The sequence below is a fragment of the Streptomyces sp. NPDC002889 genome (genome assembly GCF_042888425.1).
Classification (GTDB): domain Bacteria; phylum Actinomycetota; class Actinomycetes; order Streptomycetales; family Streptomycetaceae; genus Streptomyces.
Genome location: NZ_JBIAPT010000008.1, coordinates 286,439 through 332,567, shown reverse-complemented (window position 1 = coordinate 332,567; position 46,129 = coordinate 286,439). Strand labels below are relative to the sequence as shown.

Annotated in this window: 45 protein-coding genes, 1 tRNA gene and 5 pseudogenes; 21 read left to right on the top strand and 30 right to left on the bottom strand. The window is 69.0% G+C overall.

Translation table 11 applies throughout. The features are described from left to right. On the bottom strand, nucleotides 1-1,096 hold a 1,096-nt coding region (locus ACFYWI_RS15000), incomplete at its 3' end, for an Hsp70 family protein (RefSeq protein ID WP_389230927.1). Nucleotides 1,097-1,317: 221 nt separating this feature from the next. On the opposite strand from ACFYWI_RS15000, the gene ACFYWI_RS14995 reads away from it, so the two are divergent. The 6 genes from ACFYWI_RS14995 to ACFYWI_RS14970 all read left to right on the top strand — a co-directional run bounded on the left by ACFYWI_RS14995 (nucleotide 1,318) and on the right by ACFYWI_RS14970 (nucleotide 9,969). Then, nucleotides 1,318-1,851 carry a sugar transferase gene (locus tag ACFYWI_RS14995; RefSeq protein ID WP_389230925.1) on the top strand — a complete coding sequence of 178 codons (534 nt, stop codon included), beginning with the start codon at nucleotides 1,318-1,320 and terminating at the stop codon, nucleotides 1,849-1,851. A gap of 126 nt (nucleotides 1,852-1,977) precedes the next feature. Continuing rightward, complete coding sequence (locus ACFYWI_RS14990) at nucleotides 1,978-4,248, top strand: heterodisulfide reductase-related iron-sulfur binding cluster (RefSeq protein WP_389230922.1); 2,271 nt, start codon at nucleotides 1,978-1,980, stop codon at nucleotides 4,246-4,248. Nucleotides 4,249-4,589: 341 nt separating this feature from the next. Then, nucleotides 4,590-6,035, top strand: coding sequence for an FG-GAP-like repeat-containing protein (locus ACFYWI_RS14985; protein ID WP_389230919.1), 1,446 nt, complete (start codon nucleotides 4,590-4,592; stop codon nucleotides 6,033-6,035). A 37-nt stretch (nucleotides 6,036-6,072) separates the two neighbouring features. Continuing rightward, nucleotides 6,073-7,530, top strand: coding sequence for an FG-GAP-like repeat-containing protein (locus ACFYWI_RS14980; RefSeq protein WP_389230916.1), 1,458 nt, complete (start codon nucleotides 6,073-6,075; stop codon nucleotides 7,528-7,530). 298 nt (nucleotides 7,531-7,828) lie between these two features. Beyond that, nucleotides 7,829-8,917: an FG-GAP repeat domain-containing protein gene (locus ACFYWI_RS14975; protein WP_389230984.1), complete on the top strand. Its 1,089-nt coding sequence runs from the start codon at nucleotides 7,829-7,831 to the stop codon at nucleotides 8,915-8,917. A gap of 161 nt (nucleotides 8,918-9,078) precedes the next feature. Then, nucleotides 9,079-9,969 (top strand): Yip1 family protein, encoded by an 891-nt coding sequence (locus ACFYWI_RS14970; protein WP_389230913.1) that lies wholly within the window; start codon nucleotides 9,079-9,081, stop codon nucleotides 9,967-9,969. Between the two features lie 207 nt (nucleotides 9,970-10,176). Here the strand turns inward: ACFYWI_RS14970 and ACFYWI_RS14965 are convergent, their stop codons facing one another. Next, nucleotides 10,177-11,040 (bottom strand): RNA polymerase sigma factor SigF, encoded by an 864-nt coding sequence (locus tag ACFYWI_RS14965; RefSeq protein ID WP_389230981.1) that lies wholly within the window; start codon nucleotides 11,038-11,040, stop codon nucleotides 10,177-10,179. 312 nt (nucleotides 11,041-11,352) lie between these two features. Between ACFYWI_RS14965 and ACFYWI_RS14960 the strand changes: the two genes are divergently transcribed. Next, nucleotides 11,353-12,723: a SpoIIE family protein phosphatase gene (locus ACFYWI_RS14960; protein ID WP_389230910.1), complete on the top strand. Its 1,371-nt coding sequence runs from the start codon at nucleotides 11,353-11,355 to the stop codon at nucleotides 12,721-12,723. A 21-nt stretch (nucleotides 12,724-12,744) separates the two neighbouring features. Here ACFYWI_RS14960 and ACFYWI_RS14955 read toward each other — a convergent pair whose 3' ends face one another. Further along, complete coding sequence (locus tag ACFYWI_RS14955; RefSeq protein ID WP_389230907.1) at nucleotides 12,745-12,888, bottom strand: hypothetical protein; 144 nt, start codon at nucleotides 12,886-12,888, stop codon at nucleotides 12,745-12,747. Nucleotides 12,889-13,216: 328 nt separating this feature from the next. Further along, entirely contained in the window at nucleotides 13,217-13,792 is a 576-nt protein-coding gene (gene dcd / locus ACFYWI_RS14950) for a dCTP deaminase (protein ID WP_389230904.1), read from the bottom strand. Between the two features lie 463 nt (nucleotides 13,793-14,255). Between dcd and ACFYWI_RS14945 the strand changes: the two genes are divergently transcribed. Beyond that, nucleotides 14,256-14,329, top strand: a tRNA-Gly gene (locus ACFYWI_RS14945). Between the two features lie 51 nt (nucleotides 14,330-14,380). Here the strand turns inward: ACFYWI_RS14945 and ACFYWI_RS14940 are convergent. From ACFYWI_RS14940 to ACFYWI_RS14870, 15 genes and pseudogenes are all read right to left on the bottom strand, one after another. Beyond that, a complete protein-coding gene (locus ACFYWI_RS14940; RefSeq protein ID WP_389230900.1) occupies nucleotides 14,381-15,541 on the bottom strand; it encodes a tyrosine-type recombinase/integrase in 1,161 nt (386 codons plus the stop codon). Beyond that, the gene (locus ACFYWI_RS14935; protein ID WP_389230897.1) at nucleotides 15,541-15,753 is read right to left on the bottom strand and encodes a helix-turn-helix domain-containing protein; all 213 of its coding nucleotides are present in this window, start codon (nucleotides 15,751-15,753) and stop codon (nucleotides 15,541-15,543) included. Before ACFYWI_RS14935 ends, ACFYWI_RS14940 begins: the two co-directional genes overlap by 1 nt. Then, nucleotides 15,750-17,115 (bottom strand): annotated as a pseudogene (gene repSA / locus ACFYWI_RS14930) (replication initiator protein RepSA). The gene ACFYWI_RS14935 and the pseudogene repSA overlap by 4 nt, the downstream one beginning before the upstream one ends. Next, nucleotides 17,115-17,324: a hypothetical protein gene (locus ACFYWI_RS14925; RefSeq protein WP_389230894.1), complete on the bottom strand. Its 210-nt coding sequence runs from the start codon at nucleotides 17,322-17,324 to the stop codon at nucleotides 17,115-17,117. Before ACFYWI_RS14925 ends, repSA begins: the two are co-directional and overlap by 1 nt. Continuing rightward, complete coding sequence (locus ACFYWI_RS14920; RefSeq protein WP_389230891.1) at nucleotides 17,324-17,524, bottom strand: hypothetical protein; 201 nt, start codon at nucleotides 17,522-17,524, stop codon at nucleotides 17,324-17,326. Before ACFYWI_RS14920 ends, ACFYWI_RS14925 begins: the two co-directional genes overlap by 1 nt. 87 nt (nucleotides 17,525-17,611) lie before the next feature. After that, complete coding sequence (locus ACFYWI_RS14915; RefSeq protein ID WP_389230888.1) at nucleotides 17,612-17,851, bottom strand: hypothetical protein; 240 nt, start codon at nucleotides 17,849-17,851, stop codon at nucleotides 17,612-17,614. 13 nt (nucleotides 17,852-17,864) lie between these two features. Beyond that, nucleotides 17,865-18,182, bottom strand: coding sequence for a SpdD-like protein (locus ACFYWI_RS14910; RefSeq protein ID WP_389230885.1), 318 nt, complete (start codon nucleotides 18,180-18,182; stop codon nucleotides 17,865-17,867). Nucleotides 18,183-18,207: 25 nt separating this feature from the next. Continuing rightward, nucleotides 18,208-18,363, bottom strand: a complete 156-nt coding sequence (locus ACFYWI_RS14905; RefSeq protein ID WP_389230882.1) for a hypothetical protein — start codon at nucleotides 18,361-18,363, stop codon at nucleotides 18,208-18,210. 13 nt (nucleotides 18,364-18,376) lie between these two features. Beyond that, a complete protein-coding gene (locus ACFYWI_RS14900; RefSeq protein WP_389230879.1) occupies nucleotides 18,377-18,571 on the bottom strand; it encodes a mobile element transfer protein in 195 nt (64 codons plus the stop codon). Nucleotides 18,572-18,651: 80 nt separating this feature from the next. Next, nucleotides 18,652-18,900: pseudogene (locus tag ACFYWI_RS14895) on the bottom strand (DUF2637 domain-containing protein); the annotation flags it as partial. A 25-nt stretch (nucleotides 18,901-18,925) separates the two neighbouring features. Continuing rightward, nucleotides 18,926-19,111 (bottom strand): hypothetical protein, encoded by a 186-nt coding sequence (locus tag ACFYWI_RS14890; RefSeq protein WP_389230876.1) that lies wholly within the window; start codon nucleotides 19,109-19,111, stop codon nucleotides 18,926-18,928. Nucleotides 19,112-19,113: 2 nt separating this feature from the next. Further along, nucleotides 19,114-19,308: a hypothetical protein gene (locus tag ACFYWI_RS14885; RefSeq protein ID WP_389230873.1), complete on the bottom strand. Its 195-nt coding sequence runs from the start codon at nucleotides 19,306-19,308 to the stop codon at nucleotides 19,114-19,116. A gap of 81 nt (nucleotides 19,309-19,389) precedes the next feature. Beyond that, on the bottom strand, nucleotides 19,390-20,745 hold the full coding sequence (locus ACFYWI_RS14880) for an FtsK/SpoIIIE domain-containing protein (RefSeq protein WP_389230870.1): 1,356 nt from the start codon (nucleotides 20,743-20,745) through the stop codon (nucleotides 19,390-19,392). A 2-nt stretch (nucleotides 20,746-20,747) separates the two neighbouring features. Then, complete coding sequence (locus tag ACFYWI_RS14875) at nucleotides 20,748-21,092, bottom strand: hypothetical protein (RefSeq protein WP_389230867.1); 345 nt, start codon at nucleotides 21,090-21,092, stop codon at nucleotides 20,748-20,750. A 136-nt stretch (nucleotides 21,093-21,228) separates the two neighbouring features. Further along, the gene (locus ACFYWI_RS14870; protein ID WP_389230864.1) at nucleotides 21,229-22,008 is read right to left on the bottom strand and encodes a GntR family transcriptional regulator; all 780 of its coding nucleotides are present in this window, start codon (nucleotides 22,006-22,008) and stop codon (nucleotides 21,229-21,231) included. Nucleotides 22,009-22,026: 18 nt separating this feature from the next. On the opposite strand from ACFYWI_RS14870, the gene ACFYWI_RS14865 reads away from it, so the two are divergent. Further along, nucleotides 22,027-22,494, top strand: coding sequence for an NUDIX hydrolase (locus ACFYWI_RS14865; RefSeq protein ID WP_389230861.1), 468 nt, complete (start codon nucleotides 22,027-22,029; stop codon nucleotides 22,492-22,494). An 835-nt stretch (nucleotides 22,495-23,329) separates the two neighbouring features. Continuing rightward, nucleotides 23,330-23,605 carry a hypothetical protein gene (locus tag ACFYWI_RS14860; RefSeq protein WP_389230858.1) on the top strand — a complete coding sequence of 92 codons (276 nt, stop codon included), beginning with the start codon at nucleotides 23,330-23,332 and terminating at the stop codon, nucleotides 23,603-23,605. A 506-nt stretch (nucleotides 23,606-24,111) separates the two neighbouring features. On the opposite strand, the gene ACFYWI_RS14855 is transcribed toward ACFYWI_RS14860, so the two are convergent. The 4 genes and pseudogenes from ACFYWI_RS14855 to ACFYWI_RS14840 form a co-directional block, all read right to left on the bottom strand. Next, nucleotides 24,112-25,053: a S8 family serine peptidase gene (locus tag ACFYWI_RS14855; RefSeq protein WP_389230855.1), complete on the bottom strand. Its 942-nt coding sequence runs from the start codon at nucleotides 25,051-25,053 to the stop codon at nucleotides 24,112-24,114. Between the two features lie 633 nt (nucleotides 25,054-25,686). Then, nucleotides 25,687-25,830 carry a hypothetical protein gene (locus ACFYWI_RS14850; RefSeq protein WP_389230852.1) on the bottom strand — a complete coding sequence of 48 codons (144 nt, stop codon included), beginning with the start codon at nucleotides 25,828-25,830 and terminating at the stop codon, nucleotides 25,687-25,689. A gap of 669 nt (nucleotides 25,831-26,499) precedes the next feature. Then, nucleotides 26,500-27,150: pseudogene (locus ACFYWI_RS14845) on the bottom strand (tyrosine-type recombinase/integrase); the annotation flags it as partial. 156 nt (nucleotides 27,151-27,306) lie between these two features. Further along, nucleotides 27,307-28,095 (bottom strand): hypothetical protein, encoded by a 789-nt coding sequence (locus ACFYWI_RS14840; protein ID WP_389230849.1) that lies wholly within the window; start codon nucleotides 28,093-28,095, stop codon nucleotides 27,307-27,309. A 166-nt stretch (nucleotides 28,096-28,261) separates the two neighbouring features. On the opposite strand from ACFYWI_RS14840, the gene ACFYWI_RS14835 reads away from it, so the two are divergent. Continuing rightward, nucleotides 28,262-28,450 (top strand): hypothetical protein, encoded by a 189-nt coding sequence (locus tag ACFYWI_RS14835; protein WP_389230846.1) that lies wholly within the window; start codon nucleotides 28,262-28,264, stop codon nucleotides 28,448-28,450. Between the two features lie 341 nt (nucleotides 28,451-28,791). Here the strand turns inward: ACFYWI_RS14835 and ACFYWI_RS14830 are convergent. Continuing rightward, nucleotides 28,792-29,151: pseudogene (locus tag ACFYWI_RS14830) on the bottom strand (site-specific integrase); the annotation flags it as partial. Nucleotides 29,152-29,827: 676 nt separating this feature from the next. On the opposite strand from ACFYWI_RS14830, the gene fxsT reads away from it, so the two are divergent. Both fxsT and ACFYWI_RS14820 read left to right on the top strand, forming a co-directional pair. Continuing rightward, entirely contained in the window at nucleotides 29,828-32,722 is a 2,895-nt protein-coding gene (gene fxsT, locus ACFYWI_RS14825) for an FxSxx-COOH system tetratricopeptide repeat protein (RefSeq protein WP_389230843.1), read from the top strand. Between the two features lie 269 nt (nucleotides 32,723-32,991). Then, complete coding sequence (locus ACFYWI_RS14820; RefSeq protein WP_389230840.1) at nucleotides 32,992-33,426, top strand: DUF5959 family protein; 435 nt, start codon at nucleotides 32,992-32,994, stop codon at nucleotides 33,424-33,426. 55 nt (nucleotides 33,427-33,481) lie between these two features. Here the strand turns inward: ACFYWI_RS14820 and ACFYWI_RS14815 are convergent. Next, nucleotides 33,482-34,048, bottom strand: a pseudogene (locus ACFYWI_RS14815) (enoyl-CoA hydratase/isomerase family protein); the annotation flags it as partial. Nucleotides 34,049-34,255: 207 nt separating this feature from the next. Here ACFYWI_RS14815 and ACFYWI_RS14810 point away from each other — a divergent pair. Then, nucleotides 34,256-34,627 (top strand): hypothetical protein, encoded by a 372-nt coding sequence (locus tag ACFYWI_RS14810; RefSeq protein WP_389230837.1) that lies wholly within the window; start codon nucleotides 34,256-34,258, stop codon nucleotides 34,625-34,627. Between the two features lie 194 nt (nucleotides 34,628-34,821). Here ACFYWI_RS14810 and ACFYWI_RS14805 read toward each other — a convergent pair whose 3' ends face one another. The 4 genes from ACFYWI_RS14805 to ACFYWI_RS14790 form a co-directional block, all read right to left on the bottom strand. Beyond that, entirely contained in the window at nucleotides 34,822-35,229 is a 408-nt protein-coding gene (locus tag ACFYWI_RS14805) for a hypothetical protein (RefSeq protein ID WP_389230834.1), read from the bottom strand. 76 nt (nucleotides 35,230-35,305) lie between these two features. Then, nucleotides 35,306-36,757: an FG-GAP and VCBS repeat-containing protein gene (locus ACFYWI_RS14800; RefSeq protein WP_389230831.1), complete on the bottom strand. Its 1,452-nt coding sequence runs from the start codon at nucleotides 36,755-36,757 to the stop codon at nucleotides 35,306-35,308. A gap of 239 nt (nucleotides 36,758-36,996) precedes the next feature. Beyond that, nucleotides 36,997-38,949 (bottom strand): YncE family protein, encoded by a 1,953-nt coding sequence (locus tag ACFYWI_RS14795; protein WP_389230828.1) that lies wholly within the window; start codon nucleotides 38,947-38,949, stop codon nucleotides 36,997-36,999. Nucleotides 38,950-39,201: 252 nt separating this feature from the next. Beyond that, nucleotides 39,202-39,837, bottom strand: coding sequence for a LuxR C-terminal-related transcriptional regulator (locus tag ACFYWI_RS14790; protein WP_389230825.1), 636 nt, complete (start codon nucleotides 39,835-39,837; stop codon nucleotides 39,202-39,204). Between the two features lie 296 nt (nucleotides 39,838-40,133). On the opposite strand from ACFYWI_RS14790, the gene ACFYWI_RS14785 reads away from it, so the two are divergent. From ACFYWI_RS14785 to ACFYWI_RS14765, 5 genes are all read left to right on the top strand, one after another. Continuing rightward, nucleotides 40,134-40,457, top strand: coding sequence for a hypothetical protein (locus ACFYWI_RS14785; protein WP_389230822.1), 324 nt, complete (start codon nucleotides 40,134-40,136; stop codon nucleotides 40,455-40,457). Between the two features lie 78 nt (nucleotides 40,458-40,535). Beyond that, nucleotides 40,536-40,808 carry a hypothetical protein gene (locus ACFYWI_RS14780; protein WP_389230820.1) on the top strand — a complete coding sequence of 91 codons (273 nt, stop codon included), beginning with the start codon at nucleotides 40,536-40,538 and terminating at the stop codon, nucleotides 40,806-40,808. Further along, the gene (locus tag ACFYWI_RS14775; protein WP_389230817.1) at nucleotides 40,789-41,664 is read left to right on the top strand and encodes an ABC transporter ATP-binding protein; all 876 of its coding nucleotides are present in this window, start codon (nucleotides 40,789-40,791) and stop codon (nucleotides 41,662-41,664) included. The genes ACFYWI_RS14780 and ACFYWI_RS14775 overlap by 20 nt, the downstream gene beginning before the upstream one ends. Next, nucleotides 41,661-43,172: a hypothetical protein gene (locus tag ACFYWI_RS14770; protein WP_389230814.1), complete on the top strand. Its 1,512-nt coding sequence runs from the start codon at nucleotides 41,661-41,663 to the stop codon at nucleotides 43,170-43,172. The genes ACFYWI_RS14775 and ACFYWI_RS14770 overlap by 4 nt, the downstream gene beginning before the upstream one ends. Before the next feature lie 2 nt (nucleotides 43,173-43,174). Next, nucleotides 43,175-43,666, top strand: a complete 492-nt coding sequence (locus tag ACFYWI_RS14765) for a hypothetical protein (RefSeq protein ID WP_389230811.1) — start codon at nucleotides 43,175-43,177, stop codon at nucleotides 43,664-43,666. Between the two features lie 431 nt (nucleotides 43,667-44,097). Here ACFYWI_RS14765 and ACFYWI_RS14760 read toward each other — a convergent pair whose 3' ends face one another. Beyond that, entirely contained in the window at nucleotides 44,098-44,580 is a 483-nt protein-coding gene (locus ACFYWI_RS14760; protein WP_389230808.1) for a DUF5994 family protein, read from the bottom strand. A gap of 263 nt (nucleotides 44,581-44,843) precedes the next feature. On the opposite strand from ACFYWI_RS14760, the gene ACFYWI_RS14755 reads away from it, so the two are divergent. Then, the gene (locus tag ACFYWI_RS14755; protein ID WP_389230805.1) at nucleotides 44,844-45,425 is read left to right on the top strand and encodes a DUF5994 family protein; all 582 of its coding nucleotides are present in this window, start codon (nucleotides 44,844-44,846) and stop codon (nucleotides 45,423-45,425) included. A 174-nt stretch (nucleotides 45,426-45,599) separates the two neighbouring features. Next, nucleotides 45,600-45,872, top strand: a complete 273-nt coding sequence (locus ACFYWI_RS14750) for a hypothetical protein (RefSeq protein ID WP_389230802.1) — start codon at nucleotides 45,600-45,602, stop codon at nucleotides 45,870-45,872. Nucleotides 45,873-46,129: the final 257 nt, after the last annotated feature.

Sequence of the window (46,129 nt, the reverse complement as noted above, 5' to 3'; positions counted from 1 at the left end):
TCACGTCGAGGAGCAGGACGTCCTTGACCTCACCCTTGAGGACACCGGCCTGCAGCGCGGCGCCGATGGCGACGACCTCGTCCGGGTTCACACCCTTGTTGGCGTCCTGACCGCCGGTCAGCTCCTTGACGAGCTCGGCGACGGCGGGCATGCGGGTCGAACCGCCGACCAGGACCACGTGGTCGATCTCGGACAGCGCGATGCCGGCGTCCTTGATGACGTTGTGGAACGGGGTCTTGCAGCGCTCGAGCAGGTCCGAGGTGAGCTGCTGGAACTGGGCGCGCGTGAGCTTCTCGTCCAGGTGCAGCGGGCCCTCGGCGGACGCCGTGATGTAGGGCAGGTTGATCGTCGTCTCGGTCGAGGACGACAGCTCGATCTTCGCCTTCTCCGCGGCCTCGCGCAGACGCTGCAGAGCCATCTTGTCCTTGGACAGGTCGACGCCGTGTCCGTTGGCGAACTGCTTCACCAGGTAGTCGACGACGCGCTGGTCCCAGTCGTCACCACCGAGGTGGTTGTCGCCGTTGGTGGCCTTGACCTCGACGACGCCGTCGCCGATCTCGAGCAGCGACACGTCGAAGGTGCCGCCACCGAGGTCGAAGACCAGAATGGTCTGGTCGTCCTTGTCCAGGCCGTAGGCGAGCGCGGCGGCGGTCGGCTCGTTGACGATGCGCAGGACGTTCAGACCCGCGATCTCACCGGCTTCCTTCGTCGCCTGACGCTCGGAGTCGTTGAAGTAGGCGGGGACGGTGATCACGGCGTCCGTGACCTTCTCGCCCAGGTAGGACTCGGCGTCGCGCTTCAGCTTCTGCAGGATGAACGCGCTCATCTGCTGCGGGTTGAAGTGCTTCCCGTCGAGCTCGATCTTCCAGTCGGTGCCCATGTGGCGCTTGACCGACCGAATGGTCCTGTCGACGTTGGTGACCGCCTGACGCTTGGCTACCTCGCCGACCAGCACCTCACCGTTCTTCGCGAAGGCGACGACGGACGGCGTGGTCCTGGCACCCTCGGCGTTGGTGATGACGGTGGGCTCGCCGCCCTCCAGAACGCTGACGACGGAGTTAGTCGTGCCCAGGTCGATGCCGACCGCACGTGCCATTTCGATTCCTCCAGCTGCCTTGAGTGAAACTGACTCAAGGATGCATGACCGGATCGGTGGAGTCAACAGACCTGAGTCGGGCCCACTCAACTTTTATCCGGCACTTACAGGCACTTTCCCCTCCGCGCAGCGTGGCGCGGCGTGCGTGCGCCGTACATCTGGGAGAGTCATAGCCGAAAAAAACGGTCAACAACTGCCATTTGTGACGAAGGGCGCGCGCCATGTCGGCAAAGCGAGCCGTCGATCTGACGGGCAGTCTGATCCTGCTGCTGATGCTGTCCCCCACACTGCTGGCCGCCGCGGCGGCCGTCGCGCTGACCTCACCGGGCCCGGTCCTGGTACGCCGGGAACGCACCGGCCTCGGCGGCCGGCCGTTCACGATGTTCACATTCCGCACGAGGCACGCCGACTCCCTCACCCCGGTGGGGCGGCTCCTGCGCCGCCGCCTCATGGACAGGCTGCCGCAGCTGATCAACGTGGTGCGCGGCGAGATGTCACTGGTCGGCCCGCGCCCCCTGCCGCCCGCCCGGGATCCGGGCGCCGTACGCGGCGTCGCCGAGCGCGCCCGGCTGGCCGTACGCCCCGGAATCACGGGCCTGTGGCAGATCAGCGGGCGCTCCGAGCTGCCCTGGGAGGAAATGGCCGTGCTGGACCTGCATTATGTGGAGCAGCACTGGCTTGGACTCGACCTGGTGATCCTGGCCAGAACCGTCCCCGCCGCGGTCGCCGGACGCCCTGTGGTCAGGGTTGCCTGAGCGACACAGATCACCGCCTGCGCAACTACAGTGCGGCGCAATAAATGGGTAGTCTCAGCACGAACTGATTAAGTTACCGCTTAGTAGGTGCGGATTTCCCACCCTCGCAGGCCCGAGGAGCCCCCAATGCAACTCGCCGCGATCATCGTGTCGCTGGTCCTGACCGTGGTCGGCGTTGCGCTCATCGCCCGAGCCGTCGCGCAGATCTACCGGTTCGTCAGGCTCGGACAGCCGGTGCCTGCGGGCAGCCGCACCGACAACCCCAAGGCCCGCACGATCACCCTGGCCAAGGAGTTCCTCGGCCACACCCGGATGAACCGCTGGGGGATCGTTGGCTTCGCCCACTGGTTCGTGGCGATCGGCTTCCTGACGCTGCCGCCCACCCTGGCCCAGGCGTACGGCCAGCTCTTCCAGGCCGACTGGACTCTGCCCGTCCTGGGCGGCTTCCTGCCGTTCGAGATGTACATCGAGTTCATCGGTCTGATGACGGTCGTCGGCATCGTCATCCTGATCGCGATCCGGCTGCTCAACCTGCCCTCGCGTGCCGGCCGAAAGTCGCGTTTCGCGGGCTCGAAGGCCTGGCAGGCGTACTTCGTCGAGTACGTGATCCTCACCATCGGACTGGCGATCCTGGCCCTGCGCGGCCTGGAGGGCGCGATCCACCACGTGGACCACTACGAGGCCGCGTACTTCGTCTCGTACCCGCTGGTCCTCGCCTTCGACGGGCTCGACCTGTCCACGCTGCAGACCCTCATCTACTTCACCGCGATGATCAAGATCGGTACGTCGCTGATCTGGATGATCACGGTTTCGCTGAACACCAACATGGGTGTGGCCTGGCACCGGTTCCTCGGTTTCCCGAACATCTGGTTCAAGCGCAACGCGGACGGTTCGACCGCGCTCGGCGCGCTGCAGCCGATGACCAGCGGCGGCAGGCCGATCGACTTCGAGGACCCGGGCGAGGACGACGTCTACGGCGTCTCCCAGGTCGAGCAGTTCTCCTGGAAGGGCATCCTCGACTTCTCCACCTGCACCGAGTGCGGCCGCTGCCAGTCGCAGTGCCCCGCCTGGAACACCGGCAAGCCGCTGTCCCCCAAGCTCCTGATCATGTCGCTGCGCGACCACGCGCACGCCAAGGCCCCCTACCTGCTGGCCGGGGGCGGCAAGACCATGGAGGGCGAGGAGAAGGCCTCCGCCGAGCAGCTGAAGGACGTGCCGGCCGCCGCGCTGGCCGAGGCCGAGCGCCCGCTGATCGGCACCGCCGAGGAGAACGGCGTCATCGACCCCGACGTCCTGTGGTCCTGCACCACCTGCGGCGCCTGTGTCGAGCAGTGCCCGGTCGACATCGAGCACATCGACCACATCGTCGACATGCGCCGCTACCAGGTGATGATCGAGTCCGCGTTCCCGTCCGAGGCGGGCACGATGCTCAAGAACCTGGAGAAGAAGGGCAACCCCTGGGGGCTGGCCAAGAAGCAGCGCGTGGAGTGGACCAAGGAGGTCGACTTCGAGGTCCCCATCGTCGGCAAGGACGTCGAGGACCTCACCGAGGTCGACTACCTGTACTGGGTCGGCTGCGCCGGCGCCCTGGAGGACCGGGCCAAGAAGACCACCAAGGCCTTCGCCGAACTGCTGCACATGGCGGGCGTCAAGTTCGCGATCATGGGCGGCGACGAGAAGTGCACCGGTGACTCGCCCCGCCGCCTGGGCAACGAACCCCTGTTCCAGCAGCTCGGCCAGGAGAACGTGGCCATGCTGAACATGGCCTTCGGCGAGGACGACGAGGACGAGTCGACGAAGAAGCCGAAGTCGGCCAAGAAGATCGTCGCCACCTGCCCGCACTGCTTCAACACGATCGCGAACGAATACCCCCAGCTGGGCGGCGAGTTCGAGGTCATCCACCACACCCAGCTGCTCCAGCACCTCATCGACGAGGGCAAGCTCATCCCCATCACCCCGGTCGAGGGTCTGATCACCTATCACGACCCCTGCTACCTGGGCCGGCACAACAAGGTCTACACGCCCCCGCGCGAGATCATGTCCGCCGTCCCGGGCCTGCGCCAGCAGGAGATGCACCGCCACAAGGAACGCGGCTTCTGCTGCGGCGCCGGCGGCGCGCGCATGTGGATGGAGGAGCGCATCGGCAAGCGCATCAACACCGAGCGCGTCGACGAGGCCCTGTCCCTCAACCCCGACATCGTCTCCACCGCCTGCCCCTTCTGCCTCGTCATGCTCACCGACGCCATGAACGGCAAGAAGAACGACGGCAAGGCCAAGGAGTCACTCCAGGTCGTCGACGTCGCCCAACTGCTGCTCGACTCGGTCAAGACACCGCCCGCCGACCCGGAACCGTCCCAGCAGCCTGAGGACGCACCGGAACCGGAGCCGGTCAAGTAGCCGCCTCCGCCACGGGATCGATGAGCGGTCGGATCTGCCTCGGGGGCAGGTCCGGCCGCTCTTGCGTGCAGCGGCACCGCACCGGCGTGGAGCACGGACTCGACGCCTACCACCAGCCGCCTGCCCGAGCGGCCCGGCCCGATTGACCCCATCAGCCCCATCAGCCACATCAGGCTCGAAGAATCTTCCGCTCCCCGCACAACCCTGGCGCCACCTCAAGGGTCTCCTGATCGCCAACCGTTTCGTTGCATCGTGAACAACTTCCGGTGAACGCGGACGGAACGCCCCCACCGACTGTGGATGCCCACCACGCATCCCGCATGCCGCAGGAGAGCCCCCGCATGCAGAAGCACTTCCGTACCACCCTGGCCGCGCTCGCCGCGGCCGCACTCACCGGCGGCCTGCTGGCCGCGACGGCCGGAACCGCGTCCGCCGCCCCCGCTGGGCTGCAGGGTGACTTCAACGGCGACGGCTACCGGGATCTCGCGATAGCCGCGCCCATCGCCAAGGTCGCCGGCAAGTCCGGTGCCGGCTACGTCGCCGTCGTCTACGGCACCGCGAGCGGCCTCGACAAGTCGAAGCGGACCCTCATCAGCCAGGACACCGCCGGCATTCCGGGTGTCCCCGAGACCGGCGACTACTTCGGCGACCGGCTCACCGCCGGTGACCTCGACGGCGACGGCTGCACCGACCTGGTGGTCGGCGTGCACGGCGAGCGGATCGGCAGCACCGACGACTTCGGCGTGCTCACCGTCGTCTGGGGCGGCGCGAACGGCCTGAAGTCCGCCACCGACATCACTTCGCCGCTGCCCGAGCACCGCTACGAACTGGGCTGGGACGTCGCCGCCGGCGACTTCGACGGCGACGGCAGCGCCGACCTTGCAGCCGTCAACTTCGCTTCCCCCGGCCTGAACATCTTCAAGGGCCCGGTCTCCCGCACCGGTAAGGCGGCCGGCCTGGTCGGCATCGACACCTCGGAGCAGACCGGCGTGAGCGCGGACTCGATCGTCGCCGGGAACGTCACCGGCGACGCGGCGACAGACCTCGTGCTCATGGGCCAGGAGCCGAGCGGCGACAACTGGCGCACCCGCAGCGTCCTCTACAAGGGCGGAAGCACCGGCCTCACGCCTGCGGGCAAGCTCGCGGGCGGCTACGCGGGCGCCATCGGCGATGTGAACAAGGACGGCTACGGCGACATCGTCACCGGCAACTTCATGGAGAAGTCCACCGACGAGCCCAACGGCGGCCTCGGCGGCGCCATCACCGTGACGTACGGCAGCGCCACCGGTCTCAGCACCCGTACCCCGGTCCGCATCAACCAGGACACCGCCGGTGTTCCCGGGGCCGCGGAGAAGGGCGACAACTTCGGCTGGAGCCTGTCCGCCGGAGACACCAACGGCGACGGCTACGCGGACATCGCGGTGGGTGCCATGGGCGAGGCCCTCGGCAGCAAGGTGGGCGCGGGTTCCGTCCACGTCCTGCGCGGCTCCGCCTCGGGCCTGACCGGCACCGGCGCCAAGTCCCTCTCGCAGGACACGGCAGGCGTGCCCGGTGGCGCCGAGTCCCGTGACTACTTCGGCGCCTCGGTGCGGCTCGTGGACAGCAACGGGGACGGCCGCGCGGAGCTCGCCGCCGGTGCGTACGCGGAGAACGCCGGCGCGGGTTCGCTCTGGCTGTTCAAGAGCGGCACGAGCGGCATCACCGCCACCGGTTCGACCACGTTCGGCTCCACCTCGCTCGGCGGGCCGTCCGGCACCGCGTACTTCGGCGACGAACTCGCCCACTGACACTCTTTCCTCGGCTCTACGCAGGAGAACTCTCAGCGTGAAGAAGAACCTCCGCACCACCCTGGCGACAGCCGCCGCTGCCGCCCTCACCGGCGGCCTGCTGGCCGCGACCTCCGGAACCGCCACGGCCGCCCCCTCCGGGTTGCAGGGCGACTTCAACGGCGACGGATACCGCGATGTGGCCGTGTCGGCTTCGAGCGCCACCGTGAACGGCTACAAGAACGCGGGCGCCGTCACCGTCCTGTACGGCTCGGCCGGCGGCGCGGGCGCCGAGAAGATCCAGACCCTCACCCAGAACAGCGCCGGTGTCCCCGGAACCGCCGAGGCGGGCGACGCGTTCGGCAGCCATCTCGCGGCGGGCGACTACAACGGCGACGGATACGCCGATCTCGCCGTGGGCTCCCAGAGGGAGGACGTCGGCTCGGACACGGACGGCGGCGCGGTCACCATCGTGTGGGGCTCCGCGACCGGGCTCTCCGGTGGTACCGGGGTTGCCGACCCGTCCCCCACCAGCCACGACCAGTTCGGCGCTGTCGTCGCGGCAGGCGACTACAACGGCGACGGCAAGGCCGACCTCGCCATCAGCGCCGACAACCAGAAGATCGACATCTACCGCGGCGGTTTCACCAAGTCCGGCGGTACCGGTGGCCGTTACTCGCTCACCGCCCCGGTCATGGCGGTGCCCGGATTCGACATCTTCTACCTCGCCCCGGGCGACGTGAACAAGGACGGCCGCACCGACCTGGTCGTCGACGGCTACGAGGGCGACAGCCCGAGCGAGTACTCGTACAACGCCAACTACTACCTGCCGGGCTCGGCCTCGGGTCTCACCACCACCGGCAAGGTGAAGCTGCCCGCGGGCGTCATCTCCGACATCGGCGACGCCAACGGCGACGGATACGGCGACGTCGTCATCGGCAACAGCTGGGACAGCGGCGCGGACAGCGCCGGTGTGGCCAAGGGCGGCGCCATCAAGGTTGTCTACGGCACCTCCAGCGGTCCGAACGGCGGCGAGATCACCGTTCACCAGGACACCCTCGGTGTCCCCGGCACGGCCGAGTCGAAGGACAACTTCGGCTGGGAGGTGAGCTTCGGCGACATCAACGGCGACGGCAGGTCCGACCTGGCCATCGGCTCTCCCAACGAGGACGTGAACGGCGTCGCGAACGCCGGCATGGTCACCGTCCTGTACGCCACGGAGACAGGATTCGCCGAGACCGGCAACCAGGGCCTGGACCAGGACGTCCCGGGCGTGCCCGGCGCCGGCGAGGCGGAGGACGCCTTCGGCGGCGAGGTCTTCCTCTCCGACACGAACGACGACGGCAATGCCGACCTGACCGTCGGCATCCCCTGGGAGAACGCACGGGACGGCCAGATCGTGGCCTTCGGCTCCAACGGCACGCAGATCGACCCGGCGGGCCGGAGCATCGGCCTGGGCGCCACGGGCATCTCGGCCGTCGGCACCCCGATCCTCGGCTGGCTCATGACCGGCTGACCCCGATTCCTGCCCGCGAGAGCCGGCCCCGCCTTCCTGCGCGGGACCGGCTCTCGCGGCTCACGGCGTCCTCGGCCATCGGCCGGGACGCGGCGGCAGGAACCGTACGGCGGGCGACACCGAGCTGCCGTACCCCCCTCACCGCAGGGGGTTACGCGACGCATAACCTTTGGCCTGCGATCGCGCCCGACCCATTGCCCCGCACGGGCAGCCGCACGAGCATCGTGGGGCGAACGGGCACTGACGAGCGGCACTGACAAGAGGGACGAGGTGGGACGTGCGCATACGAACGGCGGCCATGGGCGTTCTGTGCGCCTGCGCGGTCCTGCTGACCGCCTGCGACAGCGGGGCGAAGGCGGACACCCGGCCCGCGGCCAAGAACGGCGACGCCACCCCCGTCACCGGCAAGGCGGCCGTCGGCACCTTGCCCGTACCACGCGGCAAGGGCAGCCTTGTCCCCTCGGACTTCAACGGTGACGGCCATCGCGATCTCGTCCTGAACGACCTGGTCAAGGCACCCGGCGACAGTCATGGCGACGACGCGGGCATCGGCATCGTCTACGGCACCGCGGGTCCACGCACCCTGGACCCGGCGGTACGGCAACTCCTCACCCCGCGCACTCACGCGGCCGAGGTCGAGAACACCCTCCCCGCCGCGTTCGACGCCGAGGCCTCCTGCGATCTCGACAAGGACGGATACGCGGACCTGGTCGTGGGCACCGACCCGCCCTACGACGGCATCGGCCGCCCGCCCGTACCGCTGCAGCTGCTCTTCGGCTCCCCCGCCGGCCTGACCGGCAAGGCCGTCGTGCTGCGCATCCCCGAGCAGGCCCGTTACGGCAACGACTGGCCCGACCACCCGGTCTGCGGCGACTTCGACGGTGACGGAGCCACCGACCTCGCCGTCACCGCGTCCGCGGGCCGCCTCAGCTTCCTGCGCGGCCCCTTCACCCGTGCCGGCGCCCCGCGCGCCGCCAAGGCCCCGATCCCGGGCGGCGGCCCGGCACTGGCGGCGCCCTCGGTGCAGGCGGACACCGACGACGACGGCGCCGACGACCTGGTCGCGCTGACCCGCACCCGTACCCCCGGCGCCGCCGGCAAGGGCAGGCTGCTGCTGGGCGGGCCGGCGGGACCCGGTCGCCCGGGCGGCACCTACGTCTTCGACGCCGTTACGGCCCCGCCCGCCCCGGAGCTCCCGGCCGGCGAGACGAAGCCGGTCACGGACGTACTCGTGTACGCGGACTTCGACGGCGACAAGCGCCCGGACGTCGTGACGCGGACGCACAGGGGTGAGCGGGCGGATGTGGTGGCGGTGTACCCGGCACTTCCGGCATCGGCCCGCACACGCCCGCTGATCACCTTCAGCTCGTCGCTCTTCCTGCCCTGATCCGGTCGTGCCCCGCCCCGGACCCGGCCCTGACCTCGGCGAACACACAAGGGGGCAGGCTCCCCAGGGTTCCCCTAGGGGATGTCACAGCTCAGCAGCAAAGGCCTCCTGATCCCGGCCTCGTCCCACCCCACGTGCGCGGACCGGGTACGTTCGATTACGTGGCTGGATTCAGGATCGGACGCGGCCGGGCCAACCGCCCCCCGCAGCATCAGCAACCGCAGCAGGCTCCGCCCCCCTACCAGGGAGGCGGCCATGCGGGACCCCCGTATGCGCAGCAGCAGGCCCCGCAGTGGCCTCGGGCGAGCGGCAGACAGCAACCGCAGCACCCCCAGGGCGGCGGTCCGTACGGCGAGCCGGAGTACTTCGGCGACCCGTACCAGCAACCCGCCGCCCCTGACCCCTACGCGGCCAACCACCCTGGCCACACGCAGGCGTTCAGCGTGCACGACGACCCGTACGGAGCAGGTTCCACCTACCACACAGGCGAGCCCCCCGCGGCGCCCGCGGGTCCCCGGCTGCAATGGAAGCAGCTGCTGAGCGGGATCGTGCTGCGCCCGGGCCCGACGTTCTGGCAGATGCGCGACTACCCGGTGTGGGGCCCGGCGCTGATCGTCACGTTCCTCTACGGCCTGCTCGCGGTCTTCGGCCTCGACGAGGCCCGCGAGCAGACGATCAACGCGACGCTCTCCACCGCGATCCCGTCGGTGCTCACCACGGCTGTGGCGTTCGTCATCGGCGGTCTGATCCTGGGCGCGGTCACCCACACCCTCGCCCGCCAGCTGGGCGGCGACGGCGCCTGGCAGCCGACGGTCGGCCTCTCCATGCTGATCATGTCCGTCACGGACGCCCCGCGTCTGCTCTTCGCCCTCTTCCTCGGCGGCGAGAACTCCCTGGTCCAGGTGCTCGGCTGGGCGACCTGGCTGGCGGCGGGCGCGCTGTTCACCTCGATGGTCAGCAAGTCGCACGACCTGCCGTGGCCGAAGGCACTGGGCGCGTCGGCGATCCAGCTGATCGCGCTGCTCTCGCTGATCAAGCTCGGCACGATCTGAGTCTTCCGGGCCCGGACATACGTAAGCCCCCGCCCTCCGGGCGGGGCTTACTTCTTCGGCTGCCGCTGTCCGCCAGGAGAGGTGACGGGCCTTGGTGTCCCGGTCGTGGGCCGGCACCGAAGTATCACCGAGCCGGGCGCGCGATCCCGCACCGCACATCGCAGAAGCCCCGGGCGGGGGTCCCGGGGCTTCTGCTGGTCAAGGGTGTCAGTGGTCGGTCAGCAGTCCCTCGCGCAGCTTGGCCATGGTGCGGGAGAGCAGGCGGGAAACGTGCATCTGGGAGATGCCCAGCTCCGTGCCGATGGCGGCCTGGGTCATTTCCCGGCCGAAGCGCATTTCGATGATGGTCCGCTCGCGCTCATCGAGGGTGCCCAGCATCGGTGCGAGAGCGTGGAGGTCCTCGAAGAGGTCCATCGCCGGGTCGAGCTCGCCCATCGTGTCGGCGTACTTCGGCCCCCCGTCGGCGGACTCGTTCTCCGTGGTGGGGGTGTCGATGGAGCCGGCCGTGTAGCCGTTGGCGGCGACCAGGCCCTCGATGATCTCTTCCTCGGAGAGGGCGAGGTGGCCGGCGAGTTCCTTGACGGTGGGCTCGCGGTCCAGACGGCCCGCCAGGGTCTCCTTCGCCTTGGCCAACTCCACGCGCAACTCCTGCAAGCGGCGCGGGACATGAACAGCCCAGGTGCTGTCGCGGAAGAAGCGCTTGATCTCGCCGACGATGTAGGGGATCGCGAAGGTGGCGAACTCGACTTCACGCGACAGGTCGAACCGGTCGATCGCCTTGATCAGGCCGATGGTGCCGACCTGGATGATGTCGTCCATCTCGCCGTCGCCGCGGCTGCGGAAGCGGCGGGCGGAGAACTTCACCAGCGACAGGTTCATCTCGATCAGCGTGTTGCGCGCGTACTGGTACTCGCGCGTGCCCTCCTCGAGAACCTGCAGCTGATCGAAGAACAGCTTCGACAAGGCACGGGCGTCCTTGGGCGCGACCTTGCCCGTGTCCTCGATCCACGGCAGCTGCCCCACCGTCTCCTGCGCACTGGCGTGTGCCCCGTGCTCGACGGCGGCATCCACGGCGTTCACGGTCAGGGTCACGATCACGCCTTAGAAAGGGGACAGGTGTCGTTCGCATGCCCCCTACCGGCCGGTCCATGCCTCGCGCAGCAGCCGTGTTCCGGGCCGGGGGAGGGACAACGCGTACATCTCGGTCGGCCGGTGAGGGTGCGGCGTTGGGCAGGAGCCGCGGTTCACCGGAGGAAGTGCCTGGTCCGGTGCCCCGGCACCCGGGCACGCACATGTTTCCGCTCACGGTTCGGGGATATTGTTGCCGTGCGTCAAATATCTTGGCGCACGGCGGTCGTGATCGCCGTCAGGGGTGTCCGCTGGATGACAGGCACCGAAGGGCGGGGGGCCGCGATGCGGGACACGATCTTCGCCGGTGGACCGCGGCCGGACGGACTGCCCGCAGCGCTGTCGGATCCGGGACGGCTGGCCGCGGTGCAGGCGACCGGGCTGCTGGACACCGGCCCGGAGGACGCCTTCGAGGACCTGGCCAAGCTGGCGGCAGCAGTGACCGGCTGCGGACGCGCCTTCATCACCCTGGTCGACGACCGGCGTTCATTCTGGAAGTCGTGCGTCGGGGTGCCGACCGGGAATGCGGCCGAGCGGCAGAACCCCGTGGAGGAGAGCTTCTGCTCCTTCCTGATCGGTCTGGGCGGGGCGCCGTTCGTGATCGATGACGCTGCTGCCGATGCACGCACCAGCGGGCATCCCTCGGTGGTGCCGATGAAGATCGGCGCCTGGGCGGGATATCCGATACTGGCCCCCGGCGGGGAAGTGCTGGGCAGCATGTGCGTGATCGACGAGAATCCGCACGCATGGCAGCCCGCCGAGCTGGCCACGCTCGCCACCATGGCCCGCGCGGTGAGCAACGAGATCAACCTCCGTACCTCGTTGACGACGACTCAGCACGCTCTCGCCACCGCCCAGGAGGCTTTGGAGACCTCCAGCACTCTGGCCCGCAGCCTCCAGGACAGCCTGCTGCCGCCCGTCCTGCCCAAGGTGCCGGGGCTGGAGACGGCCGCGTCCTACCTGCCCGCGGCCGGCGGAACGGCGGTGGTCGGCGACTTCTACGACCTCTTCCACGCCAAGGGCCCGTGGTGGTGCACGGTGATGGGCGACGTGTGCGGCAAGGGCACCGAGGCGGCGAAAGTCACCGCCCTGGCCCGCTACACCCTGCGCGCCGAGGCGGCCCAGCACCTTTCCCCGGCCGCCGTCTTCCAGCACCTGAACTCCGCACTCCTCGACCAGCGCAAGGGAGATCGGTTCCTCACCGCCGTCTACGCCACCTTCCGCACCACCCCCGGCGGCATCGCGGGCCGCCTGTGCACAGCCGGGCACCCCCCGGCCCTGATCCGGCGTGCAGACGGGCGTGTCCAGGAGATCGGCGCCCGCGGCAGCCTGCTCGGCGTCCTGTCCGACATCGCCCTCACCGACGTCCGCTTCCGCCTCGCTCCCGGCGACGCTCTGCTGCTCTACACCGACGGCGCCACAGAAGCCCGCGCTCGCCGCGCCGCCGCGTCGGGCGACCGCCCCCTGTTCGGCGAGGAGGGCCTGGCCGCCGCGTTCGGCGGCTGCCGGGGCCTCGACGCCCAAGGCATCGTCACCCATCTCGGCGAGGTCCTGGCCGAGCACAGCGGCGACTGGGCCGGCGACGACACCGCCCTGCTCACTCTGCGCGTCCCTCCCCGCCCCTGACCGCGCTGAATTCGGAGAGGACTACGCCCGGCCACGGGCCTTGGCCGGGTACAGCAGCCGGTGGATCGACCCGAGCCGGGCCAGGCACGACACCGCACCCCTGGTCGAGACGCGTGGCACCCACAGCCGCAGACCGGCAACCTGTCCGGCAGCGGGATGCGTCATGGAAGGCCACCCCGTGTCCACCCCCTCGACCACCTCGAACGACGCGGTCCAGCAGGGCCGCCGACCAGCTCACCGCCCTGCGCGAAGACCTCGAGCACGCCCCTCGAGCAGCGGCTGCACGCGCCGGCCACCCTCAACCGCGCCTTCGGCGACCTCCACGCCTGCGCCCAGCGCGAAGCCGCCGCCGTCCGCGAAGAAGGCCGGCCCCTGCGGCGCATCGCCACCGCCCTCGGCTGCTCCCACGAACAGGTCGGACCTATCACCATCAGACCCGCCCGTTTCACAAGGCTGCAGACTCTGATCCGCCGAGCGCACGAGCGGCCGTTCCTCAGATCTGCGTCCGGTGGAAGTTCACGAACGACCGGGAAGCCGTCGGCCCGCGCTGCCCCTGATAGCGGGAGCCGTGGCGCTCACTGCCGTAGGGCTCCTCGGCGGGCGAGCTGAGCCGGAACATGCACAGCTGTCCGATCTTCATCCCCGGCCACAGCTTGATCGGCAGCGTGGCCAGGTTCGACAGCTCCAGGGTCACATGCCCGGAGAACCCGGGGTCGATGAACCCGGCGGTCGAGTGCGTGACCAGCCCGAGCCGCCCGAGGCTGGACTTGCCCTCCAGTCGCGAAGCGAGGTCGGCCGGCAGCGAGATGACCTCGTACGTCGAGGCGAGCACGAACTCGCCGGGGTGCAGGATGAACGCCTCGTCGCCCTCCGGCTCGACCAGCCGGGTCAGATCGGCCTGCTCGACTGCGGGGTCGATGTGGGGATAGCGGTGGTTCTCGAACACCCGGAAGTAGCGGTCCAGCCGCACATCGATGCTCGAGGGCTGCACCATGGATTCGTCGTACGGGTCGATGCGGACCCGCCCGGAGTCGATCTCGGCCCGGATGTCCTTGTCTGAGAGAAGCACGCCCCGAGGATACGCAGAGCGTGCGGGCCCACCCCAATCGGACGGGCCCCGCGCCTCTTCCCTCGTCACTACCGCTTCGCCGGCTCCACCGGCACGGCATGCCTCAGCCGGGCACATCGCGGACACCGGATGAGCCGCCCGGGCCCGAGCCGATCGGCACCGAGCTGCTGCATCGGAAACGAAGCGGTACTGAATACGTGCCCCTCGGCACAGCGGACGACGGTGCGCTCCATCAAGTCCATCGGGCCCCTTCCCCATGAAATGCGGACGAAAGGCCACATTAGGGGATGACACGAACACCACTCCACGCGGCACTCCGGGCTCCCACGGTACGCCCCAACTCCCGCACCCCGCACGCACGTCGGAGTCCCCACGAGCACGAAAGCCCCGCGGCGCAACACACCGTGGGGCGGGCAATGGGGTAGAGTGTGCGACGATGCGGCACCGATCACCGGTGCACTGTGCAGGTGTAGTTTAATGGTAGAACATGAGCTTCCCAAGCTCAGAGCGCGGGTTCGATTCCCGTCACCCGCTCCACGAGAAAGCCCCAGGCCAAGAGCCCGGGGCTGCTTTGTTGTCTAGACCGCGCTAAGCGCCTTGCACCAGATCCGCACCAGAAGGCTTCCCTCTGCCCTTCTGCCGGGCGGCCCGCACAAGGTCATCCAGTCCGCTTGCGACTTCCTGTTGCCGCTCCAAGTCCGAGTGCTGATAGATCAGCGCGGCCTTCTCCGAGGACTGCCCGGCGCGGACCATCGTGTCCTTGAGGGTGGCCCCGGATCGGGTCGCCAGCGTGTGCCCCGTGTGCCGAAGATCGTAGAAGCGGAAGCCCTCCGGCATGCCGACCTTGGCACGGGCCTTGCGCCACTTCCGCCCGAAGGAGGTGCGCCGGAACGGGGCGCCCTTCTCCCCCACGAAAAGCAGTCCCTCCGGGCCCTTCTCGGCGTACCAGTCGAGATGCCGCCGAAGGTCGGTCCGCAGAAAGGCCGGCAGGACCACAAGCCGCTTGCCCGCCTCCGACTTGGTGTCACCAGGAGCACGCCGCCCGGTCGCCAGCTCGGGCGCGGCCATGCGCACGCGGATGGTCATGGCGTCCAGGTCGACGTCCTTGCGCCGCAGCTCGGCTTGCTCCTCTGGCCGCATCGGACCGTACGCGCCGAGGTAGACCATCAGCCGCCAGCGAGGGCCAAGCGCGTCGGCGAGTGCGTCGATCTGGTCGACGGAGGCGATCTGCCGTTCAGTGGACGACTCCTTGCCAGCACCCTTGATGCGGCAAGGGTTGCGGCGGATCAGCTCGTCGTCGACGGCGGTTTCCATGATGGCCTTGAGCAGTCGGTACGCCTTGGCCACGGTCGTGGCGGCCCCGGTCTCTGCCAGCCGCTCGGCCCGCCAGGTGCGGACGCGGGGCGCGGTGATCTCGTCGAGATCCAGGTTCTCGAAGGTGGGGAGCAGGTGCAGCCGTAGAAGCCGCCGGTACAGCTCATCGGTCGTGGCGGAGAGGCCGCGCTCGTCGACCCATTGGTCCGCGTACTCCTTGAAGGTCACAGCCCCGGCGTCCGGGTCCTGCCAGTTGCCGCGCGTGAGGTCGGCCTCGATCTGCGAGAGCCACACCTCGGCGTCCCTCTTCGTGTCGAACGTATCGGGCGCGCGGAACTCCTGCCCGTCCGGGCCCAGATAGCTCGCAGTCCAGCGACCGGACCGGTACTGACGGACCGCACCAAAGCGCCGACGAGTGCCCTTGTTGTTGGCCATCAGGCAGCCCTTGCGTAGCGGAAGCGGCGACGGCGGACGGGCTGGACTGTGTTGCCGTCGATGTAGGCGTTCAGTGCGCTCTCCGCGATCCGCACATGGCGGCCGACCTTGACGAAGGCGATCCGGCGTTCGGCGATGAGCCGACGAGGAAAGCGCGGAGTGGTGCCGAGGCGCTCGGCGGCTTGCTCGACGGTCAGCAGGTGGTCACTCACGACCGATCTCCTTCCGAGGCGAGGGCTTCGCGGGCGGTTTCGCGGTTGAGCTGGAGGTCTCTGGCGATGGAGGCAGCGAGGGCGGACTCACCGGGGGGGGTGGCCATGTCCGGCGTATTGCCAGGAGGCGAGGACGAGCACGGTGTCCGGGTCGCCCACCTGTTCTTCCTGTGCGGCGCGGTAGTCGGCGCGGATCTGGCGCAGGGCGCCGAGGGTGGTGGAGTAGCGGCGCGACTTGGTGGAGAAGTGGCCGCGGAAGCCGAGCATGTGGGCCCAGGCCGCGAGCTTGCGGTCGGGATAGAGCGGGGCGAGGTCGAGGCAGGCCTCGATGAGGCGCCGGGGGTGGTCGGGTACATCGAGCAGGTCGAGGACTTCCCGGTTGCCGATGCGGCGGTCCAGGCTGCCGGTCGACTCGGCAGCTTTGGTGGCGTACTTGGCGACGTAGGAGGCGACGGCCGGTTCGGTGATGTCGGAGCCATCGCCGAAGGCTCGGATGGGGCGGATGTCGAGCTGCTGGCCCCAGCGGAAAGGCCGGCAGGGCTGGTCCCCGGCGGCGGGCACGGTGATGCTGGTGTACGCGTGCGCGACCGCGGCACGGATCGCGTCGGTGAGCACCGCGACCGTGGCCCAGGAGGGTGGCGGGGAGTCGGGCCCGTCCGGTCCGTCGAGTCGGATCACGGCGTGGAAGTGGATCGCGCCGCGCTTTTGGAACTCGGCGACCTTCCCGTAGGACAGCCGCAGTTGGTCGGCCAGGGCGCGTTGGGAGAGTCCGGCACAGGCGGCGAGTTCGCGGCGCAGCCGGGTGGTGAAGCGCTGCCACAGCTGCCCGGCGTGGTTGTTGAAGAGCACGGCGGCGGCGTAGTCGTAGGTGGCCGGGTCAAGGGCGGTGCCGAGGGCGGGGTCGTCGTCCTGGTGGCGGGTGCCGCAGCGGCAGACGCCTCGGTCGGGCTGGTTGTGGACGGGGCCGAAGGACGGGGCGGTGAGGGTGGCGAACACGCGGGGGTGATCGCGGACGGTGGCGGGGATGTCCTTGGATTCGTCCCCGGCGAGCCCGGCGCGGATCAGGTGGTAGGTGTCTCCGGCGTAGGTGAAGGCGCAGGAGGGGCAGCGGGAGGCGCGGCGGTTGCCGCAGGCGACGCGGAGGCGTCCGTCCGGTTCGGTGTCGGTGGAGTAGTGGCGCAGGGTCTCGCCGGTGGTCTTGTCCTTGGCGAGTGTCCAGCCGGTCAGGTGGATCGGGTCGGAGCAGCCGCCGGTGCGGCGGATCTGGTCCTGCCAGCGGTCGAAGCCGGGGGACCCGGCCACCCGCAGCACGTCGCCGAGGGTGGCCGGGTCCAGGCCCGCGATGGTGGCGGTGTCGGTCACTAGCGCCGCCCCCTCTTGGGGGTGCTGGCGTCGTCGCAGCGGGGGCCGCTCAGGTTGTTCTTCCGGCTCTTGTCCGGGGCGGGACGCCTGCTGTCGAGGATGCGGTGGGCGTACTGGATCCTGAGGCTTTGGCTGCCCTGGCGCTTGGCGCGGTCGATCTCTTCGCCCATGTCGTAGTCGTCGGGTTCGCGGCGGCTGAAGACTCCCATCAGGCCGACACCCCCACCGTGGTGGCGATGTGCGTACGCCGGACGGCCAGGCGGATGCCGGTGCCGTGGCAGGCCGGGCAATGGACGGTGATGGTGCGGAGGTGGCCATGACGGTCACGGCCGCCGAGGGTGACCCGCGCGGTGGCGAAGCCGTCGCAGCTGGGGCACACGCGGGCCGGGGCATGGCTGTGCTGGGGCATGATGGGCAGTCCTTCCGGTTGTGAGATCGGGTGGGGCGCGGCGTCCGGGCGGCGGAAACCTGGCAGTGGAGGCCGCCCGGGGGCCGGTCAGCGGCGGCGGTTGCGGCGGGTGGAGTAGGCCGGCGGGATGTCGGTGTAGTTCTTGCGGCCCTGCTCGAAGGAGGCGCGGTCGGCGTCGGTCGGCTGGTTCTTGCTGAGCTCTCGGGTGATGCGGTTGAGGGCTTTGCGGTCGCGGTGGCGCTGGGCGATCGCGTACTCGCGGCCGAGTTCGGCCATCGCGGGGTTGGCGGGCTGGCTGTTGTTGCTCTTGCGGTTGAACAGGCCCATGACGGGGTTCCTTTCAGCGCTGGGTGTGGTGGTTGAGCAGTGAGCGGAGGACGACGGCACAGACCGCGACCGAGGCGGCGGTGACGGCGACCGCGAGGAGCATCGAGACCAGGACGGCGCCGACGACCAGGACCATCGCGGTGCCGCCACCGATCAGAGCGACCAGAGCGCCGGGGGTGAGCTGGACCGCGGGCCGCGGCGCCGCCGTCGGGGCGACGGGGGCCGGAGCGGAGGGCGCGGCGGGGACCGGTGCCGGGGTGTGCTGGACGACGGCGGGCGGGGTGCCGATGCCGGTCGGCGTGGGCATGGTGGGGATCTTCGGGCGGAACATCGGGTGATCTCCTTTCTGTGGCGGGTTACTTGACGGCGGTGTCGATGACGGGGGCGAGCAGGCTGTCGGCGAGGAGGTAGCCGCCGATCAGGAGCACGGCGACGAGCCACCAGGGCGGGCGGATGAGCTTGATGCCGAGCCAGCCGACGACGATCAGGGCGAGCCAGAGCGGGACGTCCATGACGGGTCTCCGTTCAGTCGGCGGGGCGGCAGCGGTGGGTGCGGGCGGCGAGCTGGGCGGCGGACTGGCTGGAGTAGTCGGCGGACCAGCCGCAGCCGTCGTTGCCGCAGACGGCGGCGTGCTTGGTGCGGCCGTGCCGGTTGCGGTGGGTGCCGATCTGCACCGGGCCGATCCGCATCACGGAGTGGAAGAAGTCGCGGGCGGGCATGACGGTGGGTCTCCTTTCGAGTCAGGTGAGTTGGGCAGCGATCGCGTCGGCCATCGGGGCGGGGACGCCGAGGCGGGCACGGTGGCGACGTTGGCGCCGAGCGAGGCGACCAGGGCGATCAGGAACCAGCACCAGGCCAGCCGGGACGGGCCGTCGCTGCGGAGCCGACGCCAGGCGGCGACCAGCAGCAGGTCCACCGAGATCGGGTAGGCCCACGCCTTCCACCCGGTCTGTCCGGCAGCGGCGGCCAGGTCGTGCAGGTGGGCGAAAGACAGAGCACCGGCGATCACGGCCTGCACAAGCACGGCATCCAGTCGGATCGAGCGGATCACGTCTTCACCTCCTTCGCAGGGTTCAGTCGGTGGGTGCAGTGCCGGTGCCGAAGCAGGTCAGGCAGAAGGCGGCCTGCCGGTCGGCGGTTTCGCGGGGCTTGCGTGCGGAGCCAACGCGGACCGTTTCGGTGATCTCGCCCACGCCCTTGCAGTCGGGGCACTTCTTCGCCCGGGGCTTACGCGGCGCGGGGCTCTTGCGTGCGGCCATCGTCAGCACCCCGTTTCGGGGCCGTCGGTGGGGCCGTAGCCGGGCGGCAGCGGCGGCAGGAAGCCGCAGGGCAGAGACGCGGCCAGCGCCGGGGCCATCGCGGCGACGAACTCCTCGTCGGCTCCGGGACCGTGCGCGTACAGGGCCAGCGCACCGAGCAGGTTCACCGTGCGCTCGAAGTCTTCGCGTTTGTCCATCGGGGTCACCTCCGGTTTCAGGCATGGGGCGGGTAGGGACGTGGCGCGGTGCGGTCGCACCGAGCGGTGTGCCGGGGTGGGTCAGGCAGTGACGGGCGCGGCGGCCGGGGCCGGGATCTCGACCGGGTCCGGGCCGGTCAGCGCGGGCCGGAAGGCGGCGAGCGCGGGCAGGTCTGGGGTGCGGTCGGCGTGCCGGTTGCAGGTGTTGACGGCCTGGCGCAGCGAGGTGTGCGGGGTCCGGATGCGGGCCCAGCCGCCGGTCGAGTCGCCGGTGACGGCGAGGCCGGGTGTCTCGGTGGGAATCTGGATCGCGGCCAGGACGGCGTCCGGGGAGATGTCGCCGAAGGCCATGTTCGCTGAGGGTTCGTCGTTGACGCGGTGGGCGGTGCGGCCGGTGAGCTGGGCGCGAAGCATCGTGATGCCCTTGCCGAGTTCGGAGCCGAAGCGCTGCCCGCAGATCTCCAGATAGATGCCGGCGGCGCGGCCGAGTTGGGCGAGGCGGACGAGTGCGGTGACGATCCGGTCGCGGCGCTTTTCCTCGTCCTTCGAAGCGAACAGGGCGAGTTCGGCGACCTCGTCGACCAGGAGGACGACCGGTATCGGGCGCAGGCGGTCGGGCAGGTCCCAGATGTCGGCGGCGATCTCCGCATCCGGTACATCGGCGGTGATGCGCTGCTCGGCGCGGATCAGGTGGTAGACGCCCTCCATATGCGTGACGAGCGCGTCGAGGAGTTCGGCGGCAGTGTCGGGGTTGTCGGCCAGCGCGCTGAAGCGGCGGGCCAGCGGGAAAAGCTCGACCCCCTGCTTGCAGTCGATGCCGACCAACGCGACATCCTGCGCGGCCAGTTCGGCGACCAGGTTGCGCTGATACACGGACTTACCGGACTTGGTGGCACCGAGCGTGAGCGCGTGCGGGGTGGTGCGGTAGTCGCGGTAGTGCACTGCACCGTCCTCGCGCAGGGCGACCGGGACCCGCATCGGGGCGGTGTCGACCTTCGCGGGCATCTGCACCCGCTTGAGCACGTCGTAGCCGGTCATCCGCAGCTCGACCACCCCCGAGCGCAGCTCGCGGGAGGTGACGCCGTACATCGCGAAGGAGTGGCGCAGCCGGTCGGTGGCCGCTGCCACGTCGAAGGCGTCCTGTCCGGGGCGGAGCCCCAGCCGTAAGACCAGACCGGTCCGGGTCGGCCGCAGCCGTAGGATGCGCGGCGAACGGGACTCGGGGGCCGGGCGGTTGGTCATCCGGGCGAAGGTGAGCCGCCAGCGCGGCGGCGGCACGGTGAGCCCGCAGGCATCCATGACCGAGCCGTACCGCACCAGGACCCGCGCTGTGGCGAGGGCGACGCCAAAGGTCAGCCAGTACCAGGCGGGGCGCCGCCACCGCAGAAGACCCGCAGTGACGACGACCAGCCCCAGGAAGCCGGTCAGCCACGACATGCTCACGCCGCCTTCGGCTTCGCAGCACCGGCGGCCAGCGAGGTGACGGCGACCGCGCGGAAGGCGATGCCGTGCCGAGCGTCTCGCTCCCACGGCCGGGCGATCAGACCGGTCAGCGCGACCGGGGTACCCATCGCTAGGTCACCGGAGATGCCGGTCTCGGGGACGGTCACGGGCAGGAGTTCCACGCTGTCGTTGGCAGCGAACATCACGTTGACGGTCATCAGCGGCCCCCCGGTCTCAGCGTCAGTGGCGACCTCGCCGGTGCGGCGGTCCTTGATCTTCGGCTGCGGGGGCTGGGCCACCATCATCGAGGCGGCGGTGGTGTGGACGGGGATCTGACGCATGGAGATCACTCCTCTAGAAGTGCTGGACTCCGTCACTCATGTATATGAGTGACGGAGAAGAGTGCCTGACTCCTGTACATGAGTCAACCCGCCGAGACGAAGAAGTCCCGGCGGGCTGTGAGGAGTTGAGCGAGCGTCAGTCGGTGGCGGGGATGCGGTAGCTGAAAACGAACTGGTCGGCGGCCATGAGGGTGTCGCAGACCTCGACCACACGACCGGTCTCGGTGACCGCGTCGCGGACGAGGTGAACGACGGGTGCGCCGGGGCTCAGCGCCAACTCGGACGCCTCAGCCTTGGCGGCCGGGCGCGCTTGCAAGGTCTCGACGAACTCGGCGAAGATGTGGCCGTCGTCCTCGAGCCGGGCGTAGATACCGCCGGGGCCGGGGTTCTCGGCGAACAGTTCGGGGATGTCCTTGACCACGTCCCATGGGAGGTACGAGGTAGCCGTCTCCACCGGGACGCCGTTGCGGAAGTAGAGGCGTCGGCGGGCGAGCACCTGGGCGCCGGCCTCCACGCCGAGCCGTTCGGCGATCTCCTCGGGGGCCTCCATCGGACCGATGTAGAGGACGCTTACCTTGGCCGTTGCCCCGGACTGCGCAGACTCCGCCAGGTACGCGGCCTTACCGCCCCGTCGATGCGATGCCCGGAACCGATCCGACGACCGCAGCCGCACGGGCGGCCGGTCCTTCACCATCGAGCCCTTGCCATGGCGAGTGTCCACCAGCCCACTGGCCCGGACCTCCACCATCGCCTTACGAATCGTCCCGCCGGAGACGCCGTAGCGCTCGACCAGCTCGGACTCACTCGGCACCATGTCACCAGGCTTGAGGACACCAGCCCGGATCTGCTTAATGATCTCGTCGGCGATCTGAACGTACCGAGGTACGGCCCTGCCACCTCCTACCGCAGTTCCCACAGTCCTTCTCACTCTCCTATGCTCCTGTACATGAGTAACAGCGCCCGCGAAGCCCAGTCAACGCCACTGCACTCCGTGTCGGTGGCAGGAGCAGTGGCTCGCGAGGACGGCCGCCTCTTGGCAATCCGCCGAGCGGATAACGGGACCTGGGAGCTGCCGGGCGGAGTTCTCGAACTCACCGAGGCCCCGGAAGAGGGTGTAGTCCGTGAGGTCTTGGAGGAGACGGGCATCCGGGTCGAGGTCGACGAGCTGACCGGGGTCTACAAGAACACGACCCGCGGCATCGTCGCCCTGGTCTTCCGCTGCAAGCCCTCAGGCGGTACCGAGCGAACCTCGTCCGAATCGACGGCAGTTGACTGGCTCACGCCCGCCGAGGTCGCCGAGCGGATGTCCGAGGTCTACGCGGTCCGGCTGCTCGACGCCTTGGACGAGGATGGCCCCCACGTCCGGAGCCATGACGGCAAGCACCTGATCCAAGCGCGGTAAGAGTTTCCCTACTCGATCAAGGCGGCTCGCTCCGCTCGCCGCGCGCGGCCCCGGCTCCAGCGCCGGGGCCCGACGCTCCTGTCTCCGCCCCGCTCCGGGCCCCGGCTCCGCCGGCCGCGCGGCTAGAGCGAGCACACCTGATGCGGTGGACGGTAGCCCGCGGTGGCTGGGGCCGGTCGGTTCCACGGCTTTACGCAGCCACCATGGGGCGAGCCTCGAAGATCACGGCCCCGATCGGGCAATTGCGGGCAGGCGAGGAGCCGGCCCGATCGCGGGTCAGCGTAAGGGGCCATGATCTCTCGCCCCATGGCAGCTCCCGCCCAAAGCCGCTCCACCGACCGCGGCGCCTACCTCCCGCTCACAGGTGCCTGAGCTGCGAGATCTGTGGGCTCAGCCAACGCGGCGCGGCCGACCCGGATCAAGATTCAGCATTGGGGCAATATCCCGCGGGAGAAAGCCTTGTTCACCGGGCGTCTGATCTGCGGCCATCCACAGAAGTTTTTCTTCCCCACAGGCAGTGGACACAATATGCGCTGGTTACAGCCATATGGCGGTTGACAGTCCACCGGTATCCACAGTGCCGCCCCCCGGTCTGCCCACAGAATCTGGGCAACTGCCCACAGCTACTGGCGAGTTATCCACAGTCGCTGTGGCCTGACAGTTTGGATGACGTCTCGTCACCTGCCACGATCAAGGCAGCACTACGGACCGTTACAAGCGAAATCGGCGGTCTGCTTCGTCAGGGGCGTACGCCACCATGGGGCGCGCCGACATACGTAGGGCGCCCGGGATTCTTTGGCGAGAGCCGGGCGCCCCAGAGGAACCAAGGAGACTCATGCCCATCCCAGCCCTCAGCGTCCTGTTGCCCACGGAGAGCGGACGCACACTTCGGACTGTTGCACAGGGCGCCGACAGCCGCAATTTCCTGATCATGCTCGGTGTGGTTGCCGGGTGTGTGATCAACGGGGACACCGCCACAGCGAACCTCAAGCAGTCGACATGGTTGGTGCTCGTCGTCGTTGTGCTCGTCGTGGCCCGCACCATCGAAGATCTGGTACAGCGGCGGACTGCGGGTCATGTTCACCGCACCGTCGGTGACATCAATAGCTGACACCAACAGCAGCAAACACCGGCGGTTACGGCCGATCACCACGACCACCGAGGCCGGTGAATCGGCTGCATCCCTTGGCGTAACAGGGATGCGGGACCTACCTGATAAGGATGAGGCCAGACTTCAAAGCCTTCGTACCGCGCGGGCGCCGTCCTCAATCGATGGGCGGCGCCCCGCTGGTTTGACTCGGTCCTCGCCCGCGCCCGTGCCGCATCCGGCGCCAGTGCCGCGACCGGCACGCGGACGAGCAGAACACTGCCGTCGCTTTCGCCGCCGGCATCAGCGGACCACCACACCCCCGGCACAACCGCGGCCCAGTGCCCTCGTCCGTGACCACGACCAGCCGCAGCCGGGGCACCCCGTCCCTGCCCATGGAGTCACCGTACGACCGACAGGGCCGTGTTTCAGTGAGTCTGAGGGCACGCCGACCGGTGGTTCCGCGCTCATCCTGCTGAGGCGATCGATGACCTCCACGATGTCTGCTGTAGGACGTTCAAGAACACCCATCAGGCTCTGAAGCCTCGGACGCCGTTGGGGGTGCCGATGCCGGTGGGTCCGTCGTAGCCAGGAACGGCGGTGCACAGGTACGAGCCGCCGCAAGAGCCGTTGGAACCCTCGACGATGTCGTTGAGCGCCCAGGGGCGGGCGTAGGGGTAGGAGTTGGGGCGGTCGTTCGGACCGGGGTTGCCCGCCAGGGCGTACACGCCGGCGATGATCGGGGTGGAGACGCTGGTACCCGCGACAGTCAACCATCCGGCGTCGGGGGTCGTTGTGTAGAGAGCGACATTCTCGGCGACCGCAGAGACATCGGCGACGGTGCGGTTGGTGCAGCCAGCGTCCTGTTGGAAGGGCGGCTTGGGCTGGATCAGGCTGCAGCCAGACCCGGCGCCGGGCCAAGCGGTCTCCAGCCAGCCACGTCGCCGGGGCTTCTGCCCACCATGGGGCTCCCAGCCGGGCTGTCTGCTCCGTTCCAGCCGGGTTCCCCCCACGCCGGTGACGAACTGGGAAGCGGCGGGCCAGTTGAGATTGGGGAAGCCTCTGTCGCCCGAGGAGGCCACGAACGCGATGCCGGGATGGTTGAAGTGAGTCTGGTCGCGGACCAGCTGAAAGGGGTGTTCAACATCGGTGCCCCAGCTCATGGAGATGAACTTCGCGCCCTGGGTACGGGCCTGGGCCACTGCGGTGAGCAGATTGCCGATGGTGTCGTCGTTGGCCTCGACCAGAAGGACATTGCAGGTTGGGCAGGTGGCGCTGACCATCTCGATGTCGAGGGCCGCCTCTACCGCCCAGCCGGGATCAGTGGTCGGGGGCGGGGTGGTGCCGCCGTTCTGGTTGATCTCGCGGAAGCACCCGTTGGCGGGGGTGCACGGCGGGAGGTGAAACTGGCGGCGGTAGACCGCCAGGTCGTTCTCGGCGGTGGGGTAGTTGAAGGCGACGACGACGGCCACGGTCCGCCCCTCCCCGGCGCGCCGGGGCAGGTCGTAGGCGCTTCGGAGGTCGCGAGGGGTTAGGCCCTCCGGCTTGCCCCCTGGGGGTACGGACGCCAGCGGGGCGGGGTCGGTGCTGATCAGGGAGTGGCAGGAGGCCTTGTCCAGCCCGGGCGAGGGATCACACGCATGACGGTATGCACCCTCCCTCTGGCCGCGGTCATCCGCAGACCCGGTGGCCTGTCGCTGCCGCGCGTCGTCGTCCGTGGTGCGGGCGTGGGCTCCAGAAGGAACCACTGCCAGGCTCAGGGCCAGAAACACTGCCCCGAGCACCCACCGCAAGATCCGCACGGGCCGCATGACGCTCCTTTATTTCTACGGGCGCACAAATGAATCCACCCACGCCTCAGCCATGAGACGGGCATGAGGCCCGAGTTGCGCAGGAGCCATGGGGGAGTTTGTGCCACGTCAAGCGGCATCGTCGCCCAAGCAGATACCGTGGATCGTGCCCGCCACGGGCATGCCGCCAGACGACGCAGGAGTCTCAGCCAGATGGCGCACGTAGGAGCAGCCGTGGACGAGAACGTCCGGACGAGCAGGTGTTGTGTCCTGCGGTGACCGAAATGCTTGTTATGCACGGCCCAGAAACAGCTTCTAAGTGACGTCTGCCTGCGCCGTAGCGGCTCGCGCCGTCTGGAGCGCCGCCTTCGTCTGCCATCGGCCGACGAGCAGAGTGGCAGGGACGCTGACCGCTGCCACGCCGGCCTCGACCAACGCGCCGATACCCTGAAGATCCATCCGTGCCCCTCCCGGCGCAACGATCCCACAGCAGCCCGGGGTAGACCGCGTGCCTTACCCATCGAGTGCGCAGGAGACAGGGACACAACCCGTGGCCAGGACAAAGATCACCCCGAACGAGCAGCCTCACGTCGATCGCCAAAGACCTGATCGATCCGTGGACGAGTTTCACGAAGGCTGCGGCCAGGGTCGTCCGGTTCGGGCGTGCGGAGAGTCCGGAGACGTCGAGGAGTTGGCGCGCCAGATCTCTGGCCAGGCGACCAGCCCATGGGGGCGGCAGACTGAGTGTCTAACTGCGTGACAACGCCGACGTACACCGGCGGACGAGCGCGAACGCGTACGGACCGTCTGCGCAGGCGACGACAACACCACCCCAAGGCAGCGCCCCCGCCCCAGTTGCTTCGGGACGAAGAAGTCTTACAACCAACAGGCGACGGGGAAGTGTCGCACCAGACGTGCACCAGAACGGGCGGTGCACCGCGGTAAACGCGGGTCACCCAACACCTGGCCGGTGCCAGGCCAAGACCAGCGTTCTTGCAGCTCAGCGCCACATCCGTGCAGCAATGATCAGTGATTCCCAAGCTCAGAGCGCGGGTTCGATTCCCGTCACCCGCTCCATACAGAAGGCCCAGGTCATGGACCCGGGCCTTTCTTGTTGTCTGGACCACGCTAGGCGTCTCGTGCCCGTTCCGTGCCCGATGCTTGATCGACCGGCTCGCTCGCAGCCTTGTCGCGCTCGGCCCGCACGAGTGCGTCGATACCTCCAGCCACTTCCCTCTGCCGATCCAGGTTCGAGTGCTGGTAGATGAGCGCTGCCCGCTCCGAGGACTGTCCGGCGCGGACCATCGTGTCCTTGAGCGTGGCGCCGGACTGAGTCGAGAGCGTGTGGCCGGTGTGACGAAGATCGTAGAAGCGGAAGCGGTCGGGCAATCCGACCGCCGTACGAGCCCTGCGCCACTTCCGCCCGAAGCTCGACCGCCGGAAGGGAGCTCCCTTCTCCCCTGCAAAGAGCAGGCCGTCCGGCGTCTTCTCCACGCACCAGGCGAGGTGTCGCTCAAGTTCTCGCTCCAGGAAGGCCGGCAGCACCAGGAAACGCCGTCCGGCAGCGGACTTGGTGTCGCCTGGTGCTCGCCGTCCGGTGGCGAGTTCAGGCGCAGCGCTGCGAATCCAGACGCCGATATTGTCCGGATCCACGTCGGTGCGTCGCATCGCTGCCTGTTCCTCGGGGCGGGCGGGTCCGTACGCAGCCAGGTAGACCATCAACCGCCACCGTGGGCCAATGGCGTCCGCCAAGGCGTCGACTTGCTGCACTAATGCGGTGCTCACGCATGAGCGCCCTCCCGGGCCGTTCTGGGGCCGTGAGAGGGCGCTCAATGGCGACCAACGTCGACAGCAGGTCAGGGCGTTGATCGATGAGGCGGCCGCAGGTCGCGGCCGCCGGTGAGCAGTTGTCGGCGTACCGGCCGCGCCCGTCGCCTACGGCCCGCCGTCGAAGAAGCCGGACTTCAGGTTCCCGATGATGGCGTCGAGTGGACGCCCACTGACGACGAACGGTCCGCCCCAGGGCGCGCTGAGTGCGAAGAGCAACGCCAGGCTCAGCCCGACCACACTCGCAACACCTACGATCAGCAGTGACGTTCGCAGGCTGCTACGGAAGACCAGCGCGCCGGAGTTCACGATCAAGGCCAGTCCGCTGACCACAAGCGTGACGACGTAGAGGGCGGGAACGTCGCGCGAGGCGGCCGCAACGCGGGCGCGACGATTACTGGTGACACCGTCCATGGAAACCACCAGCTCCGTGCCTGTCGGGGTTCCCACCTCGGGGCGGGCCGCCTCGGCGCGCACACTCCGCTCCAGCCGTGCGATCGCGCGAGCGGTGGCGGGGTCGTCACCGGACGCCGCTGCTGTAGCCTCCCACTCCCTGGCACGCGTGGTCTGCAAGTAGTCCAGCAGTGCCGCATGGATCGGCTCCGACTGGACTCGCGGACTTGTCGCCGACCATGCCAGGCGGGAGGCCGCGGCCGCCTCGTCGCTCACCAACCCCTCGGCTGCGCGCAGGTAGCCGGCCTCGCTGGCCAGTGTGAGCGCCGCAAAGATCGCGAAGGCAGCGCCGAGTGTCGGCATCAGGGGCGTGGCGATCTGCGGCACCCGATCCCGTTCCTCGACCGGTACGAGCGCCCGGACGCCGACCCGCGCCACGGCCGCGACCAGTAAGGCAAGTAAGAGCCCGCCCACAACCAGCACTACCGCCGGCAGCGAGGTCAACCAGTTCACCACATCACCTACAGCGCGTTACCGCGAGCGCCACACGGCGGCGGCACATCGGCCCCCGCGACCTGGAGCTCCTCGTCGATCACTTTTGATGAACGCTCCATGATCACAGGTCGAAGGCCTTTGACGCTCGCGACGCCCGGCACGGCATCTCGTTTCGTTGGCCAAATTCATCGAGGCCGGCGGCCCTGACGGCCAGCGCTTCGGCCACGGTTCCGACAGGGCATTCAACGAGGCTTTGTCACAGCTGCGAGATCGCATCCAGCAACAAGCAGACGAGGTCTCGAACCGTTACAAGCTCACGGGCCTCAATCTTCCAGAGCACTGGGGAAGGGCAGAGCGCTCGTAGATGGATGTGATCACGGTTTCAGCCCACCTGGCCCCGCTCGAACAGGCTGGCCCCCTTTACAACGGGCCAGTGCTGCAGCGATAGGGACTGAATCGCCCGGCAGGTGCTCGTGCCAGATCCGTGCCGGACGGAGCGGACAACCGCGGTCAACAAGGGGTCAGGAACGGATGCGCCGGATGGCTTCACTCCCGCATTGCTGCTGTTCAGGGGGCCGACCTGCCTAGATCGCCGGTGATTCCCAAGCTCAGAGCGCGGGTTCGATTCCCGTCACCCGCTCCAAGATGAAGGCCCAGGCCAGGGATACGATCCCCGACCCGGGCCTTTGTGTTGTCTAGACCCTTCTAGGCTCCGCGCACCGCTTCCGCACCACTTGAGCCCTCTCCGGGCTGGTCCGAGCCCTTCTGGCGCGCGGCTCTGACCATCGCGTCCAACCCACTGGCGACCTCTTTCTGACGCTCGTGGTCCGAATGCTGATAGATCGGAGCTGCCTTCTCGGACGACTGCCCGGCGCGAACCATCGTGTCCTTGCGCGTGGCTCCCGAACGCGTCGCCAGGGTGTGCCCGGTGTGGCGAAGGTCGTAGAACCGGAAGCCGTCGGGCATCCCGACTCGAGCGCGGGCCCTGCGCCACTTCCGTCCGAAGGAGGTGTGCCGGAAGGGCGCGCCCTTCTCCCCCACGAAGAGCAGTCCACGCGGACCCTGGGATTGTTGCGTACGAGCGCGTCGATGACGACCATGCGGGCGTGCGGGTTGCGGTCCAGCCATTGCGCTATGGCTTCCACTCCGCCCTGAGGGAAGGGCGGTCACTAGGGTGACCGGCCGACGCTTTCTGTCCCCCGAGCAGCTTGCCCATGCGGGTCTGCAACCGGCGCGGGGTGTACTCCAGAGCGATCTCCGAGACCACGCATGGGGTGTTGCCTCCCGCTGCTGAGCAGGGGCGTCTCTCAAGGTACCGACGTGGTGGTGAACGAGTAGCGGATCTGAGCCCCCGCGCCACCCACAGCGTGTAGCGCGGAATGGGAGAAAACCCGGACGGAGTGTCCGGGTCTGATGGACCGCACCCGATGTGTCCCAGCTCTCCGACTGCCCGGCTGGGGCGCTGACCTGGAGAAACGGTCCGACAGCGGAAACAGACGCTGTCCGAACCATCTGATTACGGAGCGCATCAGGTTGCCGCGCACACATTCTTGGGCGTGCACCAGAAATCGAACACATGACCTGCGGTGGCGCCAGGTTCGCGCGGTGGTCAGCGGGGGGCTGCCCTCCGGACTCCTCTTCGCCCACAGCGACATTGGCGTTTCCCAACCCTGTCCACGCTATACAGGGAATCATTGCCGCGACACGACACAACAAGCACATGGTGACTCGGGGGACCACGATGACCGACACCTCGCAGCGGTTCTTCATCAGCTACGCGGGTCTGGACCGCCCATGGGCGGAGTGGGTCGGCTGGCATCTGGAACAGGCTGGTCACCATGTCATCCTCGATGTCTGGGACTGGAGCACAGGAGACAACTTCGTCCAGCGCATGGATCAAGCTCTTGAACAGTCCGACGCCGTAGTGGCCCTGTTCTCCAAGTCTTACTTCGACCCCGATCGGTGGACTCAGGAAGAGTGGACAACCACCGTCGTCCGCAGGGACCGCCTCATTCCGCTCGCCCTCGAACCCATCACAACCACCGATGCCCCCCCTCTCCTGGCCGCAAAGCTCCGAAAGAATCTCCACGGCCTCGACGAGACTGCCGCTGTCACTGCCTTGCGGGAGGCGATCAACGGCGGGACACGCCCAACCAGCCCCCCGCCTTTTCCAGGCACAGCTCCGGCACCAGGCTTAGGCACGGCCTCAAGCAGTACAAAGCCTCGGCTGCCCAGTAGCGCCGGCCAGCCCGACGTGTGGAACGTGCGCCGCCGCAACCCTGACTTCTCTGGCCGTGAGGCTCTCATCGCCCAGCTCCGTGAAGGCCTGCTCAGCGGGCAGCGGGCCGCCGTGCAAGCGCTGCACGGGATGGGCGGCATCGGCAAAACACAGATCGCCCTGGAGTACGCCCACCGCTTCGCCGGCCAGTACGACCTGGTGTGGTGGATCGACGCCGAACAGTCCGACCAGATACCCGTTCACTACACCGAGCTGGCCGACCGCCTCGGCATTGCTAAGCCCGACGCCGGCTCCGAGCACAACGCCCGTGCTCTCCTGCACCACCTGCGCACCCGGCAGTGCTGGCTCATTGTGCTCGACAACGCCGAAGACCCCGATCAGATCGAGCCCTGGCTGCCTGACGGGGCCGGCCATGTTCTGATCACTTCGCGCAACCCTGACTGGCGCGGTATCGCCAATCAGACCGGCTTGGACGTCTTTACCCGCTCCGACTCACTCGCTTACCTCAGAACTCGTATTCCGGGCATCGCTTCCGAGCAGGCAGATGTCCTCGCGAAGGACCTCGGAGATCTCCCCCTGGCCGTCGCTCAAGCAGCAGGCGTCATCGGAAACGGCATGACTCTAGGCCGCTACCGCCAGCTCCTCACCACCAGCACTGCAGAGATCCTCAAGGAGGGCGATACTCGCGGCTACCCGGCGTCGCTGGCAGCCGCGGTCGGCATCGCCACCGCCCGCCTCGAGGACGACCACCCGGACGCTGCGGCGTTGCTACGCCTCGGTTCCTTCTTCGGCCCTGAACCCATACCGACCACTTGGCTGGAGGTCGCCCGCCCTGAGCTGACAACCATCTCCGGTGATCCGGGCAACCTCATGTGGCCACAAGCCGCCCTGCAACCTCTCAGCCGTTACGGACTCGCTCGGGTCGACCACGAGACGTTCCAAATCCATCGCCTCACCCAGGCCGTCCTCCGCGACCAGACCAGCCCACAACAAGCCGGGCAGATTCGCAGCGACGTCGCCACCGTCCTCGGGAGCGTCGACCCAGGCGACCCGGAAGCCCCACATACCTGGCCCGCCTGGGCCGCTTTGGCATCCCACCTCACCGCCCAGCTATTGGTCTTCACCGACCGCCCCGAACTGCGACGGATTCTCCTCAAGGCCGCCTTCTTCCTCATCCGGAGTGGGCAGCCACGCAGCGCCCATTCCCTCGCCACGTCTCTGCACCAGTCATGGGGCGCTGAGCTGGGGCAGGAGCATCCTGACAGTCTCACCTGTATGCAGTACCTCGGCCACGCAACGGCTGATCTCGGTGATATCAGCGGAGCCCTGCCTCTCATCGAGGACACTTTGGCCCGTCGGCGGCGCGTCCTGGGCGACGACCACCCCGACACTCTCCATTCCGCCAATGACGTAGGCGCCATCGCGGGCAGGTCGGGCCACCTCGCGCAGGCGCGCCGCATGAATGAGGACACTTTGGCCCGTCGGCAGCGCGTCCTGGGCGACGACCACCCCGACACTTTGGCCTCGGCACATCACTTCGCCATCAGCCTGTACAACCTCGGCGAGCAGGAACAGGCCAGTCGTATTGAAGAGGACACATTTGCCCGTCGGCGGCGCGTCCTGGGCGACGACCACCCCGACACGCTGGGCTCCGCCCACAACCTCGCCATCACCCTGCGCGAGGCTGGCGAGCTCGCACAGTCGCGCCGCATGGATGAGGACGCATTGGCCCGTCGGCGGCGCGTCCTGGGCGACGACCACCCCGACACTTTGGCCTCCGCACATCACTTCGCCATCACCCTGCGCGAGGCTGGCGAGCTCGCACAGTCGCGCCGCATGGATGAGGACACATTCGCCCGTCGGCGGCGCGTCCTGGGCGACGACCACCCCGACACGCTGGGCTCCGCCCACAGCCTCGCCATCACCCTGCGCGAGGCCGGCGAGCTCGCACAGGCGCGCCGCATGAATGAGGACACATTGGCCCGTCGGCAGCGCGTCCTGGGCGACGACCACCCCGAGACGCTGGGCTCCGCCCACAGCGTCGCCATCACCCTGCGCGACGCTGGCGAGCTCGCACAGTCGCGCCGCATGAATGAGGACACATTCGCCCGTCGGCAGCGCGTCCTGGGCGACGACCACCCCGAGACGCTGGCCTCCGCCCACAACCTCGCCATCACCCTGCGGGGCCTCCGCCACTACTCGGACGCCGTCCAAGTACTTGAAGACGTACGCAGCCGCTTACGACGGACGCTCGGTGACGACCACCCCAGGACTGCGGCTGTCACCAAGAGTCTCGCCGACACGCTAATCGCCATGGGGAAGCGATTCGCAGCCCAGCGGCTGTTGGCGAGCCAACAGAAACGTGGCAAGCGACGTCCCGGGCGCAAGCGTCGATAGCCGGCCCCACTGTCCCCGCTGTCCGACTGTCCGACTGTCCGGTTGAGCCAACGACCTGCGGAAACGAACTGGACAGCCCAAAGTGCGACTGTCCGGGCTGTCCGGTCACAGACGGCTGAACCCGGGTCGCCAAGGTCCGGAGCAAGAACCAGGGCAAAAGAAGACAGGCTTTGAGTCGGCCATTGAGACGTTGAGCGCGGCAGGCATCGTCAGTGGTGCCACTTGGAGTGCGCACCATCGGCACTGGATCGAACGCCCAGGGGTGGGACATGAAGAAGGAGCGCGAGCGGTTCGCACTGCTGCGGATCACCGGGAAGTACGGCGGCAGTGTCGTCGTCGAGTTGAACGACTCGTATGCCCCGGGCATCCCGGACGTGAAGGGACAGCTCCTGGTCCACAACGACTTCGTGTCCGGCGTCCACGACACCCACATGGAGCCGGGGGACCTGTCCGGCTGGGCGCACGTATTGGACGAGGTCGCCGTGGGGAACGACGCCGTCTGGCGCGAAGCTGCGCGAGTCGCCGAGATCGGCATCCGCCTGGACTGGCGGGACGACCACGATCGGATCACGGTCACCATCGCAGACCAGCAAACCACAAGGTTGGCCGTCTCCCTCACCATGGACCGCGGCTGGATCGACGAGCAGCGTGTCCTGCTCGAGAGGCTCCGCGCCGTCTGGGCGCACCTGATCCCCGTGGGCTGAGGAGCTTCAGAGGGGGCCGGCCCCGTGTCCCACCCCTGTCATCAGTCGACGGCCTTCAAGCCGCCCAGGGCGTCTCCGAGGCCGAGTTCGGTGGCACCACGGCTCTGGAAGCCCTGCTTGAACAGCTCAGCCGTGCGCTGCTGCACTCCCTCGCCTCGGACGAGTGCTGGAACAGCGCGGCGTCTGCGCGAACTTCGGCAGGAGCTGGCAGGCTGACGGCGTTGATGGCCGACTTGGCTGCGATCAGCGCATCGCGTGGGAAGCCGCTCATACGCGCGGCGATGCCTGCTACAAACTCGTCCAGTTCGGCGTCGGGGACCGCACGGTTGACCCATCCATAGCGTTCGGCGAGGTCGGCGTCGAAGTCCGCCGACGTCAGCACGGCTTCGAGTGCACGGCCCCGGCCCAGCAGACGGGTGAGGTGCTGGATCGCGCCCGCGCCGGGGGGTGTTCCGATTCCCACTTCGGGCTGGCCCAGGATGGCGTTCTCCCGGGAGGCGAAGCGCATGTCGCAGGCAAGGAGGAACTCACTGCCCGCTCCCCGGGCACGGCCGCGCAGCTTGGCGATGGTGACGGCCGGCAGCTGGCTCAGCTTGCGAAACAGCATTCCCAGGGAGGCATCGCCGGGTCCTCCGGCCTTCGCGGCCTCAGCGGTGTACTCGGGGCATGTGCCGCCGGCCGCCCGGGCGGCCCGTACCTACCTCGATGTGGCGTTCTTCCACCCCTCCGCCGGCGGCAACGGCCGGGCTGCCCTGCTTGCGGCCGCCGCTTCGAGCCGACGGTGTGCAGGCCGGCCTCGTGGTGGGTGCGGACGGCTTCCTGGTGCACGGTGAACACGCTGTCGCGCAGGTCGTCCTGGATGGTCTGCGGGACGAACCCCCCAGTCATCGCCGCCGAGAGCGCGGCCGTCGCGGCGGATGACATCGTGCAGCTGAAGCTCTGGAGTTCCTCAAGCGGGCTTTGCGCGCCGACCGTGCGGGGGATGCCGCTCACACAGACCGAAATGGAGAGGACGGGGGTGGAGACGATGGAATACCTGGTGATCGTCGGGATCGGCCTCATCGTGGTGTTCATCGCGGCGGTGCGCGGAGCCGGCAAGCCGTCGCGGAGGCGACGGCGTACCGGCTCGTGGCAGAGCGGCGACGGCGGCGGTTTCGGCTGCGGGGGCGGCTCGTCGTGCGGGGGCGGCGGAGGCGACTGACACCACGCCCGCATCGCCTACCGTCACCCGCTGTCGCACGGTAGGCGGTGCGTTCGGGCACACAGTGGCCCGTGCGGGCCGACCCTGCCCATGTGCCGTTGGCTGCTCCTGCTGTGTTCGGTCTCGGCGCCCCACCGCGAGCAGATGAAGCAGAGTGTTCTGCGCGGAAGGTGTCGGATGGGGTCCCGGCCCGGTCATCGATCGCAGGAAATCTCGGGCAGCCATTCCGGGGTGTAGCACTCGGCGAACGACCACTTCTGGTCCGAGTAGTGGTCGTCCGTGCTGTCGGTGTACACCTCAAGCCTGCCTTGCGGCGTCAAGCGGTAGTACTCGCGAATCGGGTCACCCTCCACGGTGGGCTGGGTCACCTTCAGTTCCGCGCTCTTGCCGCTCTTGAGGGCTTGCTGGAGGCAGTCGATTTCCCGCACCGCCTGTTTCCGCATCTCCTCGCCCTGGTCCAGGCTCACCTCGCCACAACGTGAAAACTCGGTTCTGGACTCCCAGCGCTCCTTGACGGGATCGTTCAGCATGCCGCAACCGGCAGCCACCAATGCCGTGGCCGCTACCGCGACGAGCCGCGCGCGGACCGGAACAGCCGCCACGCGGCGACGACGGAACCTGCTCCGCCCTGTCACGCCGCACCCCCTTTCTGGCCGTCGGACGAACGCACTCACCGGGTCAGTGGGTGAAGGGGCCGCCGAGCGTGGTGTACGAGAGGTTGAGCGAGATCACGGTGTACGACTTCGAGCCGGTGCCGGTGGTCCCGGACGCCGACCCCTTCAACATATGGACCAGGCCCCACCGGGTGTTGTCCAGCTGCTCGTTCGTGTCCACCATCAGGTCGGCGCGGCCGTCCCGGGTGTGGTCGGTGAGCTTGAGGTTCTGTCCGAAGTAGTCGTCGTTCTCGACGGCGCCCGTGATGCCGGAGCTGTTCTGGTCGTACGCCTTGGCTCCGGTGCCGGACAGGCCGCCGGCGCGGCCGAACAGCACCGTGACCATGCCGGCCTGGCGCTTCCCCGCCAAGTCCTCTCCGGGGGCGCCGATGGCGAGGTCCGCGTATCCGTCGCCGTTGACGTCGCCGGCGGCGACGGCGGCGCCGAAGTGGTCCTCGTTCTCCGAAGCGCCCGGCACGCCCGCCGTGTCCTGAGTGAACTTCACCGGCTTTCGCGCGGTATTCGGCCCGGTGGCGCCGCCGTAGTGGACCGTGACGTAGCCCCGCTCCCCGTCCGGCTGCTCGTAGCCGCGGCCGATGGCGAGGTCCCCGTGGCCGTCCTTGTCGAAGTCTCCGATGGCGGTGATGGGGCCGCCGCCCATCTGGTGGCCGCTGTCGTCGGGCACACGCACCTGGCCGGCGACCCGGGCGAAGTCGCCCCCGCCGCGGTGGAAGAAGGCCCGCAGGTCCTGGTCGTCGTTGCCGAGATCGTCGCCGATGATGTACAGGTCGGTGGCGGCGTCGGGGGTGACCCGGCCCGCCACCAGTTGCGAGGCGTTGAGATAGGTGTGATCGCCGCCGAGTGACTGCCAGCCGCCGTGTCCACCGGTGCGGGTGAAGGGACCCTTGAGCATGACGACGCCGGCCCGGCTCTGACTCACCGCGGTGAGGTCCTGGTCACCGTCGCCGTCGAAGTCACCGGCCACGACGTCGAGCCCGAACGAGTCGCCCGAGCCCGGGTACTCCGGCGCGACGGGGGAGTGGAAGACGGTGCCGGAGCCAAGGCCCTTGGCGCTGCCCCATACAACGGTCAGCCCTCCGCGCATCGCGATGTCGCCGACCTTCTCGTCCGGTGAGGCAACGACCAGGTCGGCGTAGCCGTCGCGATCGAGGTCCGCGCTGGTGGCGGCGAATCCCCACGCGTCGCCCTCCTCCACCGCGCCGGGTATACCGGGCGAGTCCTGATGGATGGTCTGGACTCGCGTGCCGGGGCCGGTCGACGTGCCGTAGACGACGGTGACCCTGCCGTCCTTCCCATGCGAGCCGCCGAGCATGACGAAGTCGCGGTAGCCGTCGCCGTTGAAGTCGTCGGCCGGCTTGGCCGGAGCCGCGACCGCCGAGGGGGCGGCGAGGAGAGGGGTGAAGACTGCTGCCGCGAGTGCTGCGGCTGCGACGAGGACGGTACTTCTGGCGCGCATGGTTCTCCGTTGTCCGAGAGGGGCTGTGAGCGCTGTGAACTGCGATCTTCGACCTGTGAGGATGTCCAATGGTTGTACGTCGGCGGCAGGGGTGGTCCATGACGGCCGCCCGCGATCGTGTACGCGGATTCCGGTGAGACCGGAATCCGCGTACACGAACCAACCGCTGGGGCGCGGCCCCGCGCCCTGGCGGAACCGCGCCCCTGACGCCGCGGTCCCGTAAGACCTCGGCCGCCGAATCAGCTGGTGAAGACGAAGTACTTCCAGGCGCCGTGCGTCGTCGAGTTCACGGTGTCTCCCGACGAGCTGTTGATGTACGAGGAGCGCACCCGGGCGCGGATGCCGGACGTGCCGGAGTGGCCCAGGTTGACGGCCGACTTCCCGTTGGTGCCGAGCTTGAAGTACTCGCTGTTGCCGTCGTACCACTTGCCCTGGTAGTACACCTGGAGCTGGAGCCGCTGCTTGCGGTCCTTGTAGTAGCTCATCGTCGTCGTGGAGATGACGTCGGTGTTCTTGTGGAAGTAGTGGTACGTCGTGGAGCCGATCTTGCCGGTCTTGTAGTGCTTGGACAGCGAGGTGGAGACCTTCACCTTGGCGTACGCCGTCGACTTGACCGTCTTGGGGGCGTAGCGGGCGTCGCCCTTGAACACCGCGGTCAGCGTGGTGTCACGACTCATGTCGAGCGTGACCCACAGGTTGCCGCTGGAGTTGACCGTGCCCGTCTTCACGAGCTTCTTCGGCTTGTCGGCACCGAACGGGTCGGCCCAGATCTCGACCGTGCGGTTCTTGTACGTGGTGCCGAGGTGGGCCGCGAAAGCGACGTCCGCGCCGTACGAGTAGACCTTGCCGTTGTTGTTCAGGGTGAGGGCCGGCGTGGCGCGCGAGACCTCGACGGTGTCGGAAACGGTCGCCGCGGTGTGCGACGCGTCGCCCGCGTAGGTCACCTTGTACGTCACCTTGCCGCCGGCCGGCGGAGTGTCCGTGAAGGAGAACTTGCCGGCCGTGCCGAGGGACTTGGTGCCGATCGACGTGCCTTTCGGCGACTCCAGGTCGGTGCGGGTGACGGTCAGCGGGGTCCCGGTGGGCAGCGCGAGGGCGGAGGTGAGCGAGCCCTTGACGGTGAGGGACTTGGCGCGGGTCGCGGTGGTCGGTGCGTCGACCTTCAGCGTGCCGACGTACTTGCGGGGTTCGTCGACGGCGTGGAACTGGGTGGAGTCGTTGTTCCCCGTCAGCACGAACAGCTTTTCGCCGTCGGGCGACCAGTTCATCGAGTGGCCGCCCCACGGCATCCACGCGTGCGACAGGTTGCGGACGCTGGCCGGTAGGCCGGGGTCGCTGCTGAAGACGTACGTGTCGCCGAGGTCGTCGGTGTCGAGGACGGTGGCCGCGACCGTGCCGTCCGGCGCGACGCTGACCGTCTCGGGTTCGGACGGGACGGGGTAGGTGCGCACCTGCTCCAGGTCGGAGAGCCGGTACTCGGTGAGCGCCCGGGTGCCGGGCCCGGCCACGATGACGTTCTGGCCGTCCGGGGTGAGGGCGGCGTCGTGGTAGAAGCCGCCCTTCTGGGCGGAGACGCGGATGACCGGAGTGCCGGAGGAGATGTCGTAGACGACCATCGGGCCGGAGCTGATGTGCGCGTCGAGAGCGAGCAGCGTGCCCGGGTTGTCGGGGTCGGCGTAGAGCTCGGGCGGGCTGGAGAAGTCGTGGCCCGCTGCCAGGTCGAGCGTCACCGTCGGCGTCTCGGCGGTCAGGTCGACCACGCCGAGCCCGGAGTCCCACTGGTCGCCGTAGCCGAACCACAGCTTGCCGTCGGCGTGGGCGAGACGGGACGGGACGGTCTTGTCGCCGGTCGGGTACTCGGCGGCTTTGGTGAGCGTCGCCGTGTCGAAGGCGACGATCTTGTCGGCGCCTTCGACCGCGGCGTACAGCGTGCTGGAGTCCGGGCTGAGTTCGAGGTCCCGGACCTGGGGCAGGCCGGTGAGGGTTGCGGTGACCTTGCCGGTGTAGTCGGTGACGACGATCCGGTTCTCGTAGCGGGTGCTGAAGTACAGCCTCTGGTGGAGGCCGTCGACGATCGTGTCGTCCGCGTCCGAGACCGCGATGGGCCTGGTGGTGTCGGCGGACGCCGGTGCGGCGGTCAGCACCGCCGAGCTGAAGAGGACGGCCAGCGCTGTGGCCGGGAGAGTGCGCATACGCACGCTGATTCGTACCCCCGGAAGGAGAAACTGTGGGGCCACGGCATGCAGCTGACAGGCGACCATCGATGTGTGTGACCTGTGCTGCGCGTGTGGCGAGTGAGCGAAGACTAAGTCATGCCACCGGCAACATGATCAGCGCCCCCGCCACCTGCGTCCGGATGCCCGGCGCCGGTGTGGGCAGGCCGGAACCGCCCCGGTGGAGCAGACCCACCGGGGCGGCAGACGATGCCGTGGAGCACTGGGCCGCTACGACGACGACAAGACCCTCGACGGGCTGATCCCGTGGGCGAACAGGGCCGCCTGGACCCGGTTGTCGACGCCGATCTTGCAGTAGACGTCGCTGACGTACGCCTTGACCGTCGCCGCGGTGAGCCCCAGGCGATCGCTGATCTGCTGGTTGGTCAACCCGCTGCCGATCAGGGCCAGAACCTCGCGCTCGCGCAGGGTGAGGAGGGTGGGCAGAGAGATCTCCTTCGGGTCCCGCGCCACCGAGCACCAGAGCATCGTCAGCGGGAGTACCGCGGCCCCGGCCGCCAGGGTGTGCACCGCGTGGGCCAGCGCCCGCGGCTCCGCCCCTTCCGGGAGGAAGCCGGACACTCCGGGGGGCAGGGGCCCGGGCCGTTGCAGCATGTCGGCGGGATCGCCGATCAGCGCCACCGGGACACCGCGGAGTTCGGCCTCCCGGAAGGCGGAGAGCAGCTGGTCCAGTGACGGCAGCTCGTGGGCGGCGAGAACGCTCGTGCGGTGTCGGCCGCGCACGGCGGCGATCCCGGCTTCGACGGTCGAGCACACCGTCACGGAGAACTCCCCCGCCTCGGCCAGTGCTTCTTCAAGTCCCCTGCGAATCCATGGGTGGTGGTGGATAACAGTGACATGGGCCATGAATGCCCCCCCGTGTGTTTCCTCTGTCAAACCGTGGTCGCGGAGAACGTACCCCACCGTAACCAGGGCCCACTAGATCTGTGCGTGATGCACGATCACGCTGCGTGGCACCGGAATTGACCGACTTGTCCCGGCGCCCGACCGATGGCGGTGTGCGACCGGCGGTGTGCGCTGCCGGGCGGGATCGTGAAGATCAAAGACGTCCCGGCGCTTCGCCGTCGGGAAGAGTGCCCGCCCCGCTCCAATCGAGGCGGGCACCTGCTCGATCGTATCGATCCCATCGAAAGGAACGACAGGTGCTCACTGCCCTGCGCGAGACGCCGCTGCGTCTTGCCACCCAGGCTCAGATCCTCGCCACCAACGCCCCGGACGCGCTGGCCCAGCGCGCCTCCATGGCGCTGGCGAAGGCCAAGGGCACCGCGGACGAGCCGCGGTTCCTCTCGCACCGCATCTGGCAGATCGTCCTGATCATCGCCATCGCGGTCGTCCTGGTCGCCGGCGTCGTCTCCTACGCCCTGGTCGCGTACCAGTGCGTCAGCCGCGGCTACGACCGCGTGAAGTGGAGCGGCCCGAACGGCTGGCGCGTCTGGGAGTTCAAGATCATCTGCGAGAAGTACTAAGCAGACGCACGGCTCGCCCGTACGCTCCCGAGCGGTACGGGCGAGCCGTCCTGATTCCCCCGACCCCTTGGACCACGCATGAAGAAGATCATCAAGTCCGGCATTCTGGCTCTCCTGGGCGGGGCCGGCCTCAGCCTCGCCGCCCTGGTGCTGTCGATGATGTACGCGATGTCCCGCGACGGCTCGGTCAGCATCCCCGGCCTCATCGAGTACACCCAGACGGATGCCCAGCTGAGCATGCAGCCCTCCGTGTACTTCCCCGTCGTGATCGCCTCCCTGGCCGCCGCGTGCTTCCCCTTGGTGTATCTGGCGCTGTCCAGGAAGCGGGGTGGTGACCGTGCTGCGCGATGACCCGCAGAGCGAAACCCCCCTGGTCGTCTACGACGTGAGCAAGCGCTACGGCGGCCGGTACGCGCTGCGGGACGTGACCGTCAGCCTGCCCGCCGGCGCGGTGTGCGGGCTCGTCGGCGCCAACGGAGCCGGCAAGTCGACGCTGCTGCGCTGTGTCATCGGGCTCACCGAACCCAGCAGCGGCACCGGCTGGGTCTTCGGGGAGAAGCTGGGCACCGACCTGGCCAAGCGCCTGATCTCGTACGCGCCGGACGAACTGCCCATGCCCGACCTGCTCACCGGAAACGAGTACCTCCGCCTGATCGCCGGACTGGAGGGCCGCCCTCGGGCGCTGATGCGGGACGCCGTGCGGCTGGCCGAGATCTTCGGGATCGACGGCGCGCTCACCAAGCTCGTGGGCTCGTACAGCCACGGCATGAAACGGCGGCTGCAGTTCGCCGGGGCCTTCAGCAGCGAGGCTCCCCTCCTCATCCTCGACGAGCCCTTCTCCGGCCTGGATGTAGAAGGCTCCGTGCTGCTGCGGCTCGCGCTGCGCACCTGGATCCGGTCGGGGCGGTCCGCCCTCGTGACCATCCACGACCTGCACACGGCCGAGCGGGAGTGCGACTTCATCGTCGTGCTGTCCGACGGACACGTCGTCGCGCAGGGCGACCCGGGCTCCATCAGCGAGGCGGCCGGCACGACCTCGCTCGAAGCGGCGGTCCTGAGGCTGAGCGGACTGGAGGACGTCTCGAACGCCGCGGACGACGTCTTCGCCGAGCTCATGGCCTTCCGGGGCGCGGCCGAGGACCCCGGCTCAGCACCCCAGCAGGGCGCCGTCCCGGAGCCGGGTCCCGTCCTCGGGCAGCGCTCATGACCGCCGCCCTCTCCTCGATGCGGCCCGCCCTCGCCATCGCCGGCGCCACCGCGCGGTCGCTGCGCAACACCATGCGCCGGCTGCTGCACCGCTCCCCGGTCATCACCTCGGCGGTCCTGCTGGCCCTGCTCGTGTTCGGCCTCGGCATGGTCGTCTTCCAGATCCAGGCGCTGGCCCCACTCGTCCACGAGCAGACCCTCACCGCCCTGCAGCACGTCCAGTTGAAGGACGTCAACCGGGCGGCGCTCACCGGCATGGCCGCCGCCGCCTGGGGCGTCACGCTGATCCTGGACATCGTCGGCCTCCAGCCGGCCGGCGTGCGCGTCCTCGCCGTGTCCAAGGGAGTCGGCCGCTGGAACCGGGCGCTCGGCGAACTGCTGCCCCCGTACTGCATGGCGATGACCGTCGCCTGCTTCCTCGTCGGCCCGGTCACCGTGCTGTCCCTCACCCGCGTACAGACCACCGGCGGCACCGGCTTCTGGCTCTCGCTCGCCGTGGCCCTGCTGTTCACGGCGCTCGCCGGCCTGATCGCCACCGTGACCCCGCTCGCGATCCAGGCCCTGACGGCCCTGGTCATGCGCTCGTCCAACGACGCGCTCGGCGTGAAGTCGGCCAGCGCCTCGGCATGCGGCATCCTCCTCATCACCGGAATCAGCCTGGTCCTCGCGGGCCACACCTCCGGCCTGTACGTCCTGTGCCCGCCCCTCGCGGTGACCGGAGGCGTCCCGGACACGCTGCCGGGCGCCGGGCTGGTCCTGCTCGCCAGCCTGCTCTGGGGGGCGCTGTGCGCCTACGCCCTGTCGTTCGCCGGCACCACCGCCCGCAACACCGAGACCGGCGCGCCCTGGCGGCTCGGCTTCATCCGGCTGCCCGGCACCGGCGCCCAGACCGAGGCGCGCCAACTGCTGCGCGACCCCCTCTACATCTCCGCCACCTCCGTCTCGCTCGCCGCCGCCGCGGCCATCGCCGTCCTCTACCACCTGAGCTATCTGCAGGACGCCACGGCATCGCTGCTCCTGCTCGCCCTCTGCGGGATCTCCTCGCTGATCACCGGCCTCGCCCCGTTCCGTCTCGCCGAAACGGCCTGGTTGTACGCCATCCACCCGCGCGGCTTCACCCGGTGGGCCCGCCACAACGCCTTCGGCGCGCTCGCCGCCGGACTGCTCCCCGTGATCGCCGTACGGGCCGTCAGCCTGGTGCCCTTCGAGGCGGGCCGGGACGCGGTGATCCTCTCCATGGCGCTGGCCGCGAGCGCACTGAGCGTGCTGTACGGACTGACCACGGTGAACGCCGACTTCTCGGAGAAGCGGGTCGCGCTGCTGGGCAGCGGGCTGGTCAGCGGGGCCACCCTGGGCACCCTGTTCTGGCTCAGCTCCTCCGTGGACGCGCTGGCGACGGCGGCCGCGTCCACGGCCTACTGGCTGGCGCTGGCCGCCGCGGCGGTGCTCGCCACCCATCGGGTGATGCGCTTCAAGGACCGCAACTTCGCGCGGACGGCGGAGCATTGATTTTGCTGCGGCTGGCCCTGGTCGCCGTCGTCCACGGCCGCAAGGGCCTTACCTGGCTGGCCCTCGCCACGGGTTTGATGCTGGTGTGCGTCTGGCCGGCGGGCTGGGTGTTCCGGCTCGATGTGCTGGCGGGCTTCCTCGCCGTACCGCTCTGTGTCGTCACACACGAGTACGGGCACGCCCGTACGGCCCTGCTGCTCGGCGCCGGCGAACTGCGGGCCGAGTGGTCGGGCGGCTCGATGGCCGTCTCGCACGAGGACCTCGGGGCCGCGCGGAACCTGGCGGTGGCGCTGGGCGGGCCCGCGGCCTCGGGTGTGGCCGGCGGGGGGCTCGTCGCCGTGGGCCTGGCGTGCGGCTGGCAGCCCCTCGCCGTACTGGGAGCCGTCGTGGCCTTCCCCGCGAGCACGCTCATCCCTCCCGGCCACGACGGGCGCACCATCTGGCGGCAGGCCCGGGAGTGGGCGGCCGGCCGACGGACCCCGGCCCCTTCCTGAGGGGTGCCGAGCCGCCGCCCGTCCCACCAGCGGTGCCATCACACCCCGCTCGTTGCCGGGCCGGGGCCGAGGGGGCGGGCGCACTCCGGTTACGGCCGCATGGTGACATGCCGCTGATGGAGCAATGGAGCGGGCGCCGAGGCCGACAGCGCTGAACTCGTGTCCGCCAGTGAGGGGTTCACCCCGCCGACATCGCGCACGTCGCGCGTACCGTCTTCCGGGCCAGTTCGAGCGCACCTTCGACACCGGAACCCGGGCCCGCCCCAGCACGGACGACTACCTGGACACGATTCGCGGTACGCAACCCACGGTCAGCAGCGATCCGGCCCGGCAGGTCGCCGACCGGAGCGACAGGTTCCCGCATCCAGGAGCCTTCTTCAACAAGCCTCGGAGCATCAGTAACGCCGATGCGCGCGTGCGGCAACGGGGCGTCAGGTCCTCGGACGTGTGTCGGTGCTGGTTTCGACAAGGATCTGCTCGGCCGGGGTGACGTTGTCGGCCCGGACGGCCCTGGCCATCGCCGCGCATGCCTCGTCGTGCGACGCATACGGAGGGACCACCAGCAGGGAGAAATGGTCCCGATCGCCTCGGGTGATGAGGACGGTGTCGTCACCGACCGGGAACGAGTCGATGTGCACGACCCGGTCGTCGACGATCAGGCGTGTCGGCAGTTCCTCCCAGGCACTGGCATCCAGACCGACGCGCGTCACGGGGCCGAGGTGCTCGCTCAGCGCGGCGAGCAGGCTGGGCAGCTCGGCGCCGATCTCGCGGGATCGCGGCCACCATGCGCCGTCGAGGATTCCTCCCCGGGCATGTGTCGTCTCCAGCCTCAGCAGAGCGGTTCCGGGCCTCACAGCGTGGTAGATCTCGTCCGGAAGGAGCTTGCGGGCGTCGGGGTTCTCGGAGTCGGCCATGGTGTGTTCGCCCGTCTGCGAGGGGCAGGTCCGCCGCAATAGTTGACCTCGTCGTTTCAACGTACTCCGCCTGCCGACGCGCGGGCGCCGCACCATCGGTCCCGGACCGGAAAATGGCTGGTCACGCCCCCATCCCATCGACCGTGACCGGAGTAAAGTGAAAGCACCGGGAGTACTTCGCGCACCGGCTCCCACGCGGGTGTCGTTCTCGGTGAGCAACAATTCCGGGATGTCGAAGACGAGACCCGAGACAGGTCCGCGCCATGACCGCGACCATCGACCCTACGATCATCAATGAGCGCGTGGCCTCGCCCCCGGCCCGCCTGTCCCTGACCCCGGCGGGGTCGGCTCCAGGCCTGCTGGACGGTGCCTGGTGGCCTCGCTCCCGCGACCTTCTCCGTGAACTCCCCGCCCTGATGGACGCGCTGGACGCGCGCTGGGGCCGGATCACGCGAATCACGGTGAATCCGGCCCGCTGGCCCGTGATACCGCGCAAGGTGCCCGTGGCGGGGCACACGGTGCACGTGGGCTGGTTCGCCGATGAGCAGGACCCGCACAAGCTGATCCTGCTTTCCTACACCACAGGCCGCTGGGACCTGATGGTGATACCGCCGGAGACCGGTGCCGCTGCTGCCGCCCGGCTGATGTCCGCCGCGGCCACCCCTGGAGGCCTCACCGCCAGCGGTCTGATGGCGAGCGATGACACCACCCGTGTGGCGAGGGAGACGCTGAGCCGGGAAGAGGAGTGGGAGACCGACGGCGGGGCCGCCTCAGCGGGGGCCCTGAACCCGACGGGACCCCTCAACCCCGTCCGAGGGATGCGGATGACGCACGCCTTCTCCTGACCGGGGGCGGCGGTGGGTGAGGTCACCATGAAGCCACCGGAACCAGTGTTCGTCCGGGGAGGACCGCACGCAGACGGAAGAAGTCCGAAGCGATGCCCCTCAACCGGGGCGACAGGCACCGCCGCCCCGGACCCTGGACTCCTCATCGGTGCCCGGCACAAGTGGGCGGCAATCATGGCAACACTGCGCGAGCGGAAGAACTACCGCGAAGCGATCATGAAGGCTCTGTACGAGACCACGGAAGGCAATCGCCTCCTTGGTGTCACCGGGGCGAAGCTGCACGACGACCTCCACCTCCCCGAGCAGGATCTGGCCGCCGCCTGCGCATATCTGGTGGGCGAGGGGCTCATCACCGTCGACTGGGCACAAGGAAATACACCCGCGATGGTCACACTGACGCATCAGGGAATCCGGCTCATGGAGGCCGAAGAGGAGGAACGCGAGTGACACGGCAAACGGGCTGGGTGCGGGCACCGGAAGGCCGCATGACCCAAAGACACCCTATGTCGGAAATGGCGTCTCGGGCATAGCATGGTGAGTGGGCCGGTGCACTCTCACGTGCAACGACCCGGAAGGGCGGCCCCGGTGTGTATACACCGGGGCCGTTGCGTCACTGTCGGCGCCACGGCAGAGCAGCGCACGAGCGGCGGGGGCCGGCTCGCGCGCCCCGGATGTCGCAAGCAGACCGGCGCCCAATCCGGATC

Excerpts from the sequence above, each read along its gene's own strand:
- ACFYWI_RS14995 (WP_389230925.1), top strand. The coding sequence starts at position 1,318 with ATGTCGGCAAAGCGAGCCGTCGATCTGACGGGCAGTCTGATCCTGCTG.
- ACFYWI_RS14990 (WP_389230922.1), top strand. The coding sequence starts at position 1,978 with ATGCAACTCGCCGCGATCATCGTGTCGCTGGTCCTGACCGTGGTCGGC.
- ACFYWI_RS14985 (WP_389230919.1), top strand. The coding sequence starts at position 4,590 with ATGCAGAAGCACTTCCGTACCACCCTGGCCGCGCTCGCCGCGGCCGCA.
- ACFYWI_RS14975 (WP_389230984.1), top strand. The coding sequence starts at position 7,829 with ATGGGCGTTCTGTGCGCCTGCGCGGTCCTGCTGACCGCCTGCGACAGC.
- ACFYWI_RS14960 (WP_389230910.1), top strand. The coding sequence starts at position 11,353 with ATGACAGGCACCGAAGGGCGGGGGGCCGCGATGCGGGACACGATCTTC.
- ACFYWI_RS14955 (WP_389230907.1), bottom strand. The coding sequence starts at position 12,888 with ATGACGCATCCCGCTGCCGGACAGGTTGCCGGTCTGCGGCTGTGGGTG.
- ACFYWI_RS14940 (WP_389230900.1), bottom strand. The coding sequence starts at position 15,541 with ATGGCCAACAACAAGGGCACTCGTCGGCGCTTTGGTGCGGTCCGTCAG.
- ACFYWI_RS14925 (WP_389230894.1), bottom strand. The coding sequence starts at position 17,324 with ATGGGAGTCTTCAGCCGCCGCGAACCCGACGACTACGACATGGGCGAA.
- ACFYWI_RS14920 (WP_389230891.1), bottom strand. The coding sequence starts at position 17,524 with ATGCCCCAGCACAGCCATGCCCCGGCCCGCGTGTGCCCCAGCTGCGAC.
- ACFYWI_RS14915 (WP_389230888.1), bottom strand. The coding sequence starts at position 17,851 with ATGGGCCTGTTCAACCGCAAGAGCAACAACAGCCAGCCCGCCAACCCC.
- ACFYWI_RS14910 (WP_389230885.1), bottom strand. The coding sequence starts at position 18,182 with ATGTTCCGCCCGAAGATCCCCACCATGCCCACGCCGACCGGCATCGGC.
- ACFYWI_RS14905 (WP_389230882.1), bottom strand. The coding sequence starts at position 18,363 with ATGGACGTCCCGCTCTGGCTCGCCCTGATCGTCGTCGGCTGGCTCGGC.
- ACFYWI_RS14900 (WP_389230879.1), bottom strand. The coding sequence starts at position 18,571 with ATGCCCGCCCGCGACTTCTTCCACTCCGTGATGCGGATCGGCCCGGTG.
- ACFYWI_RS14890 (WP_389230876.1), bottom strand. The coding sequence starts at position 19,111 with ATGGCCGCACGCAAGAGCCCCGCGCCGCGTAAGCCCCGGGCGAAGAAG.
- ACFYWI_RS14885 (WP_389230873.1), bottom strand. The coding sequence starts at position 19,308 with ATGGACAAACGCGAAGACTTCGAGCGCACGGTGAACCTGCTCGGTGCG.
- ACFYWI_RS14880 (WP_389230870.1), bottom strand. The coding sequence starts at position 20,745 with ATGTCGTGGCTGACCGGCTTCCTGGGGCTGGTCGTCGTCACTGCGGGT.
- ACFYWI_RS14875 (WP_389230867.1), bottom strand. The coding sequence starts at position 21,092 with ATGCGTCAGATCCCCGTCCACACCACCGCCGCCTCGATGATGGTGGCC.
- ACFYWI_RS14865 (WP_389230861.1), top strand. The coding sequence starts at position 22,027 with ATGCTCCTGTACATGAGTAACAGCGCCCGCGAAGCCCAGTCAACGCCA.
- ACFYWI_RS14860 (WP_389230858.1), top strand. The coding sequence starts at position 23,330 with ATGCCCATCCCAGCCCTCAGCGTCCTGTTGCCCACGGAGAGCGGACGC.
- ACFYWI_RS14850 (WP_389230852.1), bottom strand. The coding sequence starts at position 25,830 with ATGGATCTTCAGGGTATCGGCGCGTTGGTCGAGGCCGGCGTGGCAGCG.
- fxsT (WP_389230843.1), top strand. The coding sequence starts at position 29,828 with ATGACCGACACCTCGCAGCGGTTCTTCATCAGCTACGCGGGTCTGGAC.
- ACFYWI_RS14820 (WP_389230840.1), top strand. The coding sequence starts at position 32,992 with ATGAAGAAGGAGCGCGAGCGGTTCGCACTGCTGCGGATCACCGGGAAG.
- ACFYWI_RS14800 (WP_389230831.1), bottom strand. The coding sequence starts at position 36,757 with ATGCGCGCCAGAAGTACCGTCCTCGTCGCAGCCGCAGCACTCGCGGCA.
- ACFYWI_RS14795 (WP_389230828.1), bottom strand. The coding sequence starts at position 38,949 with ATGCGCACTCTCCCGGCCACAGCGCTGGCCGTCCTCTTCAGCTCGGCG.
- ACFYWI_RS14790 (WP_389230825.1), bottom strand. The coding sequence starts at position 39,837 with ATGGCCCATGTCACTGTTATCCACCACCACCCATGGATTCGCAGGGGA.
- ACFYWI_RS14780 (WP_389230820.1), top strand. The coding sequence starts at position 40,536 with ATGAAGAAGATCATCAAGTCCGGCATTCTGGCTCTCCTGGGCGGGGCC.
- ACFYWI_RS14770 (WP_389230814.1), top strand. The coding sequence starts at position 41,661 with ATGACCGCCGCCCTCTCCTCGATGCGGCCCGCCCTCGCCATCGCCGGC.
- ACFYWI_RS14760 (WP_389230808.1), bottom strand. The coding sequence starts at position 44,580 with ATGGCCGACTCCGAGAACCCCGACGCCCGCAAGCTCCTTCCGGACGAG.
- ACFYWI_RS14755 (WP_389230805.1), top strand. The coding sequence starts at position 44,844 with ATGACCGCGACCATCGACCCTACGATCATCAATGAGCGCGTGGCCTCG.
- ACFYWI_RS14750 (WP_389230802.1), top strand. The coding sequence starts at position 45,600 with ATGGCAACACTGCGCGAGCGGAAGAACTACCGCGAAGCGATCATGAAG.